The sequence below is a fragment of the Acaryochloris sp. IP29b_bin.148 genome (genome assembly GCF_028285565.1).
Classification (GTDB): Bacteria; Cyanobacteriota; Cyanobacteriia; order Thermosynechococcales; family Thermosynechococcaceae; genus Acaryochloris.
This window is the reverse complement of record NZ_JANQOY010000124.1, coordinates 1-50,699: the sequence shown is the minus strand read 5'-3', so window position 1 is coordinate 50,699 and position 50,699 is coordinate 1. Positions and strand designations below refer to the sequence as shown.

The 50,699-nt window shown below is 46.7% G+C and carries 44 protein-coding genes; 21 read left to right on the top strand and 23 right to left on the bottom strand.

The window, feature by feature from the left end; translation table 11 throughout:
• Positions 1-246: 246 nt before the first annotated feature.
• Positions 247-810, bottom strand: a complete 564-nt coding sequence (locus Q0986_RS11700; RefSeq protein ID WP_299410239.1) for an adenylate kinase — start codon at positions 808-810, stop codon at positions 247-249.
• Positions 811-1,184: 374 nt separating this feature from the next.
• Between Q0986_RS11700 and rpiA the strand changes: the two genes are divergently transcribed.
• On the top strand, positions 1,185-1,892 hold the full coding sequence (gene rpiA / locus Q0986_RS11695; protein WP_299410237.1) for a ribose-5-phosphate isomerase RpiA: 708 nt from the start codon (positions 1,185-1,187) through the stop codon (positions 1,890-1,892).
• 75 nt (positions 1,893-1,967) lie between these two features.
• Here rpiA and Q0986_RS11690 read toward each other — a convergent pair whose 3' ends face one another.
• A complete protein-coding gene (locus Q0986_RS11690; RefSeq protein WP_299410234.1) occupies positions 1,968-2,690 on the bottom strand; it encodes a thioredoxin domain-containing protein in 723 nt (240 codons plus the stop codon).
• Between the two features lie 253 nt (positions 2,691-2,943).
• On the opposite strand from Q0986_RS11690, the gene Q0986_RS11685 reads away from it, so the two are divergent.
• Positions 2,944-4,242: a Glu/Leu/Phe/Val dehydrogenase gene (locus Q0986_RS11685; protein WP_299410231.1), complete on the top strand. Its 1,299-nt coding sequence runs from the start codon at positions 2,944-2,946 to the stop codon at positions 4,240-4,242.
• Here Q0986_RS11685 and Q0986_RS11680 read toward each other — a convergent pair.
• From Q0986_RS11680 to Q0986_RS11670, 3 genes are all read right to left on the bottom strand, one after another.
• Positions 4,202-7,042: a tetratricopeptide repeat protein gene (locus Q0986_RS11680; RefSeq protein WP_299410228.1), complete on the bottom strand. Its 2,841-nt coding sequence runs from the start codon at positions 7,040-7,042 to the stop codon at positions 4,202-4,204. The two genes, Q0986_RS11685 and Q0986_RS11680, sit on opposite strands and share 41 nt — an antisense overlap.
• The gene (locus Q0986_RS11675) at positions 7,042-8,313 is read right to left on the bottom strand and encodes a hypothetical protein (RefSeq protein WP_299410226.1); all 1,272 of its coding nucleotides are present in this window, start codon (positions 8,311-8,313) and stop codon (positions 7,042-7,044) included. The genes Q0986_RS11680 and Q0986_RS11675 overlap by 1 nt, the downstream gene beginning before the upstream one ends.
• Positions 8,314-8,803: 490 nt before the next feature.
• Positions 8,804-10,285, bottom strand: coding sequence for an NB-ARC domain-containing protein (locus Q0986_RS11670; RefSeq protein WP_299410223.1), 1,482 nt, complete (start codon positions 10,283-10,285; stop codon positions 8,804-8,806).
• Between the two features lie 1,247 nt (positions 10,286-11,532).
• On the opposite strand from Q0986_RS11670, the gene Q0986_RS11665 reads away from it, so the two are divergent.
• The gene (locus Q0986_RS11665; protein WP_299410220.1) at positions 11,533-11,676 is read left to right on the top strand and encodes a hypothetical protein; all 144 of its coding nucleotides are present in this window, start codon (positions 11,533-11,535) and stop codon (positions 11,674-11,676) included.
• Positions 11,677-11,701: 25 nt separating this feature from the next.
• On the opposite strand, the gene lexA is transcribed toward Q0986_RS11665, so the two are convergent.
• Positions 11,702-12,322, bottom strand: coding sequence for a transcriptional repressor LexA (lexA, locus tag Q0986_RS11660; protein WP_299410217.1), 621 nt, complete (start codon positions 12,320-12,322; stop codon positions 11,702-11,704).
• Between the two features lie 324 nt (positions 12,323-12,646).
• On the opposite strand from lexA, the gene Q0986_RS11655 reads away from it, so the two are divergent.
• Together Q0986_RS11655 and Q0986_RS11650 are read left to right on the top strand one after the other, a co-directional pair.
• On the top strand, positions 12,647-13,729 hold the full coding sequence (locus Q0986_RS11655) for an ATP-dependent 6-phosphofructokinase (protein ID WP_299410214.1): 1,083 nt from the start codon (positions 12,647-12,649) through the stop codon (positions 13,727-13,729).
• Between the two features lie 127 nt (positions 13,730-13,856).
• Positions 13,857-14,423, top strand: a complete 567-nt coding sequence (locus Q0986_RS11650) for a Uma2 family endonuclease (RefSeq protein WP_299410211.1) — start codon at positions 13,857-13,859, stop codon at positions 14,421-14,423.
• A gap of 67 nt (positions 14,424-14,490) precedes the next feature.
• Here Q0986_RS11650 and Q0986_RS11645 read toward each other — a convergent pair whose 3' ends face one another.
• On the bottom strand, positions 14,491-15,429 hold the full coding sequence (locus tag Q0986_RS11645) for an NAD-dependent epimerase/dehydratase family protein (protein ID WP_299410208.1): 939 nt from the start codon (positions 15,427-15,429) through the stop codon (positions 14,491-14,493).
• A gap of 247 nt (positions 15,430-15,676) precedes the next feature.
• Here Q0986_RS11645 and Q0986_RS11640 point away from each other — a divergent pair, with 247 nt between their 5' ends.
• The 4 genes from Q0986_RS11640 (at position 15,677) to Q0986_RS11625 (ending at position 20,022) form a co-directional block, all read left to right on the top strand.
• Entirely contained in the window at positions 15,677-17,377 is a 1,701-nt protein-coding gene (locus Q0986_RS11640; protein WP_299410204.1) for a tetratricopeptide repeat protein, read from the top strand.
• 143 nt (positions 17,378-17,520) lie between these two features.
• Complete coding sequence (hemC, locus tag Q0986_RS11635) at positions 17,521-18,489, top strand: hydroxymethylbilane synthase (RefSeq protein ID WP_299410202.1); 969 nt, start codon at positions 17,521-17,523, stop codon at positions 18,487-18,489.
• A gap of 136 nt (positions 18,490-18,625) precedes the next feature.
• The gene (locus tag Q0986_RS11630) at positions 18,626-19,594 is read left to right on the top strand and encodes a carbohydrate kinase (protein ID WP_299410199.1); all 969 of its coding nucleotides are present in this window, start codon (positions 18,626-18,628) and stop codon (positions 19,592-19,594) included.
• A 26-nt stretch (positions 19,595-19,620) separates the two neighbouring features.
• The gene (locus Q0986_RS11625) at positions 19,621-20,022 is read left to right on the top strand and encodes a hypothetical protein (protein WP_366918572.1); all 402 of its coding nucleotides are present in this window, start codon (positions 19,621-19,623) and stop codon (positions 20,020-20,022) included.
• Here Q0986_RS11625 and Q0986_RS11620 read toward each other — a convergent pair.
• Together Q0986_RS11620 and ahcY are read right to left on the bottom strand one after the other, a co-directional pair.
• Positions 20,009-20,695, bottom strand: a complete 687-nt coding sequence (locus tag Q0986_RS11620) for a tetratricopeptide repeat protein (RefSeq protein WP_299410197.1) — start codon at positions 20,693-20,695, stop codon at positions 20,009-20,011. The two genes, Q0986_RS11625 and Q0986_RS11620, sit on opposite strands and share 14 nt — an antisense overlap.
• 281 nt (positions 20,696-20,976) lie before the next feature.
• Positions 20,977-22,362 carry an adenosylhomocysteinase gene (gene ahcY / locus Q0986_RS11615; protein WP_299410195.1) on the bottom strand — a complete coding sequence of 462 codons (1,386 nt, stop codon included), beginning with the start codon at positions 22,360-22,362 and terminating at the stop codon, positions 20,977-20,979.
• Positions 22,363-22,705: 343 nt separating this feature from the next.
• Here ahcY and Q0986_RS11610 point away from each other — a divergent pair, with 343 nt between their 5' ends.
• The 5 genes from Q0986_RS11610 to accB all read left to right on the top strand — a co-directional run bounded on the left by Q0986_RS11610 (position 22,706) and on the right by accB (position 29,530).
• Positions 22,706-23,323: an exopolysaccharide biosynthesis protein gene (locus Q0986_RS11610; protein WP_299410192.1), complete on the top strand. Its 618-nt coding sequence runs from the start codon at positions 22,706-22,708 to the stop codon at positions 23,321-23,323.
• Positions 23,324-23,907: 584 nt separating this feature from the next.
• Complete coding sequence (locus Q0986_RS11605; protein ID WP_299410189.1) at positions 23,908-25,002, top strand: response regulator; 1,095 nt, start codon at positions 23,908-23,910, stop codon at positions 25,000-25,002.
• Between the two features lie 225 nt (positions 25,003-25,227).
• The gene (locus Q0986_RS11600) at positions 25,228-28,296 is read left to right on the top strand and encodes an EAL domain-containing protein (protein ID WP_299410186.1); all 3,069 of its coding nucleotides are present in this window, start codon (positions 25,228-25,230) and stop codon (positions 28,294-28,296) included.
• A 190-nt stretch (positions 28,297-28,486) separates the two neighbouring features.
• Positions 28,487-29,044, top strand: coding sequence for an elongation factor P (gene efp, locus Q0986_RS11595; RefSeq protein WP_299410184.1), 558 nt, complete (start codon positions 28,487-28,489; stop codon positions 29,042-29,044).
• 15 nt (positions 29,045-29,059) lie between these two features.
• Positions 29,060-29,530, top strand: a complete 471-nt coding sequence (gene accB, locus Q0986_RS11590) for an acetyl-CoA carboxylase biotin carboxyl carrier protein (protein ID WP_299410182.1) — start codon at positions 29,060-29,062, stop codon at positions 29,528-29,530.
• On the opposite strand, the gene Q0986_RS11585 is transcribed toward accB, so the two are convergent.
• The 4 genes from Q0986_RS11585 to purB form a co-directional block, all read right to left on the bottom strand.
• Positions 29,527-30,048, bottom strand: coding sequence for a pentapeptide repeat-containing protein (locus Q0986_RS11585; protein ID WP_299410179.1), 522 nt, complete (start codon positions 30,046-30,048; stop codon positions 29,527-29,529). The two genes, accB and Q0986_RS11585, sit on opposite strands and share 4 nt — an antisense overlap.
• A 133-nt stretch (positions 30,049-30,181) precedes the next feature.
• Entirely contained in the window at positions 30,182-30,946 is a 765-nt protein-coding gene (locus Q0986_RS11580; RefSeq protein ID WP_299410175.1) for a DUF1350 family protein, read from the bottom strand.
• Complete coding sequence (locus tag Q0986_RS11575) at positions 30,943-31,197, bottom strand: hypothetical protein (protein ID WP_299410172.1); 255 nt, start codon at positions 31,195-31,197, stop codon at positions 30,943-30,945. The genes Q0986_RS11580 and Q0986_RS11575 overlap by 4 nt, the downstream gene beginning before the upstream one ends.
• A gap of 107 nt (positions 31,198-31,304) precedes the next feature.
• Complete coding sequence (gene purB / locus Q0986_RS11570; protein WP_299410170.1) at positions 31,305-32,600, bottom strand: adenylosuccinate lyase; 1,296 nt, start codon at positions 32,598-32,600, stop codon at positions 31,305-31,307.
• A 231-nt stretch (positions 32,601-32,831) separates the two neighbouring features.
• On the opposite strand from purB, the gene Q0986_RS11565 reads away from it, so the two are divergent.
• The 3 genes from Q0986_RS11565 to kaiC all read left to right on the top strand — a co-directional run bounded on the left by Q0986_RS11565 (position 32,832) and on the right by kaiC (position 35,732).
• Positions 32,832-33,731 (top strand): circadian clock protein KaiA, encoded by a 900-nt coding sequence (locus Q0986_RS11565; RefSeq protein ID WP_299410167.1) that lies wholly within the window; start codon positions 32,832-32,834, stop codon positions 33,729-33,731.
• A 39-nt stretch (positions 33,732-33,770) separates the two neighbouring features.
• The gene (kaiB, locus tag Q0986_RS11560; RefSeq protein ID WP_299410164.1) at positions 33,771-34,085 is read left to right on the top strand and encodes a circadian clock protein KaiB; all 315 of its coding nucleotides are present in this window, start codon (positions 33,771-33,773) and stop codon (positions 34,083-34,085) included.
• A gap of 84 nt (positions 34,086-34,169) precedes the next feature.
• The gene (gene kaiC / locus Q0986_RS11555; RefSeq protein ID WP_299410161.1) at positions 34,170-35,732 is read left to right on the top strand and encodes a circadian clock protein KaiC; all 1,563 of its coding nucleotides are present in this window, start codon (positions 34,170-34,172) and stop codon (positions 35,730-35,732) included.
• A 13-nt stretch (positions 35,733-35,745) separates the two neighbouring features.
• On the opposite strand, the gene Q0986_RS11550 is transcribed toward kaiC, so the two are convergent.
• Both Q0986_RS11550 and Q0986_RS11545 read right to left on the bottom strand, forming a co-directional pair.
• On the bottom strand, positions 35,746-36,951 hold the full coding sequence (locus tag Q0986_RS11550; RefSeq protein WP_299410159.1) for a glycosyltransferase: 1,206 nt from the start codon (positions 36,949-36,951) through the stop codon (positions 35,746-35,748).
• Between the two features lie 25 nt (positions 36,952-36,976).
• Entirely contained in the window at positions 36,977-37,369 is a 393-nt protein-coding gene (locus Q0986_RS11545; RefSeq protein ID WP_299410157.1) for a hypothetical protein, read from the bottom strand.
• A gap of 135 nt (positions 37,370-37,504) precedes the next feature.
• Here Q0986_RS11545 and Q0986_RS11540 point away from each other — a divergent pair, with 135 nt between their 5' ends.
• Entirely contained in the window at positions 37,505-38,140 is a 636-nt protein-coding gene (locus tag Q0986_RS11540) for a Uma2 family endonuclease (protein WP_299410154.1), read from the top strand.
• 99 nt (positions 38,141-38,239) lie between these two features.
• Here Q0986_RS11540 and Q0986_RS11535 read toward each other — a convergent pair whose 3' ends face one another.
• From Q0986_RS11535 to Q0986_RS11525, 3 genes are all read right to left on the bottom strand, one after another.
• Positions 38,240-39,010, bottom strand: a complete 771-nt coding sequence (locus tag Q0986_RS11535) for a hypothetical protein (RefSeq protein ID WP_299410151.1) — start codon at positions 39,008-39,010, stop codon at positions 38,240-38,242.
• A gap of 67 nt (positions 39,011-39,077) precedes the next feature.
• Positions 39,078-39,734, bottom strand: coding sequence for a Coq4 family protein (locus Q0986_RS11530; RefSeq protein ID WP_299410148.1), 657 nt, complete (start codon positions 39,732-39,734; stop codon positions 39,078-39,080).
• A 40-nt stretch (positions 39,735-39,774) separates the two neighbouring features.
• Positions 39,775-40,071 carry a YiaA/YiaB family inner membrane protein gene (locus tag Q0986_RS11525; protein WP_012164538.1) on the bottom strand — a complete coding sequence of 99 codons (297 nt, stop codon included), beginning with the start codon at positions 40,069-40,071 and terminating at the stop codon, positions 39,775-39,777.
• A 140-nt stretch (positions 40,072-40,211) separates the two neighbouring features.
• On the opposite strand from Q0986_RS11525, the gene Q0986_RS11520 reads away from it, so the two are divergent.
• Both Q0986_RS11520 and Q0986_RS11515 read left to right on the top strand, forming a co-directional pair.
• Entirely contained in the window at positions 40,212-41,210 is a 999-nt protein-coding gene (locus Q0986_RS11520; RefSeq protein WP_366918571.1) for a hypothetical protein, read from the top strand.
• 305 nt (positions 41,211-41,515) lie between these two features.
• On the top strand, positions 41,516-42,001 hold the full coding sequence (locus Q0986_RS11515; protein ID WP_299410136.1) for a hypothetical protein: 486 nt from the start codon (positions 41,516-41,518) through the stop codon (positions 41,999-42,001).
• Between the two features lie 178 nt (positions 42,002-42,179).
• On the opposite strand, the gene Q0986_RS11510 is transcribed toward Q0986_RS11515, so the two are convergent.
• Entirely contained in the window at positions 42,180-43,061 is an 882-nt protein-coding gene (locus Q0986_RS11510; protein ID WP_299410133.1) for a hypothetical protein, read from the bottom strand.
• Positions 43,062-43,355: 294 nt separating this feature from the next.
• Here Q0986_RS11510 and Q0986_RS11505 point away from each other — a divergent pair, with 294 nt between their 5' ends.
• Positions 43,356-45,425 carry a dynamin family protein gene (locus tag Q0986_RS11505; RefSeq protein ID WP_299410130.1) on the top strand — a complete coding sequence of 690 codons (2,070 nt, stop codon included), beginning with the start codon at positions 43,356-43,358 and terminating at the stop codon, positions 45,423-45,425.
• A gap of 14 nt (positions 45,426-45,439) precedes the next feature.
• On the opposite strand, the gene Q0986_RS11500 is transcribed toward Q0986_RS11505, so the two are convergent.
• The 4 genes from Q0986_RS11500 to acsF form a co-directional block, all read right to left on the bottom strand.
• Positions 45,440-45,991, bottom strand: a complete 552-nt coding sequence (locus Q0986_RS11500; protein WP_299410126.1) for a Crp/Fnr family transcriptional regulator — start codon at positions 45,989-45,991, stop codon at positions 45,440-45,442.
• Between the two features lie 321 nt (positions 45,992-46,312).
• Complete coding sequence (locus Q0986_RS11495) at positions 46,313-47,797, bottom strand: alpha-amylase (protein WP_299410125.1); 1,485 nt, start codon at positions 47,795-47,797, stop codon at positions 46,313-46,315.
• 218 nt (positions 47,798-48,015) lie between these two features.
• Positions 48,016-49,398, bottom strand: coding sequence for a serine/threonine-protein kinase (locus Q0986_RS11490; protein WP_299410124.1), 1,383 nt, complete (start codon positions 49,396-49,398; stop codon positions 48,016-48,018).
• A gap of 169 nt (positions 49,399-49,567) precedes the next feature.
• The gene (gene acsF, locus Q0986_RS11485; RefSeq protein ID WP_299410122.1) at positions 49,568-50,644 is read right to left on the bottom strand and encodes a magnesium-protoporphyrin IX monomethyl ester (oxidative) cyclase; all 1,077 of its coding nucleotides are present in this window, start codon (positions 50,642-50,644) and stop codon (positions 49,568-49,570) included.
• Positions 50,645-50,699 lie beyond the last annotated feature (55 nt).

The window sequence follows — 50,699 nt, the reverse complement described above, 5'->3', positions numbered from 1 at the left end:
CTTTAAATCAATCGGGAATGTTGTCATAGAAGCTGTTCCTTAAATGGGTCAATGTGAAGAGTTATAACGGGCTAGCCTGGCTATCGTACCATTTTGTCTGAAGCCCTCCAGACGTTTTTAGCTACCTAAATCGTAGGCAGCTTCGGGCTGATCTCAAGGTCGAGAATCAAGGTTAGATGCCAGCAGGTATTTTTGAAGCTGTCGCTTATAGCTGAGTATTTCTACCTAATTATAGTCGGTCGTTGTTTAAACGCTGGCTAAGGGTTGTAGTGCCGCTGCGATCGCATCCGTAATCTCTGACGCCGGGCGACTCCCATCAATTTCAATCAAACATTGACGACGGCGGTAAAAGTCAATTAACGGCGTGGTTTGTTCGTTATAAATCTGTAAGCGCTGGCGGATCAGGTCTTCGCTATCATCCTGCCGACCTCGCTTTAGCATCCGCTCGACTAATAGATCTTCGGGGGTTTCAAAATACACCACTTGCCCATAAGGCTGGCCCATAATTTGGAGTAGGGTATCCAACGCCTGGGTTTGGGCTAGATTGCGGGGGAACCCATCTATAATCCAACCGTTCTGGGTGACGGGAGAACCAAAGCTTTCCCGCATCAGACCCACGATAAGTTGATCGGGTACGAGTTCACCCGCTTCCACATGGGTTTGGGCTTGTTGGCCTAGGTCAGATTGGGCTGCGATCGCATCGCGGAGTAAATTACCTGTCGAAATACTGGGAATCTGCCAACGCGCAGCCCCTGCTTGAGCTTGTGTACTTTTACCAGAACCTGGCGGGCCGAGAAATACAAGTCGCATCGTTTCAGTGGGGAATAACAACACAGTCGCTAATGGCCTAGGAGCCAGCGTTCACCACAAAGGAATACACCGACTCAACAGCTATGTAGACTTATATTCTGACCAGAACAAGCGGAGTTAGGTCTCTCACAGATTAGAAAATCCAAACTAACTCATAACCTATGCTTAATCAGAATTTCAAGATTTTATCCGTAACATCCCCTTACTATACACCTAATCGGAATTCATAACGGACTGTCCCCAACATCGCAAAATTACGGGCAAGCACAGCAGATTCCTGCACGATCCCTTGGGAATGGTCTAGGCAGGTGTACCGCTTTACGTCATGCTAGAAATCGTCAGTTTTCGCAAGCAGCTTTTTTAGGAGGTTCAGTATGAGTGCAGTTGATCCCGTTAAGTTAATGAAACAACAGGTGGGTAAAGCCGCTGCCGATCGGGTTCAGTCTGGCTCAATCATTGGGTTAGGAACCGGATCAACCACCGCCTTTGCAATTCAGTTTTTGGGCGATCGGATTAAGTCCGGGGAATTAACGAATATCAAAGGTATTCCCACCTCCTTTCAAGCCTCTGTATTAGCCAAGCAGTACGGTATTCCCCTGACCACCCTGGATGAAGTCGATCGAATTCATATCGGCATTGATGGCGCCGATGAAGTGGATCCGCAGAAGAATTTAATCAAGGGCGGAGGCGCAGCCCATACCCGCGAGAAGGTCGTGGATTCCCTGGCCGAGCAGTTTATTGTGGTGGTCGATCAATCCAAAATTGTCGATAAATTAGGGTCAACTTTCCCGGTCCCCGTGGAGGTATTGCCAATGGCGATCGCACCTGTAATGCAGGCATTAGAAAAGTTAGGCGGCAAACCAGAACTGCGGATGGGCGTTAAAAAAGACGGTCCTGTGATTACTGACCAGGGCAATATGGTGCTGGATGTTACTTTTAGTGGCATTCCCAATCCTCCCGAACTGGAAAAAACCATCAATAACATTCCGGGTGTACTGGAAAATGGCATCTTCGTTGGCATGACCGATATTGTCTTAATCGGTGAAATTAAAGACGGTAATCCCATCGTTCGCGAGATGTAATCCGCCTGTAGGATAAGACTGTAATAGCGCTGATCCTGCTTTAACCGGCCATCGGTCACATTGCTTCCCCATGACCTATCGACTGACTAGCATAGCAGCAGTGTCAGCAGCATCAAAGGGTGAAGACAGCACTTGTCCATTAAGGATAAAAAAAGGCGTTCCCGGAATGTCAATTTTTTGAGCGAGAGCTAGATCGGCATTGATGGCTTTAACCGCGGCATCACTGTTGCGATCGCGCTCGAACTGCTTTATATCCAACTGCAACTGTTGGGCAATCTCGATATACAGCGGATTGCCCAATTCTGATTGACGGGCAAACAGAGCATCGTGATAGGGCCAAAACTTACCTTGCTGTTGTGCAGCCCAAGACGCCTGTGCAGCAGGCATCGCTTGATCATGAATGGCCTGGATAGGAAGATGCTTATAGGCAAACGTGACCTGGTTAGGGTGCTGTTGTAAAAACGGCTTGATATCAGTCGCTGTCTGGGCACAGAACGGACATTGAAAATCTGAAAATTCTACCAGCACGTTAGCACTACGCTGAGGCCCAAGGGTCGGCGATGTTCCAATTAACGCTTTTGGCTTCAATTGCTGGAGAACCGCTTGCTGAGATTGTTGTTGCGCCTGTTGTTGCTGTTGTTGATACGTTTGCACCGATTCGATAATAACTTCAGGGTTATCACGAATGATCTGCAAAACCTGTTCTTCCAGGTTGTCTATAGCCAAGACTGGCGTGCCCCAACCAAGCCATAACCACAGACTTAGCAGCCCTATTGCCACGCATCGAAATGCTTGCATTGTTCCCCCTTCCCTTGGTTTTAGAGAATAATAGCGTGATTCTTTCCTGTTGCAGCAACCCACGCTTGCTCCTGTAGGGGAAAGGAGTGAATATCCACTCTTCTTGCCCATTTATGATGATGACTGAATGTAGCGGTTGCCGAATCATCCATGATTGCGTTTCGTTATGTTTGTTGAATCTCGGCTGCGATCGCAAGCCCAAACCCAACGTCGGGAGTAGGCTAGAATCAGCCCTTCACAGCAGGATATTCTCGTGGGTACGGATGATCAACTCTTTAGCGATGCCACTCACCGCTTAACTACCGCCTTAGAGCATGTGGACTTACCTGAAGATGTTTTAGAAACCTTGAAATATCCCAAGGCCCAACTCGGGGTTTCTATTCCAGTGCGCATGGATAATGGCGAACTCAAAATCTTTCAAGGCTATCGCGTCCGGTATGACGACACTCGCGGTCCAGCAAAGGGTGGAGTTAGGTATCATACTGGTGTCTCAATTGACGAAGTCCAGTCCCTGGCCTTTTGGATGACCTTTAAATGTGCCGCCCTCAACTTACCCTTTGGCGGTGGCAAAGGTGGGATTACGGTGGATCCTAAATCCCTCTCCCGGATGGAGCTAGAGCGTTTAAGCCGAGGCTATATCGATGCCATTGCTGATTTTATTGGCCCGGATGTCGATATTCTGGCTCCCGACGTTTATACCAACCCCATGATTATGGGTTGGATGATGGATCAGTACAGCATTATAAAGCGCCAAATCAGCCGAGGAGTGGTGACAGGAAAACCTCTGGCCATTGGAGGTAGTGTAGGCAGAAACACAGCCACAGGCATGGGAGCCTGGTTCGTCATCAAGGCAATGGCACCGAAGTTGGGGTTAATTCCCGATCAGACAACAGTGGCAGTCCAGGGATTTGGCAATGCTGGAGCAGTCGTAGCTGAACAGTTAAATCAGAAGGGTTATAAAGTCGTAGCCGTTAGCGATTCCCAGGGCGGTATTTATGCCCCCCAAGGGTTGGATATTGCCAGTATCCGCAAGCATAAAGACGCTAGCCGATCTATGAAGGCAGTCTATTGTGATGGCAGTGTCTGCAGCATTATTGACCATGACACGATCACGAATGAGGAGCTGCTGGCTTTAGAGGTAGATGTGCTGATTCCGGCAGCATTGGAGAATCAAATTACGGCTGATAATGCGGAACAGATCAAGGCGAAATATATTTTCGAGGTGGCCAATGGTCCGGTGACTTCAGCCGCAGATGCAATTTTGGTGGAAGCGGGCACGACGGTCTTCCCAGATATTTTGGTAAATGCGGGGGGCGTCACGGTTAGCTATTTGGAATGGGTGCAAAATCGCAGTGGGCTTTACTGGACGGAGGCAGAGGTGAAAAAGCAGCTTCAGCAAAAGATGGTGGAGGAGACAGAGACGATTTGGCAAATTGCTCACACGAAAGAGATTTCTGTAAGGACAGCGGCTTATGTCCATGCTCTCAACCGTATTGGTGAAGCTGTAACGGCTAAGGGGACACGAGATTATTATGCAAATCACCAGTCTTGATCGTTGTTTGAGTTTGGTCTTGTCTATCACGGATACGTTGAGCGACATCTTGGCCAATCTCAAAAATTTCGTGAGCAACATGGGGACTTTCTCCCAAAAAGATTTGTAAGCCTAAGATCAATGGTTCAAAAGTAGTAACAGCTTTTGAGTTTTCGATTAAAGTTAAGCATTCTTGTGCATAGCCAGCAGCAGCAGTATCAATGATGTGACCTGTTATTTTTGTTTGTGCTTCTGATGTATCGGTTCCTGTATTGATTAGACAGGTTATCCATTCTAGTGTGTCTTGCCATTTGCCCTGGTCGCCCAAAATGACAATTAAGGTATGTACATAACGCCATTCTTGAGAGTTGGTTTGACTCACTGCTTCTCTTGCCCACTCTTCTGCGACTGATAAAAACTTTGCCTGTCCTATGTTATGGAATCCCCTAGCCAAGTCATCTAACAAGAGCGCACTTTTACTGGAACGGGCCACATATTGTTTCGCTTCTCGGAATAAGGGTTGCAAGTTTTTTTCTTGCTTGACTGTAATATTGATCAGTTCACACCAATTCGCATTTCCTAGGTTGATGGCTTTACGATAAGCTTCCTCTGCTTTTATGTAATCTTTTAAATGCTGATAAAGTGAACCTAGCCTGCACCATAGAGCTGCTTCACAACTTGATGTATTTTCTAATGCTTGTTGGTAAGCTTCTATAGCTTTCTTATATTGCTTAGATTTCTCATATAAAAGACCTAGTTGTATCCAGGTACCTTCACTTGGTTGGATAGAATTGACTTTTTGATAAGCTTTCACTGCGTTTTCATATTGCTCTAGCTTCTTATACAAACAACCGACCTTTTCCCAGAGAGCCCATATATGTTCTGTCTCATACTCAAGACTTTTTAGATAAGCTGGTATTGCCTGGTCATAATCGTTTAACTGTTCATACGAGAATCCTAAACACACCCATATATTTGTGTCTGGATCGTGTTCTACAACTTTTCGATAAGCCTGTACTGCCTGTTCATATTGCTCTGATGCCTGATACACACAACCCAACATTACCCAAGCCCATACATAATCAGGCTTATATTCCAAAGCTCTTTTAAGATTTTTTTCCGCTTCCTTATATCGATTTAAATTAAAATATAGATGACCTAGTTTTACAAAAGCGTCGATAAAATTTGGTTCAAGTTCAATTGCTTTGCGATAGGCTTGCTCTGCTTCTTCATATTGCTTCAGCTTCTCCTCTAATAGACCTAAGAGTGCCCATATTGCAGAAAAATCTGGCATGTTTTTAAGCAACTTAGCAACCACTCTTTCTGCTTGCTCATAGCTCTCTAACTTTTGATTTAGCAGTTGTCCTAAAACATCCAGATTTAGTAAATCATCAGAACTAACCTGCTTTGTGATACTCTTTGTGTCTGGATATATCTCTTGCTGAGTATCTTGCCTATGCTCAGTTTGTAGTGCGCCTATCATGGCTTGTAGCTGTTTTGGAAAATCTGGAAACTGATAAAATCTTTCTGGAGTAAATTGGAGGATTTGGGCTTTTATAGTAGAGCTAACTAGTTTAGAACGAAGGATGTCTTGATACGCCCAGAAATGATCCTTTCGCAACTCAGGTGCAAGAGCACAAGCTTCTTCAGCCATTTTGACTATTGGCTGAACTAAGTCATCTTGATAGAAATGAACCATAAAGGTTACAGCTGCTCGAACTCGATTAGATGGATGGCTGTGCCGACGCATCAAATAGTAGATGTTGTATAACCGTTCTGAAACTTGATAAAGCTTTTTGCGAGGTTTTTCATCTACTACCATCACGGCTCCCCGCTTGACCAATCGATTGAGTAAAGAACTGGCTTTATTTACATCGACGCGGGCAGATTGTGCGACGGCCCTAGCTTCTGCTGGGTCCCATAGCTCTAATAACGCCACAAACACTTTACGCTCAGAGGCAGCCAGATTATCGAGTTTGCTTTTGAAATATTCCGTGTGGCTATCAACTAAGAGAATCAAATTATCGATTAATTCTCGTAAAGACATTTTGGCAGCAAAACCAGCCAAAATAGTGATTAATCGTGGATTACCTCCCGTTAAAATTTGAATGGGTTTGATTCGAATTTCAGAAATGTCTTCTTGAGTCAGGGCTTGCCAGAGGAGACAACACTCTCGTGTATTTAACCGTTCCAACTCATACAGCGAAAATAACTCAAACCAGGCTTTATCAATATTCTTAATTTCATCAAAGTGATCCGTTGCGGTACCCAAAAGCATTAGTCGGGGTTCATTCAGCAACGTATGGCGTAGATCCCACTCATCCTGATCGCCTAACTGCTCCTCCAGCATCATATTCAGATTCTCAACAATCAGCAGTAGCCGCTTTCCCTGCTCATCTGCAAAATCCATAAGCTGAGCCAGTGCCCGTTGCTGTAAACGGGCTTCATCAAGTTCGTTCTGTAAATCGTTATAAGCAGCTTGCCAGCGATCATCTTGAGTTTGATCGCCTAGATGAAAGAGAGCTTCCAACCAAAACTCTCCTGGACTCATCACATGATAGGATTCCTCTGCAAATACAATCGGATACCACTCATCTACCAAGGCTGTGTTGGTTCTGACTTCTGCTGCGACTCGTCGCACTAACATAGTTTTCCCTGCACCACGGGGACCAATAACCAGTAGATGTTGATTGGTGCTGCCAGTATTTTCCTGCAGTACTTCTAAAATTAAGTCCAAGTATTTTTCTCGAACTACAAATGCGCGAATTAGTGTGCTATCGCTACCAAAACCAGGGTTATGTTTGGGAGTGGTCAGAAGCATTAGTGGTTTCCTTTGCGATCAGAAGCGACTACAAAATGGAATCCATTACGGGCTTTCCACCAGTCTTTCAGCAGTTTGGACTCAAATTGATAGCCTTCCGGGTACCGCTTCAGATAGCCATCATGCTCCAGAATGTTCAGGATTTCACGGGCAATATCGCCAGAATTACCGTTTTCAATATCTACAACAAATTCCTGTATCAGAATTTGAGTCGCAGCTGAGGTCAACTTCCCCACTACAGCCGTCTCAGTCAATAAGGTTAAAGCCAAAGGATGTAGCGTTGGTCCCAACACCACTTTCAATCGCTCTTCCATATGGCTGAGCTCAGCGTGACCTTGAACACTTAGCATCTTGGTCTCATATACTTCAGCCACTAACTCTGGCGAGACAACCGTCAGATCTTGCAAGTGACAAACTTTACGGATTCGGTCAAAAAATAGCTGTATATGGTAGGGAATACAGATTCCTAGGCAATCGGTAATATCTGGAAGTGCACCTGCACAGTAAGTCAAGCCCCGATGATTTCCCAGCGCTTGAAGACAACCTTGAGCAGTATCTGGTGACCAAGGGCCTAACTCAAAAGGCTGGAAGTTGTTAACAGTTGCACTCAGTCCTCCCTGACGCAAAATGGGTTCTAGACCAATAGAACCCGTCAGTACCATGCGTACTGTGCCTTGATGTTTAATACCGTTGGCTCGCAACCAAGACATAAATGCATCAGCTTGTCTTCGGCGATCAGGTGTAATCTGATAATCTTCGCCTTTCAATAAGCGACTGATCAGGATAGGAACTTCATCCAAGAAAATCGCCACAGGTTTCTCTGATTGGGCCAAACAGTCGAGTAAGCGATCGCCTTTTTCCTGCCAGTTATCCACTGTTAGCCCACTACGGAGTGTTACTTTCAAATTTGCAAGTTGTAGTGAGTCAATCTGCCCAGCCGTACTCTTCAAAATATTGCTAAAAATCTCTTTCGTTTTAGACCATAGCGATTGATGTTCATAGGTAGCAGCACTTAACTCGGCAATGGCATCGGCTGCTGAATGGGCACTCTGCAAATCAACATTTAGGCAAATATAGCGACCTGAGATTCTACAGGAGGCCTCTCGCATTAGACTCGTCTTACCCATGCGACGCTGTGCGACCAGCAGTAAATGCGACCCTGCGTCTAAATCTTCAATAAATAACTCTAGCTCCTTGTCCCGCCCCCAAAACCTTTCTCCAACAACCCAGTTACCCACCGTTGGTTCAAGTTGTTCAGTTACTTCCGTCATGGATTTATATCTAACAATTTTTTTGCCAACAATTCTGTTGGTCAATCCATGCTAGCATTCCAACATTTTTGTTGCCAACAATTTCGTTGGTAAAACACACTGATAACAGAATACTCAAAGCTAAAATGCTGGAGCAAAAGTCTAATTAAGCATTGGGGCAGTTGGAGTGTTGCACGAAGCTCTACTCAATCGTGTACTGCTTTGAACATGATTCTATTGGAGACTTCGGGCAGGATAATTTGAAGTGTTAGATCACTTGCTTCTGTTCTAAATCGCAAATACTCCAGTGGGGGAATATTAGGGCAAAGCCGTATCAGCAGAGAAAGTATTTTGACCGAATGTCCACTGGCCGCAACGCATTACTCGCCGAAAAATAGGACGCTGATGCGATCGCAAAATCCGTAGCTCAGGTTCTCACCGACAGACCGCTTTCACAGCTCAGTTCTTTTTTAGAAACCCTAGCGTTGATGTCTGCAAGAAATAATGGACATCAGACTTCGCGATCAACAGAAACCTCTGCAGTATCTAAATGCGGTGACGCTCGAATATATTCCTTCAGAAGCTGGGGAATACTGATATAGCCATTCTGTTTCCAGATAAAGGAACGACGATGCAGCGATTCCAAAGCATCCAGCAATAAGTCACTTTGTTCTAAGGAAATATCTGGAGCAATATCAGCGAGAGAGCCAGCTGTATCAAGATTCGCCAAACTCAGCATAATCGAAATTTCTAATTTCGAAAGACGACTAAATTGTTGGTAAAGCAGCCGCCTAATATCTCCATAGATCAGCTCATCTCGTTCTAAAAATTGAGGGACATTCCCCGCAAAGAAATTGGTGATGGTTTTTACTGCAACTCTCAAGGCATGAGGATTACCCGTATAACGCTGTAGCAGTAAATCATAGTACTCGTCAGGGCCTTCTAGACCGAATGCCTTGAGTGCCGTCCGCCCCGAGTCCTGATCTAATCCATCTAGATACAAAGTGCGGCTCGGAAAGGCTTCATTATCCGTGAAAGCGAGCCCAATGGGTTGCTCCCGGCTCGTAATCAAGACACAACTCTTATGTCGGCTTTCGCTGATGCGTCTCAACAGTAGACCATAGGGTTCGCAGCCAGACTGGTAGCTTCCTGCCAGTGCATGGTCACCTTGCAATACAGAAAACCAATCATCCAAAACTAATAAGCAGCGATGCTGATTAAAGTACGTCAGCAACAGGGTCACTTTATCTTGAGCGCTTTCAGGAAGCTCAAGATTGACTTGGCCGGTAATAGACCTAATCAAATCTCCCATCAGGGCATCGAAATGGGGCTGATCTCGAACAGACCGCCAAATAATGCAATCGAACTGACTTTGCACCTGCTCAACACATTTCACTGCCAAGGCAGTTTTGCCAACCCCTCCTAATCCAAAAATACCAATGAGACGATTGTGATCTTCAAGAATCCAGCGTTTCAGCTGAGTCACCACAAATTGTCGGCCAATGAAGACAGGAACAGCAGCTGCTTCACCCCAATCACAGACCTGTATCGGATGTCCCATCTCTTTCTTCGATTTATGGGACTGCATGGTTCTTACACCAGACTCCTGAGGATTCTGCAGTGCCAGTTCAGCATCTTCCAACTGTTGGAAGCGACGTCTAAGGATGGAGCAAAAGTTGTGTTTTGATAAAGATTCTCCCAAAAGGGCAGATAGCTTACGCCATAGTTTATGCCCTACATCCTTTATGTAATCTGCATCATAGCCAGTACTCTGAGCAATTTGTTGGTAAGTTTTTCCTTGCCAAGCTTGCAAAAAGACCGTCGTTTGGATGTTGCTCAATTCAGCTGTCGGGAAGAGACGCTGGAGAATTAAGTACGCCTGTTTAGACTCTGGTTGACCTTGAGGAAGTGAGGGCACTAGATAGAGGGGGTCAGCCACTTTGGCTTGAGTCGGAGTTGTGTCATCGGTAAAACTGTGGGCGCCGTTATACATATTTCATGACTATTACAAATAGTCTATTGTTGAGAATTTTAAAGTGCTGTTCGTGTCCAATTGAAAATCACTCAAAAACTACGAAGCTCTGCATGGACTAGCCCCCTCCATGCTTAGTTTTCCCAAGTTAGCGATACAAGTTACGTTGCTGCTTGACCACGACGATTGCTAGAGAACAAGGTGTTGCCCAGCGCAACATGCAGTTAGCTCAGATGTAAATTTTGGGTCATTAATGTAGCTGTAAATTTTGAGTTTACTGTTTCCAGATATGCGGACAAATAAATAGGCTAAATAGCCTTGATCTACTTTTTTCTTATCTTGTAATCCTTAAGAAACTAATCCTGTACTTACACCTGGATTCAAAACAGTGAAAACCATTTAGTGGGGTGAAAGTAATTTAGGCTCCATAGAGTTATCAACATTGATTTATAGAATTTACGCAATATTTTACGTTATTTACTTTTTTTTAACAATCCTGAATGCAAATTTGCTGTAGCCAATGTAACTATAGTGGGGCTGAACCGTCTTCACAGACAATTAGTCAGAATGAAGTGTTTAACAAAATGGCTATTTTTGCTGACCTTATGATGAGATTGGTGCCCTGAGTTGTGATCTTAATCACCTCAAATTGTGATCTTAATCACTTCAAAATCCATCCCCTCCTCCGTAGATTTTTGAATATTTTGGATCAGACGTTGCTGGAGTCAAATTTGTTGTCTCACAATCTAAAAAAATTTCAATAGTGATCAAAACCTACGGCGAAATCCATTGCTATCAAAGGGAAATAAGCGGATTGTTGAGGCATGATGGCGCTTTTGATCCGTTGATGCAAGTTGCTAAAGTCATATTTTGTTATCAAAAGTCAGTTTTTGTTGTGCTCAATGAGCATAGTTGCTTCTAAGAAGACAGTATTTAGAGGAAACTCTGTATTTAGGTAGATATATAGAGATTTAATTCTATATTACTGATTTTCATGGATTTTTAGCTGATTCACTTTTACTCTACTACTGACTAGCAGTAGGATAATCAGAACCTATATGACAAGTGTGATAATGTAAGTTATATTGAGTAACTGAAAGTCTTGGGAAATCATTTACATGGCATTCACACATTTCCACCCACCCATCCCATTGCCGAGGTGGAATGTCTTCTCAAACAATCAGAGGCGCAAAATTCACTGCTATGATTGCTCTAGCGCCTCTAATGACTTTTGTTTAGAAGCAACCCTAGATCCATTCGCTTTTTATATGACCTCTTGTAAACCAGGTGTTAAACAAGGCGATCGGGTTCGCATCAATGACGCCCATGGGTTATCTGAGTATCGTATTGATGAAATAGATTTTTATAGCAATCCAGCAGATATGTGGATTGCTAAGTTACAGGCTGTTTAAGATGTTTTATCAACGCCAACCAGTACTAGAAATACGTTCGCCACACCCCTAGAAGCGATCCTTGGACCTCGACGTTAGCTGCTAATGCCTTAATAGGCTGATACTTAAGGTTGGCGGCTTCAAGGGTCACTTCATTGTTTTGTAAATAAAATCGCTTTAGGGTTGTCCCTTCACCTTCGACTCTAGCAGCTACGATAGTCCCGTTCTTTAAGGTTCTGGGTTCTTGAACGGGTTGCATAATGACAATGTCACCGTCTGTAATGTGAGCATCGATCATACTGTCACCGTTGACCCGGAGTGCATAGGATTGGGGTGGCAATTGCTTGGGGCTGAAGTCTAAGGAATCTACGACTTCCACAAAGGGTTCGATTAATCCACCGGCTGCGATCGCACCTAGAATAGGAATGCGTTCAGTCTCCGATGCAGCGAAGTCAGGATGAACAATGCGTAATGTGCGGGCTTGACCAATTTCCCAGTCAACATAGCCTTTCTTCCTGAGATGATCTAGGCGGCTTTGTACGGGCGCAGGCGACTTAAGCTTCATGGCCTGCATCATCTGCCGGATAGAGGGGGCATGTTGATGATGTTCAATATATTGAACCAACCAGTCGAATAATTCTTGCTGAGCTTTGGATAGAGGTTCCACAGTCAATCAGACCCACACAAACATCACTTGATGCCTTCAAAAGGGTTATTTAACCTTGATCACAGTGCGTTCAAGCGTTAAGTCACCCTAATGATATAAAACACCTGTACTACTGTAAAGTATACAAAGAAAAGAGAGCTTTCGCCAAATATTTAGCCTAGAGCGATGGCCAACCCACGTTGGATCCACAGGCATCAATCCGATTGAGGATTGAGCTTTCCCTGACAAAGATAAATTCAACCTAGAGTTCCAAGGGATACGGCTGTCTTTGGTTTACGTTACATCTATCTCAACTACCAATTCTCTGGGTAATCGATTGTAACTATGGGTGATAAAAAGCGGGTTGGCATTCTAACCAGTGGTGGGGATTGTGCCGGGCTCAATCCCACTATTCGAGCAGTCGTGCTGCGAGCAGTGGAACGTTATGGTTGGGACGTAATTGGTATTCAACAAGCGACCCATGGACTCTTGAAAGATCCGCCAGCAGCGATTGTCCTTGAACCTCAACAGATGAGTCCACTGCTGACGGCAGGGGGGACAATGCTAGGCACCACGAATAAGGGCAATCCCTTTGCCTTTCCGATGCCAGATGGGACGATTGTCGATCGCTCTGAAGAAATTATTGCGGGGTATCACAAACTGGGTTTAGATGCTCTGATCGGCATTGGTGGAGATGGCAGTATTGCGATTCTCCGAAAGCTGGCTCAGCAAGGCAATTGGAACTTGGTGGGTATTCCCAAAACCATTGACAATGATGTAGGGGTAACCGAACGATCAGTGGGGTTTGACACGGCAGTCAATATTGCCACAGAAGCCTTAGATCGGCTGCAATTTACAGCCGCAAGTCATAGCCGAGTCATTATTTTAGAGGTTATGGGTCGGGATGCAGGGCATATTGCGATTAGTGCAGGGATTGCAGGCGGGGCCGATATCATTTTGATCCCTGAAATTCCCTACACCATTGATAATGTCTGCGCCAAAATCAAAGAGCGGCAAAGTAAAGGGAAAAACTACTCTCTGATTATTGTTGCCGAGGCGGTACGCACTGAAGGCGGCGCCCCGTTAACCCATACAGATGGCTTAGGTGAATGTCGTTTGGGTGGAATTGGTCAATATTTATCGGAGCAAATCTGTAGTCGCCATGTGGCGGAAACACGGGTAACGGTTTTAGGCCATGTTCAACGAGGCGGCATGCCTTCCCCTTCCGATCGTTTAATCGGTGCTGCCTTTGGGGTGGCGGCGGTTGATCTCATTGCCGAGGGCCATTTTGACCAAATGGTGACTTGGCAGCATCGCCAGGTTTTGAGTGTACCTATTTTGGATGCGATCGCACATTATCGAGCAGTCAATCCCACGGGAACGCTGGTGAAAACAGCACGAGGCTTAGGCATCTACCTGGGTGACTAGTTTTGTCTGTTTGTTGTAGAGGATCCTCACTCTGGGCTTTCAGGGAGCGATGTTAGCATGGAAAATACATAGCTGTGATGATGGGTCTTCTAAAACAGTTAGGTAGATATCAAGACACACGCGAGCGATGAGTCAAACGGCTGAACAGATTCGATGGACCATTCGGGATCTTGAAGTATTACCCCAGAGCGAGGGGAATCGCTATGAGTTAATTGATGGAGAATTATGGGTGACTCGATCGCCTCACCGGAAACATCAGCAAGTAGCAGGGAAAATTTTCGCCGCCCTAGACGCCTGGTCAGAAACGTCAGAATTGGGTGAAGCCATTCTTGCTCCAGGAATTATTCTCTCGGATACGGACAATGTCATCCCGGATCTAGTCTGGGTGAGCAAGGAACGTCTAGCGCTGATTGAAGATGAGGCAGGACACTTGATCGGGTTTCCAGAATTAGTGGTGGAGGTACTGTCGCCAGGAGAGACCAATATTCGACGCGATCGAGAAACCAAACTCAAGTTGTATTCGGTTCAAGGTGTCCAGGAATATTGGATTGCCGATCGGTGGGCCAAGCGATTAGAGGTTTATGGCCGCGAAGATGGACAGTTGAGTTTAGTCAGGACCTTACTAGACGAAGATCAGATTCAGTCGTCACTGCTGCCTGATTTTCATTACTCAGTCAGACGCTTTTTTGTATGACCTTGATCAAACCAGTCCATAGTCAGGGGTTAAGGGACAACTCTCAGCATCGGGTACTTAACGCACCTTAAACCTTGGCCCCAGCCAAAATCTGATCGTCAACGGCAAAATCAATATCTGCTTGATCGCGTCCACTCGCGAGGTAATCCCTTTGAAAGGAGTCTTTGAGACCGCTGACCAGGTCATATTGAGGTTGCCAATTGAGATCATGGCAAGCTTTGTGAATATCAGCAAAAAAGTGCTGCAACCGCATGGGAAAGGCTTTGCGCTTGCCAAAGTCAAACTGACTGGGGTCATAGTGCACCAGCTTTAAGTTCGGGGATTGGCCAGCAGCAAGGGCACAGGCTTTGGCAAGGCCATCAAAGGTTACGTAGCGACTGCCACTAATATTGTAAATTTGACCAATCGCCTGGGTATTACCTAAAACGGCTGCCATGGCCTGTGCTAAGTCCTGAACATGCCCCAATTGGGTGATATGTTGGCCATTGCCAGGAATGGGAATAGGTCGCTGGCGGACAATGCGATCAAAAAACCAGGCTTCGACGTCGTTATAGTTTTGGGGGCCATAGATGTAGGTGGGCCGAATCGAGGTAAACGGGAGACCCTGAGCCGCGAGATCTGCCTCTGCTTCTGCTTTCCCTAAGTGGCGACTGTTGGGGTCAGTTGGATCCGCTTCCCGGTGGGGCATTTGATCAGACTTGAGATAAACCCCTGCTGAACTCATATAGATAAAATGTTGCACCCGTTCTTTAAACAGCTGTGCAAGGGGTTGAGTATCAGACAACTTGCGACCGTTGTTATCAAAAATGGCATCAAAGTGTTCATGGGCCAGTTGGGCTTTTAACTGATTGGCATCGGTGCGGTCACCATGAATCTGAGTTAAGCCTGCGATCGCAGGAGTCCGGTTACCTCGGTTAAACAAAACGACTTCATGCCCTTGATCCACCAGAATTTGGCTGAGGTAAATACCGATAAACCGGGTTCCTCCCATGATTAATATGCGCATTGTGGCTTTATTCCTTGGTGTGTCAGTCGCTTTACAACTATCAGCATGCATGAGTGTGGCCATGATGGCTACTACAATTCAGGTCGCTCCTACATGCTTAATGAAATGTTTCAATTGATTTCATTGAATCAGTCTACAGGCTCATAGACTACGTTTGAGATAGAATGAGCAGCCTCCATCCCATACTTCAGCCAGATACCGCTATAGTGGGTCCAGAATATGCGCTAGCTAATGGGTTCTTTGAGTAATGGCACGTCTTTCTAATTTTGCTCCCAACCCTTTGTGCAAAAAGCTTTTGGGGGCCGCACTATTGGTATGTACCGTCAGTCTAGTAGAGAGCGGGAGCGATCCAAAGGCACTCGCACAAGCCCCATCCCCCGCTCCCCCTGCTTCGACCTCCCCTGATTCTCCTTCAGCGCCCGCTTCGCAGACGCCAGGATCTTCAACACCACAGGCACCTACGCAGGCTCCAGCACCGATTCGCACTCCAGATCCTCGTAACGTAACGGTGCCCCCAGCTCAACCCCCAGTTCCGGCTCAGCCTAAAACCGCTCAACCGACACCAACGGCCCAGCCTTCTAAGCCTGCAGCCCACCCGACACAGCCCAAAACCACTCAACCGACACCGACGGCCCAGCCTTCTAAACCTGAAGCTCAGCCGACACAGCCCAAAACTACTCAACCGACACCGACGGCCCAGCCTTCTAAGCCTGCCGCTCAACCGACACAGGCCCAACCCGCCCCTCAGCAGGAAAAAGCGACGCCGAAGTCAGTCGAAAAGCCCCAGCCCGCTCCATCCCAACCGACGGTGAAACAAGGGAAAGGCCAACCGGAAGCTCTGACACATTTACGTCAAGGGGTTAAACAACATGGCCAAGGGAACTTGAAAGCAGCGGTTGAAGAATATAACAAGGCCATTCAATTGGATCAGGATTACGGCATCGCCTATGTGAATCGAGGCTATGCTCATACGCTTTTGGGTAATAATCAGGCTGCGATCGCAGATTACACTAAGGCGATCCAACTCAACCCTCAGAACGTCAAGTTACCCCAAATTTATTTGAATCGGGGGTTAGCCTTTGCGGCTACTCAAAATTACAGGGCAGCACTGAATGACTATAATCAGGTCTTACAGCGGGATACAAACCATGCAGAAGCCTACTTAAATCGAGGTCGAGCCCATGCCGCCCTCGGCAATTATGCCGCCGCGATTCAGGATTATGGTCAAGTGCTCAAAGTGAAGCCCCAGTCAGCCTTGGCCTACTTCAATCGTGGGGTGGTTCGTACCAAAGTGGGCGATCAGTCTACGGCACTGGCCGATTATTCGGCGGCCATTAAGCTCGATCCGAAGTATGCGGCTGCGTTTTATAACCGCGGGCTGATTCACCTTGACCAAGGGGATGCTCAAGCGGCCATTTCTGATTTCACGACGTCCGTGCAAATAGACGGTAAATATACCGCGGCCTATAAAAACCGGGGCAATGCTCATTTAAAGGCGGGTGATGCTGAAGCTGCGATCGCAGACTTTACCCAAGCCATCACCCTAAATGCAAACGATGTGACGGCGTACTTTAATCGGGGGCTGGCCTATAATTCAGCGGGACAAAGCAAGGCTGCGATCGCAGACTATACCCAAGTCCTTAAACTCGATCCCAACTATGCGACAGCCTATACCAATCGCGGCAACATTTATTTTTCCCAAGGCGATCGGGAGACCGCTGTGCGCGACTATAGTCAAGCGATTACCGCTAATCCGCAAAATGCGATCGCCTACAACAACCGTGGGCTGGCCCATATGATCTTAGGACGACGGGAAGCGGCGCTAACAGACTATCAGCAGGCTGCCCAGCTTTACAAAGCACAAGGAGCGACAGCGGACTATCAGCGCTTACAACCTCTAATTAACACGCTCAAACAGCGCGTTAAAAAGCAGCCGGTCACGCCTTAGCATTGGATTTTCTATCTCAGATGAGGGGTAGAAAGATGCCGCGGTTAAAGGATGAAAGCGAGCTGTCCTCTTTCGACTGCTCCCGCAATTCTGTAAGCTGTTGAGGTACGCTCATCTGTTGCTCGTAACAGCGACTTGATTCTATGTCTGTCTCCAGCCCTACCCGTGTCATTCGGATTGGTTCCCGTAAAAGTCAACTCGCTCTTGTGCAGACGCACTGGGTCCAAGGAGAATTACAAAAACATTTTCCTGAGTGCGAATTTGAAGTTTGCACCATGTCCACCCAAGGAGACAATATCCTCGATGTCGCCCTAGCCAAAATTGGAGACAAAGGGTTATTTACTAAAGAGCTAGAGGTCTCAATGCTCCGCAAAGAGACGGACTTGGCAGTGCATTCTCTCAAGGATTTACCGACCAACTTGCCGGAAGGGCTCTGTCTGGGAGCGGTGACCGAGCGGGTTGATCCGGCAGATGCCTTAGTCGTGCATGAGAATTTTACGGACTATCAACTGGATACGCTACCTGAGGGAGCAGTGATTGGGACGTCATCCCTGCGGCGGCTCGCCCAACTACGGTATAACTACCCCCATTTAGAATTCAAAGATATTCGCGGCAACTTAAATACCCGTCTCCAGAAGCTTGATGCGGGTGAATATGACGGCATTATCCTGGCGGTGGCTGGTTTACAGCGACTGGGGTTTGGCGATCGCATTCATCAGGTGATTCCTGCAGATATTTCGTTACATGCAGTGGGCCAAGGGGCCTTAGGCATTGAATGCCGTGAAGGGGATGAAGAAATCATGGCCTTTATTAAGGCCCTAGAGCATGAACCCTCTGCCCATCGTTGTACCGCTGAACGCTCCTTTTTGCACGAGTTGGAGGGCGGCTGCCAGGTTCCCATCGGCGTGAATACGACCCTCAACGACGGACAATTGACCTTGGTCGGCATGGTGGCCAGTTTGGACGGCAAACGCCTGATTAAGGACACCGTTAGTGGGCCGATTGCTAGCGCAACGCAATTAGGCATTGATCTCGCACAGAAAGTGAGAGAACAGGGTGCCCAAGAGATTCTAGAGGAAATATTCGCCGCCGCCCGTCCCTCAGATCTCTGATAGTCTGATAGCACTCACTTTTCGAGTCGATGGGACTAACCTACAAAGACGACAATCAATCAGCTAATAGATGGGTTAGTAAAGCCTCTTCGCGATTCGGGTGGTAGATTCAGACTGTTCTGAGAGGAGTTGCAGGATGTCTAATCCCCAAGTGTTATGTCTGGGAGAAATTCTGTGGGACTGTCTTGCGGATCAGCCGGGTCGAGCACTGGCAGCAGTTGACTCCTGGACCCCCTATCCTGGAGGAGCGCCTGCAAATGTGGCCTGTGCTTTGGTTAAGTTAGGGACTTCTGCGGGTTTTATTGGCTGTGTCGGCGAAGATGCACCCGGCACACAGCTTAGAGCGCTACTGCAACAAACGAATGTCAATATTGAGGGACTTCAGACCCATGCGGATGCGCCCACACGGCAGGTGTATGTCACCCGTACTCTAGAGGGTGATCGCACCTTTGCAGGCTTTGGAAACTATGACACCTCTATCTTTGCCGATACCCAATTGCAGGCCGACCACCTGCCTGCCAACCTATTTGTGAATGCAGACTATTTAATCTTGGGGACCCTAGCACTGGCCTATCCGCAATCAGCGGCTGCGGTCCGCCAAGCCCTCCAGCTGGCTCAGCAGCATCAGGTCAAAATCCTGATTGATGTAAATTGGCGACCCGTATTTTGGACCGATCCAGAGGCCGCCCGTCAGATCATTCTGCAAATCCTGCCTAACGCTCACTATGTAAAGCTGGCTGAAGAAGAAGCCCAGTGGCTTTGGAAGACTGACCATCCTCAAGCGCTGGTGAAGGCGTTACCCTCGGCCCAGGGCGTTATTGTTACGGCAGGAGCAAAAGGCTGTGCCTATTGCTTCCGAGAAATGTGTGGAACGCGTCCTGGTTTCACGGTACAGGTGCAAGATACGACGGGAGCTGGCGATGCCTTTGTAGCCGGATTGATTCATCAGCTAATCACCACCGATCATCCCCCAGATAGGCAGTCTGCACAGGCTATGATGACTTATGCCAGTGCGGTGGGTGCCTTAACAACCACTCAAGCGGGTGCGATCGCAGCCCAGCCGACTGCGGATGAGGTGGCAACTTTTCTGCAAACCCAACGCTAAGACGCTATCCCAACGGGGACTCATCCATGCCAACCACTGGAACTATACCGCCATTTGCCCAGCGTATCGACCTCTCCATGCAGCATCCTTGGCCGACGGGATATCTTTTCCAGAGTCCGGGTAATCAGTTTAGTTACCGGGTGATTGGTCCTTGCTGTCGACTCTTTGATCGAGAAAAACTGCCTTGGCCCTGCTGTCGATTGCAATGGCGTGGCAAGGAGCCTAGCTGGCGACGCATTGGGCGACGCTTGATTGCTGATTTATCGGCTAAGCGCTATCCGTCTTACTGTGTAGAGCTTGTGGGATATCAGGGAGCGGCACCCTGGGTGATCACGCTCTATACCCAGCGCCTGTCGTCAACCCAGCAGCAATGGTGGTATTCCAAGCATCAATCGATGCAGACGGTGGAGCCTCCTACGGCTTCTTAGACTGAGCAGCGCGGGCTTTCTTCAGCTGCTTCGACACCTGACTTTGCTTACTAAATTTACCTTCTTTCTGGTAGAGAGACTCTGCCTTCTGTAAGTCTTGAATGGCGGCTTCTGAATCTTCATTGGCCAGATGGCTTTCCCCCCGTTTTTGGAACGCAAGGGCATTCTGAGGATTTTGCTCAATGACTTTGGAGAAATCAGCAATGGCCGCTTCTGGTTGCTGTTCCTCATACAAAGCCATCCCTCGGTATAGGTAGGCAAACAGGTTATCTGGCGCCAGTTTTAAGGCGGTAGTGTAATCTGCGATCGCAGCTTCATACTCTTCTAACTGGCGATACGCATTAGCCCGATTATAGAGGGCATATGCATTGAGTTTATAAGCTGCTAAAGCCTGGCTATACGCCTCGATTGCCCCTTTATAATCCGCTTGGGCATAGCGATCATCTCCTAACCGTACCGCCTCAGGCACTGATGGTTGCGAAGCTGGAGTGGGTGCTTGGGGGGCAGGCACGCTCTCAGGATTGGACTGTACTGGTTGGTCTGGCGTCGGGGATGCCGTCTCTGGCATAGACTGTGCTCGTAAGGTACCCGCACTGAGAGAAATGCTCCCGAATACCATAAGGGAAAGAGATACAGCTTGTAGACATTGCTGATATTGAGCAAAATTCTTCATAGATACTCCTGAAATACCACACACATTGTTACCTGCAACTCACATTCTTTATCCCCCGAGTGGCAGCTATCTGAAGAAAAAACCTTAACTCTACTCGATAGACATCAACATCAATTTGTTCCAACAGCTAACCCATGGATCGATCTGCCATCAATGTACAAAAGGTTTATCGGGATATCCAAACATCCTGATAAACCTTTTCTGCATTGATAGCATAGAGTCCCTCCCAGCCTCAACACTTAATGTTGTCGAGACTGTGAGGAACCTTAATCCTTTAAGACTTAATATTTATAACTTTCAGTCTTGAAGGGACCCTCCACGGGCACATTAATGTACTGAGCTTGTTCAGAGGTGAGTTGAGTAATCACACCACCAAAGCCTTCCACCATATACCGAGCAACCTCTTCGTCTAACTGCTTAGGTAGTACTTCCACAGTAATGGCTGAGGTTTTTTGATCAGCGGGCAAATCAGCAAACTTGCGCTCAAACAAAAACATTTGCGCTAAGACTTGGTTCGCAAAAGAACCATCCATGATGCGTGAGGGATGCCCCGTCGCATTGCCCAAGTTCACTAAGCGGCCTTCTGATAACAAGATCAAAAAGTCTTGGGGATCATCACTCCGATACACCTGATGCACCTGAGGCTTCACCTCCTCCCAACGCCAGGTTTTGCGCATATAGGCAGTATCAATTTCGTTATCGAAGTGACCAATATTGCAAACGACAGCCCCTTGCTTTAAGGAAACCAACATATTGGCATCACAAACATTAAAGTTGCCTGTGGTCGTTACCACTAAATCCGTGTTGCCTAGTAGATCTGTATTGATGCAGCTGGGGGTGCCGTCATTCTGGCCATTTTTGTAAGGAGACACCACTTCAAAGCCATCCATGCAAGCTTGCATCGCACAAATGGGATCTGCTTCAGTGACTTTAACAATCATCCCCTCTTGTCGCAAAGAAGCAGCGGATCCCTTACCGACATCACCATAGCCAATCACGAGGGCTTTCTTACCAGACATCAGATGATCGGTACCGCGCTTAATCGCGTCATTCAAGCTATGGCGACAACCATACTTGTTGTCATTTTTGGACTTTGTCACTGAATCATTGACATTAATCGCGGGAACTTTGAGTTCTCCCTTTTCTAGCATTTCTAGTAAGCGATGCACCCCAGTGGTGGTTTCTTCCGTGACGCCATGAATATGGTTCAGCATCTCAGGGTATTTTTCATGGATATGGCCGGTTAAATCACCACCATCATCCAAAATCATGTTGGCATCCCAGAGGTTTCCTTCAGGGGTCCGACAGGTTTGCTCAATACACCAAATATATTCTTCTTCGGTTTCACCTTTCCAGGCAAATACAGGAATATCTGCGGCGGCAATAGCGGCAGCTGCATGATCTTGAGTGGAAAAAATATTACAAGATGACCAACGAACCTCTGCTCCTAAGGCACAGAGCGTCTCAATCAAGACTGCAGTCTGAATGGTCATATGAATACAACCAATGATTTTTGCCCCTTGCAAAGGTTTACTATCACGGTACTTCGCACGAATCGCCATCAATGCTGGCATTTCACCCTCAGCAATGGCCATCTCTTTGCGTCCCCAATCTGCGAGGGCAATATCCGCAACTTTATAATCTCTAGTTAAAACTTGTGGGCTCATGTGATCCTTCTCAACGACTGGTGTACTTATTTGATCCTCTGTTAATTATAGTGAGGCATTTCTTGGTGTTTATCGGGAAATTGTCTGCATCCCTGCAAAAAGAACTATATCCAATCTCTAAACCTAAGCTGGTATTACTCTATGAGGTTTTTTACGCGAGTTTTTAAAGCGATTACTCAGCATTAATGCATCCAGGCTCCGTGCTCCAAGCAATTTGCAAAAGGCTGGCACAAGGGAATGGGACTCACCGATGATGCCGAACGATCGATGATGTATTGTGTTTTAGCTTTATAACTCGCTTAATCACTTACTATGAATGGGTCTGCTTGCATTTTTTATCGTTATGGCACGTCTGTCAGCTGAGCTTAAACGGTCTTTCCTAGACAACGATCACGGCCCCGAGGTTACTTTGCAGGAATTACTAAATCTTGCAGAAGAGCGGGTTTTCGGATTTCTATTTGTGTTATTAGCCCTGCCTTCCGCCCTTCCTGTTCCTGCACCGGGATACTCTGTACCCTTCGGGATTATCATTTTCCTACTTGCCATCCAATTAATTGCAGGATCCAAGCAACCGTGGTTTCCGCAACGGTTCTCAACACATCCTGTTGCGCTCACAACAGTCCAAGGCATTCTCAAAAAGGCGTTACCTTGGCTACAGCGTATCGAGTCAGTGGCGCGACCCCGCCTTTTTCCTATTTGCACCAGCGTGATGGGACAGATTGCGATCGGATGCATCTTGGCACTGATGGGAATTTCGATGATGATTCCTTTTCCATTAACGAACACTGTGCCTGCGATTGGTGTTTTTGTAACTGGCTTTGGTTTGTTAGAAGATGATGGTGCGATCAGTCTAGGGGGGCTTGTCATCTGTTTATTTGGTGCTGCAATTACCCTCTCAGTCTTAGGGGCTGCGATTTGGGGGGGGAGTAATTTAATCGAGCTAATAAAAGAGCATATCTGAAGAAATTAAGTGACGCTTGCATTTGTAGTTAGTATTAAAACGTCTTAAAATCATAGAATATGGCGATATAAAGCCATATTTTTCCAGATATCAGTTATTGAACCATCAGTTGTTCCACTTTCATAAACTGATCACCTTTATCAGACCATGCTCGCTTCTCTAGCTGAAGATTAATGACTCTTAAACGTTGGGTAAACGTAAACCTTTAGCCTATGCAATCAACCATCTTTACACTGTATAAAGAGTTCAAATTACGACAGTATAGGAGTATCAGCTTGTCATCAAATCAGACTGCATAATATCACCAGAACTTAAGAGATTAGACCGTATTAAGAGTACATCTCACGTTTTATAGTGTGGAATGTATCAATTACCTCATGCTTCTTGAACTGGCCATGTATTGGCAGTAGCATAAGCTGTTCGATTTTTGGGCATTCTAGTAAAGTACCCATACCCATTCAGACCTAAATCTAGCCCCCCACACAGATGCTTTAAGGGGCAAGTTGCTTGTCGGTTCATCCATTTATCTTCCTAATACACTCTAGAAGATAAAAGGCTGGTGAGTTTCACAACACGTCGTCATCATGTCCAAAATTCTTGTCATTGAAGATCAAGATGATATTCGCAGCATTATTTGTGAAATCCTTGCTGCTGAAGGTTTTAATGTGGTTGAAGCAGAAGATGGCCATATTGGCGTCTTACTGGCTCAAGAAGAACTGCCAGACTTAGTGATTTGCGACATTATGATGCCTGAGTTTGATGGCTATAGTGTGATGACCCAATTGCGTCAAAATCCTTATGTGCAATCTGTGCCTTTTATCTTTCTCACCGCGAAAGCCAGTAAGACTGATCTGCGATTAGGCATGGAATTAGGGGCTAATGATTATTTGACCAAGCCTTTTACTCGGGATGAGCTATTGGGCGCAGTGAATGCCCAAATAGAACAACGCTCTACTGAGCCGACTGACCATACCCCTTTATGGAATGATACCTGTTGTGATCTGATTCAAGCTCTGCCGCCAGCAATACATAACCCACTTCAACGTATTGCGGAGTTTGCCCAGATCTTGAAAAATGATATTCAATCGATTAATTCTGACTATTCATCAGATTTACTAGATAAAATCGGAGAATCTGGAGAACTTATTTATAATCTGCTCCAAAAATCTTTAATTTACAATGATTTAGTAGATATTGAAAAAGATCCTCAACGCTTGCGGATACTACGGAAGCATGCCGGTGAAAGTTCTACACAATCGGTGATTGCCAATATTGCACGTTCTCAATCACAACACTGTAACCGCATCGCTGATTTACAACTAGAACTGGAAGAGGCAAGTGTTCAACTTGCCCAACCTAAGTTAAAAAAGTTAGTTGAAGAAATTGTTGAGAATGCCTTTAACTATTCTCCCGTAGGGACACCTGTTCACTTAACCAGCCATTGCCGAGGTAAAACCTTTCTCTTAAACATTACCAATCAAGGAAAAGGACTTAGCTCCCAACAAATTGCGGATTTAGGATCTCATATGCAATTTGATCATGCTTTATATAAGGGTAAATATGTGGGTTTAGGCTTGATTATTGCCAAACTAATTGCTGAGTTACATGGTGGCGAATTACAGGTAGAAAGTGTGCCTCATCGACTCACAACCATTTCAGTTTTTCTACCATTGTCATAAATAACTTGTACAAGTTAATAAGTGACAGCGTCGTAAGGGGGGACATGGTTTATCATGATAAAAGTGCAAAAAAGCTCAAAAATGGCCATAATTTCAGTTAATTTTAACTAATTCAAAAATCCACGTTGAATGATGCTGGTATTTATTAATAAAAGTATAGTCAACAAAGAAGCATTGAATCTCTGAATAGGGAACTATGGGATTAAGATTGAAGGCGCAGATGTGATGTTAGGTGATCTTTCGCGGCAAGAGAGAAATCAATGGAGAGAGATTGTTGGTGCTTGTGAATTAAATATTCAGGAGCTGCTTGAAACAATTATCTTCGATACCCATGAAGTCATTCTGATCACTGCAACTGATTTTGATGAGGACAAAGGACCTAGGATTCTGTATGCCAATGCGGCCTACTATCGTTTACTGGGTAGATTGCAAAGTGAACAATCTCATGAGCCTCAATATCTCTATTATCACTTAGTTCCTGAAGATCCCAGTCACTTATGTCATGTTCTGTCTAATCTGTCGGTACAAGAGCAGGCATGGGCGAATTTTCACTTAAAGACGGATCAGAGTAAACAGACTCTGCAGCTTCGGCTGTCGCCCTTGTCAGATACAAATCATTGCTTTACAGCAGTGCTATTGAAGCAAGACATCATCCCATCTCATCTAACCCCAGACGATCAAGGCTCTGCTGCATCCCCACAAATACACAAAGACAAGCCAGAGCAACCTGAACATCCATATATATCTAAAAGTTATCGAGATATGTCTGGGTTTAACTTGCAGGCATTAATCGATGCGCTTCCTGGTATTGTTTTTTCCTGTAACTATGATTTGGGTTGGTCTCGGCGATCCCTGAGTCGGGGATGTCTATCATTGACAGGGTATACCCCAGAAGAGTTACTCGGCAATTTTAATCTCACCTATAACGCACTCATTGATCCAGATGACTTTCCCCAGTTATTGGCAGCTATTTCATCAGCGGTTGACAGTCAGCAAGCGTACACCATCGAGTATCGCATTCGCACAAAATCAGGTCAGCTAAAGTGGTTACTGGAACAGGGAAGTGGCATTTTTGACGAACAGGGTCAAGTTTTAGGCCTGGAAGGATTTATTACCGATATTTCTAAACTCAAACAAGCAGAAGCTCAGTTAAGGCACGATGCCTTCTATGACAAATTAACAGGCTTGCCGAACCGAGCGTTGTTTATGGATCGCCTGACGTACTGTATCAAACGCGTTAAACGCTACCCTGATCAAATCTTTGCCGTCCTTTTCCTCGATCTCGATCGATTCAAAGTGGTTAACGATAGTCTGGGACATGCTGCAGGTGATCAGTTACTGATGGAGGTTGCCGAACGACTGCAGAGTTGTGTGCGAGACAGCGATACCCTTGGGCGATTAGGGGGCGATGAATTTACCGTTCTTCTAGAAGGGATCAAAGATCTGAGTGATGCGTTACGAGTTTGTAGTCGAATTCAACAAGCGTTAACCCAACCCTTTAAATTGAATGGTCGAGAAGTACTGATTACGACCAGTACAGGGGTGGCATTAAGTACGATGGGCTATGACGATCCAGAGCAGCTGATCCATAATGCGGATGCAGCAATGTATCGAGCCAAAACTCAGGGTAAAGCGCAATGGGAAGTGTTTACTGCTGATATGCATAGCAATGCATCTGCTCTTTTGCAGTTAGAAGTCGATTTGCGACGAGCCATTGAACGACAAGAATTTCAGCTGCATTACCAACCGATTTATCATTTAGAGACGACGGAAATTGTCGGTTTCGAAGCCTTATTACGATGGCATCATCCCCTTAGAGGTTTGATTTCACCCGTCGAATTTATTCCTGTGGCAGAAGAGACGGGGTTGATTTTGCCGATCAGTTGGTGGGTTTTGCAGGAGGCTTGCCAACAAATGCGTGATTGGCAACGGCGATTTTCCTCGAAGGCTCCTTTGTTTGTCAGTGTTAATTTTTCTAGTAAGCAATTCACGGAAGCGGACCTTATTCCTCGAATTGAGACAATTTTGAGAGAGACCGGATTAGCCCCTCAAAACTTGAAGCTAGAGATTACTGAAAGTGCCATCATGGAGCATGCAGAAGCAACAGCAGCCAAGCTTCTGGGCATTAAAACGTTAGGCATTCAGCTTGGCATTGATGATTTTGGTACTGGCTATTCATCACTAAGTTATTTGCATCGTTTTCCCATCGATATTTTGAAGGTTGATCGCTCCTTCGTCAGTGCGATGGATAGTCACGAGAACCTACAGATTGTGCAAACAATCACGATGTTGTCTCGCAATCTAGGGATGAAAGCAGTGGCAGAAGGGGTGGAGACCGCTGAGCAAGCGGCTCAACTGAGAGCGATGAAGTGCCAATATGCCCAAGGTTATTTTTTCTCGAAACCAATGGATGCAAGTGCGACCGAACGGTTGTTAACCCAACAATATCAATTATCAGCTCAGGAGATGACCTTACCGCTCGCTCGCTTAAAGTTGCGGATCAACGCTGCATTTTCCTATCGGCCTTTGGTAGGCAAAACTTCGTGGGTCATTGGTTCTAGCCAAGAAAGCGACATTCTATTAACGGAATCAACGGTTGCCCCTAAGCATGCCATGCTACAGCTGATGGGAACGGGTAATTATTACCTCGTTAATTTAGCAACAACAGAGGGGGCGTTTGTGAATGGCCAACTCGTTGCTCGGCCCATGCTGTTACAAGATGGCGATCGCTTAAACATTGGCACCACCCACCTGATCTTTGAATCTCAGATGCCATACGGGGAAACGAATCAGGCTCCTATGCCCCATACCTCTGTGCTGATGTGCCAAGCGAGTCAGTTTCAGGGTGAGATCTGGCAAGCTGCCCTGACATCTCAAGGACTATCCGTCACTTGGCAAGCCGCTGAATTCGATATCAAGCAAACCATCGCCAAAATGGACGGTATGGGATATGCTCTGCCGGATCTTCTTTTAGTTGACAAGCATACTTTACCTGAAGGACTAGAGGCGTTTTGCCAATGGCGCACTGCCCATTACCCAAAGCTTAAGGTGATCTTCATCAATGGTGAACAACCTCAAGTTGCACCGTCGGAATATCAAAGCGTGATGGATCATGGTGCCCTTGATTTATTACCTGGATTTTCAGAACAGAATGTGTTGTTGAATTTGGTAGACACCCTAGCTAAAATCAACGTCGTCCTCGACGCTTTAGAGTGGCAGTCGTTAGACCGGAAAGCATTGATGGCTGCACTGATGCCCTTGCAACAGGTGGTTAAACAAGGGATATTTCGTTAGCAAGTGGGGGTTATCTGGAAAGATCGAGCGCTAGCAGTGTACCGAGATCCAGGCATAAGGGACAGGGTTGTCATTTTTGATCTCAGCGCTTGATCGTCTAGTTTTTAGGGAAGAGCATGAACTGGGCGTCCAGGCAGCCCCCCTGGACGGTAAAATGAATTGCCGATTGTTCTTCCCATATCGAAAATCGATGATTTCCAGTAACGACTTTCGCACAGGTGTGTCTATTGAGCTTGATGGCTCAGTATGGCGAGTTGTAGAGTTCTTGCATGTTAAGCCTGGCAAAGGCTCTGCCTTTGTGCGTACAAAGCTAAAGAATGTGCAAAGTGGCAATGTCATGGAACGCACATTCCGAGCCGGTGAGACGGTCCCCCAAGCGAATTTGGAAAAGCGTGTCATGCAGCATACCTACAAAGATGGCGACCAATTTGTCTTTATGGATATGGAAAGCTATGAGGAAGCGAATCTGAGCCAAGAACAAATTGGCGATCGCGTTAAGTATCTGAAGGAAGGAATGGACGTTAATGTGATTCGGTGGGATGAGCAAGTGCTGGAGGTAGAATTGCCCACCTCTGTTGTGTTAGAAGTGACCCAAACCGATCCTGGTGTGAAAGGCGACACCGCGACGGGGGGCAGTAAACCCGCGATTGTAGAAACAGGGGCACAAGTGATGGTTCCATTGTTTATCTCAGAAGGAGAACGTATAAAAGTGGACACCCGCACCGACTCTTATCTAGGTCGCGAGTAAGGAGCAATATCAACGGTGGAATTTGATCTTAACCAACTCCGCGAACTACTCGCTATCCTCAATCAAACGGATATTGATGAGCTGAGTCTCAAAAGTAATGATTTTGAACTCACCATCCATAAAGGGAATCAATCAACAGCAGTGGTCTCCAATTCAGCAGTCCAGCCTGTGACACTGGATGGCACCTCCCTAGAACTGTCTGCCTCTCACGAGTCTTCGCCACCCCCGACTCCTGATAAGAAATGGGTGGATGTTAATTCTCCGATGGTTGGGACATTTTATCGGTCACCAGCGCCGGATGAGCCTCCTTTTGTAGAAGTGGGAGATGTGGCTCGACGAGGACAGACCGTCTGCATTATCGAAGCGATGAAGTTGATGAATGAACTAGAAGCCGAAATCAACGGCGAAATTGTGGAGATTCTAGTGGACAATGGGGAGCCCATTGAATTTGGTCAGACCCTAATGCGCATTAATCCTTCGAGTTAACTATCCTCGGCTGTACTCAAGGTGGAAGACACGATGCTGCCATCGGGCATAATCGTATCTTGTAAGAGCGCGTCTGTCAGATCGGTCTGTTGCAAATTAGCCCCTAAAAGATCTGCACCACTGAGGTTAGCACCTCTGAAATTGGCATCCTGCAAATCAGCATCTCTGAAGTTAACGCCACTCAGGTCGCTGTAGTTGAGGGAGGCCTGTTGTAAAGTCGCTCTGGCTAGACAAGCGCCCACTAAAATGGTGCTACTTAATAAGGCATTGCTCAGATTGCTTTTGGTTAAATCTGCTCCGGTGAGGTTAGCACCGATCAGTTTAGCCGCGACTAAGTTGGCAGATGACAAGTTCGCGCACAGCAAATCGATACCGTGCAGGGCTGCATAGCTTAAATTAGCCTCCTTTAAAACAATATGATCGAGATGCGCTAGGCTCAAATTCTGTTTCGATAGATTGGATCTACTAAAGTCGCGATCACCATTGGCATAACGGCGCAAGAGTTCTTCAACGGTCATATGTGTTCTGAGGTCGCCTTCCCTGTCTTACCTTCTATTGTGACAGGGATGGCGACGGATTTGAGTCTGTGACAGTCGCTCAGCGGTAACGAGCAGCTGACGATAGCTCTAAATTCAAGAGGGTGCATCTACTTCAATGGATCCAGAGCGGATCGAGCCAGCGTAAAATCACTTTCTCGAGCTGGTTAACATCACGATAGAGTTCTTGACGAAACCACTGGCCGACAGCATCTAGCGGCGTAAAAGTGTCTCCGGTCTGCCAACGTACATCTTGCCCTAGGGGAGTGAGGTGATTGCCTGCCAGGCGCTGGACCGCAATCATACCGGGAAAACGCTGTTCTAACAGTCCTGATAACCGCAAGGTTTGGTCCAATGTGTCATTGGAAAACTTAACGAGCAAATTTCTGGGGACTTGGTACTGCTGTTGAACTAAGCGGTTCGTTTGAGCGGGGTTGGGCGAAAATTCAATGGGAACGGCAGGAGTGATCCACTCAGCTAACGGAATCGCTTTGTCGATGGGGGAATTATTGAAAGAGATCAAGATATTCCCAGCCCGCTTGACGTCAAACAAGCTACCAATCAGTAAATGGAGTTTGCAGCCCATGCTGTGACCGATGCCATAAATGGGTAAAAACTGCGGCAGACGCGCCGTTCGCTGGAGGCGATCAACGGCCTCCTCAAATTGATCGAGAACGTCTTCGGCAATGCCAGCATGATCGACGGAGGTGATAAAGGGGGTGGCAATGATCGCATAGCCTTGATCGGCTATCCCTTCTAATAATCTGCGATAGGTGGCTTGGGGGGCTGTCGCCACAAAGGCACCACCGAGAAAGTGGATCAAGGCAACGGGTTGGGGCGGAATCAGGACTGAGTTACCTGCAATATCTTGCCAGTTCATTCTGGAGGTTGTTGAGGATGTAAATCTGAGGGCGGGCGATCGCTACTCCAAGCCCACCAAGCTTGGCCACACTGGCATTCGTAGAATTCCTGCCATTTACGCTGATACTGCTCAGTGATGACAGGGGCTCGACGGTTAATCCAAACTTGCTGTGCTTCCAGACAACTGGCCTGACAGCTGGGACAGTGAAAATAGCGGGCATGAGTGGCTGCAGTGGTCCAAGCAGGTGGGGTCGGATCAAATGCGTTCATAACCGTATTGTAAAAGTTTCAACTATAGATGTGTGGGAGAGAGTATGGGGTCCCAGAATGCTATCCTCAGCTGTCGCTGGCTCTATCTGAGGCAACGATCGAACAGTCTAAATATCTAAGCGCTGATACACCTGATCGAGGTTTTGGAGATGACGACTAGGGTCAAAACAGTGATCGAGCTCTTCTGCCGATAGTCGCTGCTGGACTTGAGCATCTTGGCTAAGCGCAGCTTTGAAATCTCCCCCCTCTTGATTCCACGCTTGATGAGCATGGGTTTGAACCACTGCATAGGCCTCTTCCCGGCTCATGCCTTTATCCACCAGCGCTAGTAAGACCCCCTGGCTAAAAATAACGCCACCGTAGAGGTTCATATTTCGCTGCATATTATCGGGATAAACCTGTAAATGCTTCACCAAGTCAGTAACTTCCACCAACATAAAATGCGTCAGAATGGCAGCATCAGGAATAATCACCCGTTCAGCTGAACTGTGAGAAATATCTCGCTCATGCCAGAGGGCGACATTCTCTAGACCGGTCATGGCATACCCGCGGATCACACGCGCCAATCCGGTTAAGCGCTCCGACCGAATGGGATTGCGCTTGTGGGGCATGGCCGAAGATCCCTTTTGCCCTTTGGAAAAGAACTCTTCGACTTCTAAAACATCAGTGCGTTGGAGATTGCGAATCTCGACGGCGAAGCGTTCAATGGAGGCGGCCACTAAGGCTAAGGCATTGAGATAGTAAGCATGGCGATCGCGAGAAATCACTTGGGTGGAGGCTGCCTCTGGCTGTAACCCTAATTTTTGACAGGTCAGACATTCGATCTGAGGGTCGATATTGGCATAGGTGCCAACGGCGCCCGAAATTTGGCCCACAGCCACTTCTTTTTGCGTTGCAACCAAGCGATCGCGATGCCGCATCATTTCTGCCAGCCAGCCAGCCAGCTTAAACCCCAAAGTAATCGGTTCCGCATGAATACCATGACTGCGGCCCACCATCACCGTTTGACGATGCTGCTGCGCTTGGTAACGAATAGCTTGAATCAGGTTTTCGAGCTGAGTCAGCAAAATATCGAGGCTAGCCACTAACTGGAGGGCAATGGCCGTATCCAGAACATCAGAACTGGTCATTCCTAAATGGATATACCGTCCTGCTTCCCCCACATACTCATTGACGTTGGTGAGAAAGGCAATGACATCATGCTTGACCTCGGCTTCGATTTCGAGAATGCGCTTAACGTCAAAATTCGCTTTGGCTTTGATGGTCTCGACGGCATCGATCGGAATCTTTCCCAGCTCGGCTTGAGCTTCACAAACGGCAATTTCTACCTGTAACCAAGTTCTGAACTTATTTTCGTCTGTCCACAGATCGCCCATCTCGGGCAAGGTATACCGCTCGATCAATGTATTGCCTAGATTTCAACTGAACTATTGTACGCTGACCGGATCGTCTTTCTAACGACTTTGTACCGATGTACACCAAAGCCGCTTGTTCGCAGTACTGGGCGAATCATTGAGGTCACTGGAGAGACTCTTAGACTGAACCAGTCTGTCATTGCCAACCTATTCTTAGCATTCCTTAATAATCTCATTTAATGCTAAAGTATTTCTTAACAATTAGATAAATTTGGCGTTATGACCCTTTCTCAAACTGCGGTCTCACGCCCCCAGATCTTTATCTGTACACTACTGAGTTCAGAATCTTTAGTTGACCTACTGACCCAGATTTTGGAGGGCGATCGCTATAGTTTGGTGCATGCAACCTATGACAATTTTTTGGAGCAAGTTGAACAGGGCAAACATCAGATTGATTGCCTGATTCTGGAAGAAAACTCAGCACTCCCTAAGGTTGTGGGCCACCTTCACCGTGAAGCAATATTGTTACCGGCAGTGCTCGTACACAGTCGAGCGGCAACAGAGCACGCCTCTACTGTTGCAGAAAATGATAATCCGCAAGATGAGAGTTGCTACCACATTGCTGAAGTGAGAATTCAAGCGGATGAGCAAGACTGTCTTCTGCCCGGTATTGATCAAGCGATCGCACAGTTTTTGCAATTATCCAAAGCCTGCCGTTTACCGGCCACAGCCCCTCAACAGCTCACAGACGGAGCGATTAAGGATAATCTAGTCAGCCAACAACAACGTCTCTCCCAAAAACTAAAAGAACGTTTAGGGTATCTGGGCGTTTATTACAAACGCAATCCTCAACAATTCTTTCACAAACTTTCCGCAGAAGAACAGTTCGCGTATTTAGCGACATTGAAACAAGATTATCGAGATATTATTCTCAACTATTTCCGTCAAGATAATAACGTTAATCAGGAAATTGATGACTTTGTGACGCAGATGTTCTTCGCAGACATCTCAATTCTAAAAATACTAGAAATTCATATGGAGTTAATGGATGCTTTTGCTAAAAAATTAAAACTAGAAGGCCGAAATGAAGATATTTTACTGGACTATCGCTTGACCTTAATTGACATCATGGCCCATTTATGTGAGATGTATCGTCGTTCTATCCCCAAAGCTCGTTAACTTATCCCTCCCATACCGATCAATCCTAAAGCCCCTGCCATGAGTTCCATCAGAAAAACCTATGTTCTTAAACTCTATGTTGCGGGGAATACCCCCAACTCTGTAAGAGCCTTAAGAACGCTAAATCATATTCTAGAAACTGAATTTCAAGGCGTTTATGCCTTAAAAGTAATTGATGTATTAAAAAATCCTCAACTCGCAGAGGAAGACAAAATATTGGCAACGCCAACCTTAGCAAAAGTATTACCTCCCCCCGTTCGGAAGATTATTGGCGATTTATCTGACCGTGAGCGTGTCTTAATTGGCTTAGATTTACTCTATGAAGAGCTGTCAGAAGGGACATTGGAATACTAATTATATGCTCATCTTCAGCTATCCTGAATCATTCCGCCATCATTTCATTTCGCAAGTCCTTATTAATCTAAACTTAAATGCAGTATGAAGAGAAGCAGCCTACCAAAGCCCGACAATAACCATAAAATTGAAGTTCAAAAGATACTGACTCGCATTGAAGGGTTTGATGATATCAGTCATGGTGGTTTTCCTGTGGGTAGAACCACATTAGTGAGTGGCACCGCTGGTACAGGTAAAACGCTATTTGCCATTCAATTTCTATATCATGGCATTACTCATTTCGATGATCCTGCTGTTTTTGTCACTTTTGAAGAATCACCAACGGACATTATCAAAAACGCCTTGAGCTTTGGCTGGGATCTACAACACCTGATCGATGAGGGCAAGCTGTTCATCCTAGATGCCTCCCCTGATCCAGAAGGTCAGGATATTGCTGGGGAATTCGATCTATCTGCTTTAATTGAGCGGATTCAATATGCGATCAGCAAGTATCAGGCCAAACGAGTTGGCATTGATTCTGTGACCGCGATTTTCCAGCAGTATGATGCTGCAACTGTGGTTCGGCGTGAGATTTTTCGATTAACGGCTCGTCTGAAGCAAATTGGGGTTACCACAGTAATGACGACAGAGCGGGTGGATGAGTATGGTCCCGTTGCCCGGTATGGAGTCGAGGAATTTGTGTCAGATAATGTGGTGATCTTACGTAATGTGTTGGAAGGGGAGCGACGACGACGCACCTTAGAAGTTCTTAAGCTGCGAGGTACCAGCCACATGAAGGGTGAATATCCCTTCACCATTACCGATGACGGTATCAATATTTTTCCACTTGGGGCGATGCGTCTTACCCAGCGGTCTTCCAATGCTCGCGTTTCTTCTGGTGTAGAAACGTTAGATGAAATGTGTGGCGGTGGCTTTTTTAGAGATTCAATTATTTTGGTCACGGGAGCGACAGGAACAGGTAAGACCATGCTTGTAAGTAAGTTTATAGAGAATGCTTGCAAAAATGGTGACCGGGCGATTTTGTTTGCCTATGAAGAGTCCCGAGCCCAACTGTCTCGGAATGCTTACTCCTGGGGGATTGACTTCGAGGAAATGGAGCAAGAGGGACTGTTAAAAATCCTCTGTGCCTATCCAGAATCTGCTGGTTTAGAAGATCATCTGCAACAGATTAAGTCTGAAATTGCTGAATTTAAACCCTCACGGATTTCGATTGATTCTCTGTCGGCACTGGCGCGAGGCGTTAGCAATAATGCTTTTCGTCAGTTTGTGATTGGCGTGACGGGGTTTGCCAAGCAGGAAGAGATCACAGGGTTCTTTACGAATACGACAGACCACTTTTTAGGCTCTCATTCGATTACAGAATCCCATATTTCAACCATTACCGACACCATTTTAATGTTGCAGTATGTAGAGATTCGAGGAGAGATGTCCCGCGCCATCAACGTTTTTAAGATGCGTGGCTCTTGGCATGATAAAGGCATTCGCGAGTATTCAATTAGTCACCAAGGACCCCAGATTAAAGATGCTTTCCACAACTTTGAAGGCATTATTAGTGGTACACCCACCCGCGTTGTCTTAGACGAAAAACGCGATCTGTCTCGAATCATGCAAGATGTTCAGAGTTTAGGTGGAGATGATCTGGCGTAGCCGGTCTTTCAGATCACTCGCTGAAGACATGCGGCAATCCTAAATCGGTCATCCCCTGCTGTAGCTGTTCGGCGGCGGCAACGTTATCCTGCTGACGGTAAAGGACAATGGCCTGGGTAAAGGCTTGCTGGCTGGCTTGAAGTTGGCCTTGTTTATAAAAGGCCACTCCGAGATTTTGATAGGCCTCGGCATAGTCCGGTTGTTTTTGGATGGCTTGCTGATAGGCTGAGATCGCACCCTCTAAATCCCCCATCGCCCGTCGCGTCAACCCCAAGTTGTAATACCCTAGCGCTAGCTCCGGCTGGATGGCAATCACCCGTTGATACTGCTGACAGGCTGCGGGGAATTGACCCACTTGTTTGAGCAGATTAGCCCAATTATTGTAGGCCCCCAATTTGAGGAGGTCAGGTAAATCTTGCTGCACGGCTTGTTGGTACTGCCGCAGTGCCAGGGCAACTTGCCCTTGCTGGGTGTAGGTATAGCCCAAGTGGTAGTGCAGTTCATAGCGAATGGCAGGTTCGGGGGGGTGCAAACCTAACCCTGTTTGCAATAGCGCTAGACCTTGCTCAACTTGGCCCATTTCGACATAGAGTGCGCCTAGTTTACTGCACAGGTAGGCATCGTCTGGATCGGCGGCTAGGGCGGCTGACATAATTTGGCACGCCCGCTGGTGCTTATGACGGGTTGCGATCGCATCCTCTTGATAACCAAAATGCTCAATGGCGACGGCTGGTAGATGTCCCACCTGCCAATGGGGGTCTTGAGCTTGCAGCGCCAGTACGCTATCGTCAATCAGTTCATGATAGGGGCGCTGAAATTTGATTTGAGGATGGTGGCGAAATAAACGAGACAGCAGTGAATAAGGGGACTGTTGTGCGCCAATTTCATGGCGCAACAGCGTCACTGCTAAAAGATGTTCTTGCGCCAGCAGCGCTTGGAGCTGGGGAATAACGTCCTGGACCAACACTTCATCGGCATCTAGGACGAGCACCCAATCTGACTGTACGTATTGCAACCCAAAGTTCCGGGCCGCAGCAAAATCATGGCCCCAGTCATAGTGATAAACTCGGGCCTGGCAAGATTTGGCAATAGCAACGGTGTGATCGGTGGAGCCAGTATCAACGATGATGCGTTCATCTACCCAACCATCAACACTGTTAAGGCAGCGAGTCAGATTCGCTGCCTCATTTTTGACAATCATGCACAGGCTAAGTGTCATGACTCCGCTGCATCAGTGACCGCAACTAGAAAATACTGGTGATTTCCAATGCTTCTGAGCCACCTTCTTCAATGGCTTTCATCACTTGAATCATTTGTGTCCACAGTAGGCATACGCTAAATGTGACCACAAAGAAGGCGGTGGTAAATCCTTGAGCCCAGGACACGGCAAAAATCGTTAAGGCAGAGCCCAAAAAGACCCAGCTACAGAGACAAACGCCAGCAGCTGGCAGCAGCAAGCGGAGTTCGGTGACATCACTCAAATCCTTGGTGGTTCGTTTTTTGGACCAGTCATCTGCCTTTTGCTTTAAGGACACTTCAAAAGCTCTCCCACAGGCCAGACCGAGCAGAGCCGCAATCAAGACGAGAAAGTAAGGGGGGGAAGGAATGTTATAGATTGCTGGCAGGGTATACTCCATCAGTTCCTCAATATTTTGTAATCTACCTAAATGAATTGTAAAACGTTACGGCAGTCCAGTGCATATCTTGGCTGGATGTTTACTCTACCCGTTTTCTAAGATTGGGCCTTAGAGTAAAAGAGGAGGTTTGAATGCATGTACACTATCGTCACTCCAGAAAAGATTCAGCTTGATCCAGGGAGTGTGGTTCGTCTACCTGGAAGTTGGCAAGATTATCAGGCATTGGTGCAACAGTTGGGCGATCGCCCAAATCCTCGCATCAAGTTTCGTAAGGGAGAAATTTTGCTGATGAATCCTTTGCCTGAACATGGTCGTCAAGTTCACATTTTGGCAAATGTGGTTACCGTTCTTCTCGATCACCTAGAGCAAGAGTACGATGCCTTCACCCCGATTACGATGGAGTTGCCAGAAATTAGCGGTATTGAACCGGATTACTGTTTCTATATTGACAACTGGGAAGCTGCTTCAGGCAAAAATCGGATTGATTGGGAAATTGATCCACCCCCCGATTTAGTGATCGAAGTTGATGTGACCAGTTACACGGCGGTTGAAGATTATTTACCCTATCGGGTACCCGAGGTGTGGCTGTTCAAAAAAAAGCGGCTGATGATGTATGGGTTAGTGGACGGTACCTACAGCGTGCAAGAGACGAGCCAGTTTTTCCCTGAGATGAATCTTCCCGCTATTGTTGAGGACTGTTTGCAGATGGCTCAGCAGCGCAATACCAGTGCCGCCATGCGGGCCTTGAGACAGCAGCTCGCAACCCTTTGATTCCGTTCCTTTTTGTCTTGAGATGGGCTTGCCAGGAAAATGTTCAACCTTTGGGCGGCTCAATTGCAACAGGATATCCAAAGCATGATCAGGCAAGGGTTAAGCGGTTTTGACAAAACGGATCAGGTCACGCACTTGATTCAGAAATTGACCGTCTTCACTCAGCTGTGCGATCGCATTCTCTGCCTCCTTTGCCAACTGATCATGTTCCACCTGATTTTTCACTGTCAGGGCTTCCAGGGCAGCCATCGCTCGATTTAGATCTTGGCGAACAGCGTCCCACTGTCGCTGTTGTTCACTAATCCAAGCAGTTGGATCGTCCAGATTGAAGCGCTGGGTCAGACTTTCCGTTAGCTTTTCTTGCATAGCGACTCGGCCTCGCAACTCCAGCACATCTTCGCGAGGATACTTGCACTGGCGCTGAATCATCGATAGGCGCTTGGCCAGAAACGAGTAGGCGCGGATGCTAGGGCGCAATACGGTCAACAGAAGGGCTGCGAGGGAACCCAAATAGCCGATGGCGCTAATATGCCACCAAGCAAGGGCAAACAGGCCTGCTGCAGATAGGCCATGTAAAGTCAACGCCACCCATAAGCTCCTGCGGCCCACCATGACGGCATATTGCCGTTGTTCAGGATCAATATGAATCCCTTTCTCTAGGGAAAGGTTAATTTCAGCGACCACTTCTCGGGCTTGAAAATGGACATTCCAGGGGACAGTGGTAATGGTGACTAACCACCCAAAAATGGCGAGACCCATGATCCAATCCACAAACTGAATCGTGGCAATATCCACCCAGCTAATGGCCCCATACCCAGCCAGAATTATCAATGTCAGAAAGGCGAGTAAACCGAAGGCAATATATCTCATTGTCTTATGCTCCTTAAATCTTGAGGTGATCGGGCAGTCCAGGGTCAATATTGGACTGCCTTAGATTTCAGCTGGTAAAGCCCAGCTCTTGTTGCCATTGCTGTAGCGGCTTCTCCCATTGCTCTTCCCACTTCTGGGACAGCAGCGGTTGCGTTCGAAGTCCCAGCTGATACCCTTGGGAAATAGTTGGCAGTAAGGTAGCAAGCGTATCAGGCGTCTTTAACAGGGCCTTGAGTAGGCCAAAGGTGAGCAGGACCAAGGCCATCGGGCGCCGCGTTTGAGCCAGTTCAAAGGCTTTGAGGCCCAGTTCTCCCGCCACATCGGTGCCAAATCCAGTGATCAGATGCCAAATATCGTGGGTTTGGCGGAGGCGGAGGAGGATATAGCTAGCGTCGTCTTGAACTGCGATCGCACGGTAAAACTCTGGGTCAAATCCCGCTTCTGTCAGTGAGGCAGCATAGCAATAGCCCAGGGAGTCCTGAGGATATTGCAGCAATGTTTCAAGATTGGGAGAAGGGGCAATATAGCGGTCTTTTACCAGTTGAGCAGTTTCAGCTTCGGTGTTAATAAAGTCCACTGCAAGTTGCATGGCTTGGGTTCCGTAGAGCCCGTCTTCAATGTCATAAACCGATTCAGTATTGCTGGGATTGCACAGGAGGGAAATAACACCCTTACTAATACTGAAGGCATTGCGGGAAGTCGTGAGGGGGTGAGACAGAAGCATATTGAAAGTCCTTAAATAATGAACTGAAGGGGATAAGGGGCTAAACCACTTTGTTGAAGGGGTCATGCTCGGCTAATAGCTTTTCTAACTTGGCTTCATCTAAACGACTGAGCACTCGCTTCGACTCTTCCACGTCGCGGATAGTCTTAGACAAGCTGATGGTGGAGCCGATGGAAAATAAGGTGCCCATGCCCAAGTACCCCTTCATCCAAGGGTTGACAGGCATATAGACAATACCGATGGCGGTGGCAGCAATAGAAACAGTAAAGGAAATCCAGGTTTGGGCAATCCAAGCACTGGTATGAACCGTGGGGGTGGTGATTTGTTTGTCGCTCATAATGGCCTCCGTTGGGCTTGATTTGATTAATTGCATTCTGGCTTCTGTGTTGGTGAGGCCACAATGACTGCACCGTAGAGCTTTGAAGCAATATCAGGGCCAAGAACTATACTGAAACAGGGTGAAGTGAGGTGAAGTTTTTGAATACTGAAGATCTGGATCAGTGGTGGTCCCCGGAACGACAGCAGCAAACGGTGGAGCAATTGATTCAGCGAGTCGGTCTAACGCGAGTTCGGGCGGAGAGCTTTGTCCGCCTCTGGATTTATGCCCTAGTGCAGGAACATCTGGCAGACCATCCTCGGTTGCGGCCTCCTCTGAAAGACCTAGTCCTACCCACCCAAAAAGTGATCTGTACCCATCGGCAAGCCGCAGAGCTGTTTTACTTCGACAAGGACCAAGGCAGCGATCGCGCCGCTGGAATGATGTTGGATAAGCTTGCGGCCCTTGGTCTGATTCAAAAGCAGTTTGACGGCAATACCACCTGGATCGAAATTCAGCCGATGCCAGAAGGGTGGGATGCCTCAGAAGAAACCGTCGAGCTAAAAACTGATGACTTTGATCCTCGTTGTGATGCGATTCCAGTGGCTAACTTGCTGGCCCGCAACTACAACTGGATGAACCATAATTCGGAAACGGCCCCGCACCGAATTATGTTGAGACTCCGACAATGGGCCAAACAGTATGGAACCGGGATGAGGGTGTTGCGGCAGGTGAATACCCTGAATCCTGTGGGCTTTTATTTGCTATACCCGACGAATAGTGACTCTGATGTCAATTTCTTCTCGGCACCCAGTAAGGGGCTGCATCTAAGCACGTTGACTGAAGTGGATCCGTTTCAAATGGCAACGCCGGGTGATCCAAACTGTGTGTCGGTTTATGTGCGGAGCTGGATGATTGCCCCGCTCTACTGGGACCACTATCAAATCCCGTTTCTAATCGATACCCAGGAAACCTTGCGGCGTATGCAACAGGATTTTCCCAATCTCTGTGACCTACATACCCTAGTGATTCACCCCCTATACGAAAAGATGGGGGTAATGTTGGGTTTTCAAAAAACAAGCTTAGATTCGACGAGTTCGATGTATTGGATGTATCGTCCTTTGGATCGATTTTTGGCCTTAGATTTGCAAAGTCTATAGCTAAGAAGAATTGGAGTTGAGATTAGAGGTGCCCTACAAAACGGTCCATCAAATCGCCATCCATCATTACTTTTTCACAAAAGAGCCCCAACTGTTAGTGCTTGTTTTGGGCACTGTTCATTTCAGGGTTACAGATCTAGCCAACAGTTGAGTGAAATCAAGACATTTTGAGATCTCGTGTATGGCGATCAGGGATACTCAATCAAGGCCAACTTATTGTCCTGTAGATTGTCCAAATTAATTCATCCTTCTGTGTCGCCGCTACTCTTTCTCCTACTGAGCATCAGGAGTTAGCCCTTCAGGTTTTGACTAAGACTGAACCCGTCACTAGCCTCGCCAAAAAACATCAAGTCAGTCGCAAGTTTCTCTACCAACAAAGCAATAAGGCAAATGAAGCTTTGGAAGAAGCTTTCTCACCATCTACTAATGATGACGATGATGTTCTTTTCAATTTACCCATCACGAAAGCTTGGCTGTTCCAACTGATTCTTGCCTTAGTGCTGATTTGCCGTAGCTCTTTTCGCGGTGTCGTCGAGTTGCTTCGGGATCTATTCGACTTTCACACCAGTGTCGGCACGATCCACAACCGGCTTGCAGTTGCCTCACAATCAGCTAACAAGATCAATCAATCCCAAGACCTGTCATTTGTAGAGATTGGATTACATGATGAGATTTTCCAGGGCTCAAAACCAGTTCTAGTCGGCATTGATGCTGCTTCCACCTATTACTATTTGCTTGAAGCTGCAGAGCATCGAGATGCGGATACCTGGGGCAACCTTGTCCCCCGTTAAGCTTCATTGCTAATTGCCAGCCACCATATTGATAAATCAGATGTAAACGCAGGCATAAACAAAGCAGCGCCCATTAAATCATTTGCGCCTAGTTCTAGGGAATTTGACACCTGAATATCTAAAAGATTGTTTCTAAGTAAAACTGCTGAGCAAAAAAGCTATATCTACGTTTTATCAGTCAATTAAAGTTTGATACTCCTCGTTTCTTGGAGATATGGAAACATAAAAAATAAAACAAAGAGAATCTAATTATACAGATCATTAGATAAAAGAATATATTTGATTCCCCATTAGTCTCAAAGACTGCTGAAAAAACAAAGTTACTCTTCAGCGGAGCCAAGAAAGAATTACGAAGAAAAAGATTTGGAATATGCATTCCAACAGCTAATTCAATCCTATTATCTTTAATTACAATTAAAGTAAAAAATAGAGAAAAAATAAAATTGGCAATCCAATACTCAGGGTACTCTAAGTCAATGAAAAATGTTGAAATTATAGCACTTAAAATGATTATAGCAAGAACACGATTTCGAATAAAACTGTATATTCCTTGAAGTAGGTAACTATACAGAAAAATAATTATAGAAAACGAGCCAAATACAGATAATACTAGATAAATAAAAGCTAATGGAATCCATTCAGAAAAATTAAATATTAGTTGATAACGGGAAGGATGAATGATATATAACAAAATCCAAGTTGCAAAGTATGTAATGAGCCATAGCACTGAACCTCTAACTATTCGAAGCCAGTCAATAGTTCCTCTTGAACTAAATAAAGTCTTGAATTTTTTCTTATGAATTTTTTCTGTCGCTATGTAAATACCAGTAACTAAACTAAGCGAATATAAATTAAAAACAAATAGAAGAAGGATAGGATCTTTAGTTGATAGTAAAAATAACTCTTTAATTGGTATATTAAAAAAGCAATAAATGATATATCCATAGGCTAGAATACTCAATAGAACTATCCCAAAAATTGTTATTATGCCAAGCAAGTAACGCAACCATCCATTCTTACCTTGCTGAGTAATGTTCAAAAAACTATTTTGGCTTGACATATTTGATTCACTTCATTAAGTATTCCATAAGAAATAAGTATCTCAGGATTCTAGTTTAATGCTAGATTTACCGGGGTTCTACTTTCACAAATTAAAACCCACCTCAAGAGAAATTTTCAGGACTGAGTAGCCAACTCTAGGTGATTCACCACTCTCCGGTAGTCTAGATGGCTCACTCTGTCACACCCAACTAGAAATACTAAGAATCGATAGCGCCATCGGCCATTGGCTATCGCTATGATGGTACGGTCAGCGCCTGCTATCTCAGAATTTAGTCCTCTTACACGCCAATCTATGAGTACTTCAGTCAACCTGTCCCAATCTATGGGATATTTAGATGATTTTGACCAAGTCCGCCGCGTGCGAGCACAGGTTGCCGAACACTTAGATCAGATAGCTCAAATCCTTACCCAATCTGAATCAGCAGGCACCCAAGCGTCAGGACAGTTGGGCTTGGATCGTCAGATCAACCGGGTTCAAACCGTTAGTGATCACTTAAAGCAAGGCATCTTTCGTTTGGTGGTGCTGGGCGATTTAAAGCGCGGTAAAAGCACCTTGATTAACGCCATTCTGGGAGAACGCCTTCTACCCAGCGACGTCAATCCTTGCACCGCCATTTTAAGCGTTCTTAAATATGGCCCTCAGAAACGAGTCACCATCCACTTTCGCGATGACACCCCGCCGCAGCAGATTGATGTCGCTACCTTCAAATGGAAATACACCATTGATCCTTCAGAAGCCAAAGCCTTACAGGAAAAAGATGAGCAAGCCTTTCCTAATGTCAGTCATGCCGTTATTGAATATCCGCTTCCCCTGTTATCTAAAGGGATTGAACTCGTCGATACCCCTGGGTTGAATGATACGGAAGCCCGCAATGAGCTAGTTCTCAACTATCTCAATGACTGTCATGCGGTGTTATTTGTGCTCAATACGACGCAACCCTGCACTCTAGATGAGCGACGCTACTTACGCAACTTTCTGCAGAATCGCGGGCTAACGATTTTCTTTCTCCTCAATGCCTGGGATAAGGTGCAAACCAGCCTGCTCGATCCAGAGGATCAAGAGGCTGTAGCGGAGGCCGAGACCAAACTCCGGCAGCTCTTTCAGACCCACCTCTCGCCCTATTGTTTAGTCAATGGCGAAGATCGCTATCGGGACCGGGTCTTTGAAACTGCAGCGTTGCCTGCGTTGAGATCTCAGCTCCATGACCCCAAAGCCCCCCTAGACGATACAGGCATTCCCGCGTTTCTTGATGCCCTGACGCAGTTTCTTACTCGCGATCGCACCCATGCTGAGCTTCAGTATGCGGTACAGCAGGCCCGCTCCGTTGCTGCCCATGTCCATGAAGCCGTCGAACGACGAATTCCCCTACTGGATGAAGATATAGACCATCTCAAGGATAAAGTCGCCTCTGTCCAGACTGAATTTGACCAGCTGGCAGCGGTCTCCACCGAGTTTCAGGCCGAAATTCGTAAAATCCGCGATCGCGAAGCGCAGGCGATTACCGATTCATTTCACACCTATCTACTGCAGCTAGAAAAAACCTTTGAAACGGATTTTGTGGCCTCCCAGCCCGATCTCGAATTTCTCGACTTCCTCAACAAACAGAACCGTGCCCAATTCCATGCGTCTTTTAAGCGAGCCTTTGAACGCTATCTCACGGATAAATTAGCAGACTGGGAAATGCAGGCGACTCAGCAATTAGAAACAGCCTTTGCCCAGGTGCAAGCCGTGGCCGATCAATATCAGGCCACCTATACCCAAGTCGTGGATGTGATTAATGCCAAACTACTGGGGCGATCCTATGTGGCCTCCGGTCATCCTTATAATGCCACCGAAACGTGGACCGACACCGTCTTTGAAGTCTTGGATGCTATCCCCAATTCCCTCAACAGCGTAGTGGGCCGTTTAAGTCCCTTTTGGCGACGAGTTCTGCAAGCCGTGTTCACCTCCCTCTGCGTCACCCTGGTGATTCAAATGGTGGGTCTATTGTTTTCAACGATGGCCTTAAACGTGTTTCTAGTGATTGTCGCTGGGGCAGGCTTGGTCGCTGGCCAGGCTGAATATGTCCGTCAAACCTTTCTGACGACGACTCGTCAGGAATTTGCCAAATGTCTGCCCCAGATCGCCGAGGAGCAGCGACCAACGGTCTATGAAGCAGTACTAACCTGCTTTAACACCTATGAGACCGAAATCATTCAACGTCTCAATGATGATATTCAGGCGCGTCAAACGGAACTCAACCATTTGGTTATGCAGAAGGGAACTCAAAATATCCAGCTAGAACAAGAGACGGAACGTCTTCGCCATCTGGATCAACAGATGGCTGAGCAAGTCAATCAGTTAACGGCCTTACTCAACTGAGTTCCCTGACGCTACTATTTACGCTTCCCTTTGGCTCGATGTCGGGCCAAGCTAGTCACCCGATCAGGATGGCTGGAGTTAAATTGCAGTAGCATTTGCTGCTTAGGTAAACGCATCAGTTTGCCTTCACGCTCAAATTCGTTTAGCAAACGAGTGGCCGTTACCCGCGTAATACCTGTAATTTCAGCCAGAAGCTGATGGGTTAATCCCAAATCTAAAATTCGTCCCTGTTCCACTTTGCGGCCGAAGCGATCGCCCAACCAGTCTAGAAAACGCAGTAAGCGTTGGGGTGCCCGCTTATAGCTGATGATGCTAAAGAGTTCTTCCATATAGCGAAGGTGCGATCGCATCACCACGCCTAAATCTTGCCCGGATAGCGACAAGGGCTTGATCTCCACAGAACTTAAGCATTCCATTTGAAACGGCGTCACTTCAGAGAGTAGACGGCCAATACAGTCGCCTACCCCCCACAAGCCCAAGGTGACTAAGTCCCCCTCTTCATTCCAGGTCAAGGTGCGTACTAGCCCTTGATTGATATACCAAAGATGATCAGGATGTTCAGGCACAAGTTGCCCAGATCTAAAACATAGAGGTCCATCCAGCTTCGAAAGAGAGAGTTTGGGAACCACTACGGAGGGTGATACTGCCATAAAATGCGTACCTATGGAAAAAACAGAGGATAAGAAATCAAAACCAAAGATCGGCTTTAGCCTCAAGTATTACCAAACAGAGCAAACATAACGCTACAAACGTTTTATCCAGCCTCTGCTAACCTAATGGCTAATGCGATCGCATAAATTGGCTTTATCAATACTTTTAGAATAGAAGAACTCCGTGAAAACTCCGTGAAGTTATTCACCGCTCCCTCTCAGCCGTGATTTGACGGACTAATCAGCCGGTTCTGGAACCCATACTGAGACGGATCCTGCCTTACACGTAAATTCAGCCCAACCCTCTGCATTTGTAGTGATGGGCTCTGCAATATGTTCCGTTATATCCCTATAGGTTTTGTGAGGCTGTCCGATTTCCATCCATTTGCGGCTCTTGCCACCATTGCTGAGAACAACGGCTATTCCACCGGGATGGTCTTCCGTCCCTAAGCGAGTCCAGCCCACACAATTGGCATGATCAAAATAGTCGTACTGATTACCATAGGCATAGGTTCGTCGGGCCGCTAGAAACCGATCGATCAGCCACTGATGACTGTCTAACCAAATTTCATAGTCCTGGCCATCTTTACCTTTATCGGTATAGTGAGCCCCATAGTAATCCGCATAAAACAGACAGGGATAGCCATCCCGTCGCAATAGGATCAAGGCATAAGCCAGCGGTTTAAACCACGCTTCAACCACAGATTCTAATGCCTGAAGGGGCTGAGAATCATGGTTATCGACTAAGGTAACTGCTAAAGCAGGCTGTTGCTGAACTAGCGTGTCATCAAAGATTTGTCGCAAGTCATAATCACATCCCTGGTTGCTCGCCATCGTGAAGTTATAGTGCAACGGGGCATCAAACAGCATCACATCCCCATCTGTCAGTTTGACGAAATGATGGAGCGCTTCGATATGATCCGACCAATATTCACCGACCGCGAATAACCGTTTGCCACTCTGTTGACGGCAATGGTTCAGCCATTCGGGGAAAAACCCTGCTTTGACATGTTTGACGGCATCAAAGCGAAAGCCATCGACTTGGGTGGTCTCGACATACCATGCTCCCCAGCATTTGAGTTCCTCCTGAACCTCAGGCGATTCCATATCTAAATCACAGCCCATCAGATAGTCAAACGCACCTTTCTCAAGATCCACATCGCTATCAAAGCGTTTGTCCTTGAATAAATAGACGGCTTTTTGTCCTTCGTTGTAGGCGTTATAGTCAACCGCATCAAAATGCCACCAATGCCATTCCAGATCCGAATACTGGCCTTGGCGACCGGGGAAAGTGAAGTGCGTCCACACCTTGACGGTTTGAGCATCGCCAATAGGCTGATGCCGATTTTCAGGGTTCATCGGTCGAGCTTGTACTTCTTCTTCTGCGTCAGCCCCCATTTTGTGGTTCAGGACGACGTCAGCATAAACTTGAAGGCCAGCCGTTTGCGCTGCTTTAATCGCAGCAATATATTCGTCTTTAGTTCCATATTTAGTCCTGACTGAGCCTTTTTGATCGAACTCACCTAGGTCGTATATATCGTAGACGCCATAGCCGACATCATATCCACCGCCAGTTCCCTTATAGGCAGGCGGCAGCCACACCGATGTAATCCCGACCTGAGCGAGGTCAGTGGCTTTGGTCTTCAATTCATTCCACAAGTTGCCATCAGCCGCGTTATACCAATGGAAGAACTGCATCATTACGCCGTTGGGTGCAGACATATGAGACCTCTATAAAGATGCCGATTTCAATTTTATTCGCTAAAGGCAAACGGATGGATTCTTTTTGGACAAGGATAAATAGCCTGATCCTTCAAATGGCTGCATCCAAGCCTTTACGTCATATAACGCACCTTGCACATCAGATCCACGCTAAATTGAGCCAGTGCTCACCAACACCTATCTAGCATGACCAACGCATAACGTTTATAGGCAACGTTCTATTGACGATAAGCGATGTACTTTAACCCCGTTTGCAAAGGATTACCGTTCTCAAGAATCGTGACTTCCACGGTATTATCATTAATCCATCTCACAGCGCGTCGGGCTGTCGGCAAGGTGAGAGATTTCGATAGCAAAATGCCATCAGCGTACTCCCAAGTGCCAGTATATTCCTGGGATAAACCATTGGCATAGGTGATGCGGCCCCGCCAAGTCCCATCTTTTTTATAGTGAGTAATACTCATAACAGTCAGTGCTTCAACTTTCCAGGTCCCCACAATAGAAGATGAGGCTTGCCCAGATGGATCGGGGGTTGCTATAGATGGAGCCGTCGATTCTGAATCATCTATATCTTCCTTCGGACTGACCCCGCCCATTGGCACTGGAGTGTTGGGTTGTCCAGGCCGAAATAATAATAAACCGCCGATACCGACTAGTGCGATCGCACTCACAATCCCCTTCCATCCCCTGAGGAAATTCGGTACGCTAACTGATGCCTGACTGTGAGGCTGTTGAATAGTGGGCGTTTGAGAACTAGAGGCGGTCTGCGTAGGAGAAACAGTAGCCGGATCCCTCTGCAAGTCCGCTAACATCTCCCGAGCGGAGGAGAATCGTTCGCGCGGATGATAACGTGTGGCTCGGTCGAGGACATCTGCGAGAACGCCATCAATACCGGGGGCATGTTGACGCCAGAGCAGCTCTCCCGTGCAAGGATCGCTACCCAAGTGTGTGGGCAATCTCCCCGTCAATAAAACCATCATCGACAACCCCAGGCTATATAAATCACTAGAAAAGACAGGTCGTCCTGCTGCTTGCTCAGCAGACATATAGCCCGGTGTGCCAATCACAATCGAGGTCGTGGTTTGTCCCTGAGTATTGATCTGGGTGCCCATCACTTCTTTGACCGCCCCAAAGTCAATCAAGACAGGCTTGCCGTCTCGCTGTCGCCAGATCATGTTATCGGGCTTCAGATCCCGATGAATGATGCCTTGACGGTGGATGTCCTCCAGAACTGGCAGGGTCTGCTGCAAAACGTCCATAATGACATGGGCATCCACGGGCTGCTGCCATTGGGCTAACGTGTGGCCATTCACCCATTCTTGTGCCAGGTAAAAGTACCCTCCGTCTTGGAAATAACTATAGAGTTCAGGAATTTGGGGATTTTCATCACCCAGTTTTTCCAAGCAAGCGGCTTCTTGACGGAATCGGTCTTGAACGATTTGATAAACTTGAGGATCTTGGGTGACCGGCTTGAGTTGTTTAAGCACGCAGCGTCGGCGAGAAGGACGATGGGTATCTTCCACCAAATAAGTAATGCCAAACCCTCCCTCTGCCAAGGGCTTGATGATTTGGTATTGATCTTTAATCAGCGTCACATCCATAACTTCCCCTTGGACAGCGACAGAAAGCTGTTGTTCGTAGGTATAGAGTCATACCCTACTCCCAGATATTAGCAAAGCTCAAAAATCCAGATCATGGCTCAAGAAGCATCAAAAAACCACCAAAAGTTGACGCTTTTGGTGGTTAGTAAGGTTAGGTTATTGATTGAAACTAGCGAATAGTGCCTTCGAACTGAGTCGTCGGAAGGGGCTTCATCAGGTATAAGCGCAAGAAGTTGAAGCCATTGGCAAGGAAGATAGGTAGCTTCCGAATTGTCTTGATAAATTCGGGCTGCTCAGCTGCATCAATAGCCCGTAGCTTCACGCAATTATCTACGCACTCTTCCAGGTGGCCGTAGAAACTAGGATGCTCGACGTTCAATACCAATGGAAAGACACGACCCGCACTATCATTGGTTTTCTTAATCACATGCTTGTCATACTCACGGGCATCTAGGCCAATGGTGGCGTAGAAACCAGAGCGCTGCAGGTCATTGAGATACATGGTGACGAAGACAGATAGCAAGAAGAATCTTGCCCAAAGTCTGGCTTTCCAATCGTTGAGCAGTTGAGGCTGAGACCGCATCAAGGCATCAAAGAAGTCACCATGACGGTTCTCGTCTTGGCACCAATTCTCGAAAAATTCAAAAATGGGATAGACACAATCGTCTGGATTCGCAGCCAAGTGACGATAGATGGTGATATAGCGCCAGTAACCAATCTTTTCAGAGAGGTAGGTCGCATAGAAGATAAATTTAGGCTTGAAGAAGGTATAGCTACGGCTCTTAGTCAAAAAGCCCAAGTCCAAAGACAGTTTGAAGTCCGTCATGGCCTTATTAAGGAAGCCAGCGTGACGGGCTTCATCCCGAGACATCAGGTTAAACCCTTCAGCCAAAAGAGGATTAATGGTCTTGAGACGACGGCCCAATTCTTTGTAGAGGAGGAAGCCGGAGAACTCCGCAGTACAAGACCGCTCTAGAAACTCAATAAACAAGCGTCGGGTTTCACCATCAATGTGATCCCAAGACTTGTCGAAGCGCTCATCACGGGTAAAGTGCTTTTGGTTATAGTCAGCCTTGAACTCGGCGATGATGGCTCGAATCTCATCTTCATTGACGCTGAGATCCATCTTGGCCATCTCGTCAAAATCAGTGGTATAGAAACGAGGGGTAAGAACCGTTTCTTTGGCGGGAACTTTAATCCCATCACGTAATTCCTGAACATCAGGCTTTTTGAGGGTGTCTACCATGGGTGCCTCAATTGACTAAGTTTAAACGAAGTTTCCCTGCATCCAGCGTAAGGGA

Coding starts and splice junctions, on each gene's coding strand:
- Q0986_RS11675 (WP_299410226.1), bottom strand. CDS start 8,313: ATGACGGAAGTAACTGAACAACTTGAACCAACGGTGGGTAACTGGGTT.
- rpiA (WP_299410237.1), top strand. CDS start 1,185: ATGAGTGCAGTTGATCCCGTTAAGTTAATGAAACAACAGGTGGGTAAA.
- kaiB (WP_299410164.1), top strand. CDS start 33,771: ATGAGTTCCATCAGAAAAACCTATGTTCTTAAACTCTATGTTGCGGGG.
- Q0986_RS11495 (WP_299410125.1), bottom strand. CDS start 47,797: ATGTCTGCACCCAACGGCGTAATGATGCAGTTCTTCCATTGGTATAAC.
- Q0986_RS11535 (WP_299410151.1), bottom strand. CDS start 39,010: ATGAGATATATTGCCTTCGGTTTACTCGCCTTTCTGACATTGATAATT.
- Q0986_RS11625 (WP_366918572.1), top strand. CDS start 19,621: ATGCCAACCACTGGAACTATACCGCCATTTGCCCAGCGTATCGACCTC.
- Q0986_RS11680 (WP_299410228.1), bottom strand. CDS start 7,042: ATGCTTCTGACCACTCCCAAACATAACCCTGGTTTTGGTAGCGATAGC.
- ahcY (WP_299410195.1), bottom strand. CDS start 22,362: ATGAGCCCACAAGTTTTAACTAGAGATTATAAAGTTGCGGATATTGCC.
- efp (WP_299410184.1), top strand. CDS start 28,487: ATGATTTCCAGTAACGACTTTCGCACAGGTGTGTCTATTGAGCTTGAT.
- Q0986_RS11650 (WP_299410211.1), top strand. CDS start 13,857: ATGAGTCAAACGGCTGAACAGATTCGATGGACCATTCGGGATCTTGAA.
- Q0986_RS11610 (WP_299410192.1), top strand. CDS start 22,706: ATGGCACGTCTGTCAGCTGAGCTTAAACGGTCTTTCCTAGACAACGAT.
- Q0986_RS11580 (WP_299410175.1), bottom strand. CDS start 30,946: ATGAACTGGCAAGATATTGCAGGTAACTCAGTCCTGATTCCGCCCCAA.
- Q0986_RS11640 (WP_299410204.1), top strand. CDS start 15,677: ATGGCACGTCTTTCTAATTTTGCTCCCAACCCTTTGTGCAAAAAGCTT.
- Q0986_RS11645 (WP_299410208.1), bottom strand. CDS start 15,429: ATGCGCATATTAATCATGGGAGGAACCCGGTTTATCGGTATTTACCTC.
- acsF (WP_299410122.1), bottom strand. CDS start 50,644: ATGGTAGACACCCTCAAAAAGCCTGATGTTCAGGAATTACGTGATGGG.
- Q0986_RS11525 (WP_012164538.1), bottom strand. CDS start 40,071: ATGAGCGACAAACAAATCACCACCCCCACGGTTCATACCAGTGCTTGG.
- Q0986_RS11540 (WP_299410154.1), top strand. CDS start 37,505: ATGTACACTATCGTCACTCCAGAAAAGATTCAGCTTGATCCAGGGAGT.
- Q0986_RS11690 (WP_299410234.1), bottom strand. CDS start 2,690: ATGCAAGCATTTCGATGCGTGGCAATAGGGCTGCTAAGTCTGTGGTTA.
- Q0986_RS11620 (WP_299410197.1), bottom strand. CDS start 20,695: ATGAAGAATTTTGCTCAATATCAGCAATGTCTACAAGCTGTATCTCTT.
- Q0986_RS11600 (WP_299410186.1), top strand. CDS start 25,228: ATGTTAGGTGATCTTTCGCGGCAAGAGAGAAATCAATGGAGAGAGATT.
- hemC (WP_299410202.1), top strand. CDS start 17,521: ATGTCTGTCTCCAGCCCTACCCGTGTCATTCGGATTGGTTCCCGTAAA.
- Q0986_RS11550 (WP_299410159.1), bottom strand. CDS start 36,951: ATGACACTTAGCCTGTGCATGATTGTCAAAAATGAGGCAGCGAATCTG.
- Q0986_RS11505 (WP_299410130.1), top strand. CDS start 43,356: ATGAGTACTTCAGTCAACCTGTCCCAATCTATGGGATATTTAGATGAT.
- Q0986_RS11565 (WP_299410167.1), top strand. CDS start 32,832: ATGACCCTTTCTCAAACTGCGGTCTCACGCCCCCAGATCTTTATCTGT.
- Q0986_RS11490 (WP_299410124.1), bottom strand. CDS start 49,398: ATGGATGTGACGCTGATTAAAGATCAATACCAAATCATCAAGCCCTTG.
- Q0986_RS11510 (WP_299410133.1), bottom strand. CDS start 43,061: ATGTCAAGCCAAAATAGTTTTTTGAACATTACTCAGCAAGGTAAGAAT.
- Q0986_RS11585 (WP_299410179.1), bottom strand. CDS start 30,048: ATGACCGTTGAAGAACTCTTGCGCCGTTATGCCAATGGTGATCGCGAC.
- Q0986_RS11575 (WP_299410172.1), bottom strand. CDS start 31,197: ATGAACGCATTTGATCCGACCCCACCTGCTTGGACCACTGCAGCCACT.
- Q0986_RS11530 (WP_299410148.1), bottom strand. CDS start 39,734: ATGCTTCTGTCTCACCCCCTCACGACTTCCCGCAATGCCTTCAGTATT.
- Q0986_RS11545 (WP_299410157.1), bottom strand. CDS start 37,369: ATGGAGTATACCCTGCCAGCAATCTATAACATTCCTTCCCCCCCTTAC.
- kaiC (WP_299410161.1), top strand. CDS start 34,170: ATGAAGAGAAGCAGCCTACCAAAGCCCGACAATAACCATAAAATTGAA.
- Q0986_RS11670 (WP_299410223.1), bottom strand. CDS start 10,285: ATGTATAACGGCGCCCACAGTTTTACCGATGACACAACTCCGACTCAA.
- Q0986_RS11630 (WP_299410199.1), top strand. CDS start 18,626: ATGTCTAATCCCCAAGTGTTATGTCTGGGAGAAATTCTGTGGGACTGT.
- Q0986_RS11700 (WP_299410239.1), bottom strand. CDS start 810: ATGCGACTTGTATTTCTCGGCCCGCCAGGTTCTGGTAAAAGTACACAA.
- Q0986_RS11605 (WP_299410189.1), top strand. CDS start 23,908: ATGTCCAAAATTCTTGTCATTGAAGATCAAGATGATATTCGCAGCATT.
- Q0986_RS11655 (WP_299410214.1), top strand. CDS start 12,647: ATGGGTGATAAAAAGCGGGTTGGCATTCTAACCAGTGGTGGGGATTGT.
- Q0986_RS11665 (WP_299410220.1), top strand. CDS start 11,533: ATGACCTCTTGTAAACCAGGTGTTAAACAAGGCGATCGGGTTCGCATC.